This window comes from Amycolatopsis sp. NPDC005961 (genome assembly GCF_040629235.1).
Taxonomy (GTDB): Bacteria; Actinomycetota; Actinomycetes; order Mycobacteriales; family Pseudonocardiaceae; genus Amycolatopsis; species Amycolatopsis camponoti.
The window spans coordinates 57,672-113,244 of record NZ_JBEXVF010000007.1; the positions used below are offsets into that span (position 1 = coordinate 57,672).

General features: G+C 72.2%; 58 protein-coding genes (2 of these 58 only partly in view). 23 read left to right on the top strand and 35 right to left on the bottom strand.

The window, feature by feature from the left end; genetic code table 11:
* The 3 genes from ABZ342_RS08605 to ABZ342_RS08615 all read right to left on the bottom strand — a co-directional run.
* Positions 1–16: the start of a non-ribosomal peptide synthase/polyketide synthase gene (locus tag ABZ342_RS08605; protein WP_360470336.1), read on the bottom strand. Its footprint begins 17,564 nt before the window's first position; the window shows 16 of its 17,580 coding nt (coding positions 1–16); its start codon is at positions 14–16; its stop codon lies beyond the left edge, outside the window.
* A 69-nt stretch (positions 17–85) separates the two neighbouring features.
* Positions 86–1,360, bottom strand: a complete 1,275-nt coding sequence (locus ABZ342_RS08610; RefSeq protein ID WP_360470339.1) for a serine hydrolase domain-containing protein — start codon at positions 1,358–1,360, stop codon at positions 86–88.
* 1,187 nt (positions 1,361–2,547) lie between these two features.
* Complete coding sequence (locus tag ABZ342_RS08615; RefSeq protein ID WP_360470342.1) at positions 2,548–3,174, bottom strand: TetR/AcrR family transcriptional regulator; 627 nt, start codon at positions 3,172–3,174, stop codon at positions 2,548–2,550.
* A gap of 134 nt (positions 3,175–3,308) precedes the next feature.
* Here ABZ342_RS08615 and ABZ342_RS08620 point away from each other — a divergent pair, with 134 nt between their 5' ends.
* Entirely contained in the window at positions 3,309–4,142 is an 834-nt protein-coding gene (locus ABZ342_RS08620; protein WP_360470345.1) for a hypothetical protein, read from the top strand.
* 3 nt (positions 4,143–4,145) lie between these two features.
* Here the strand turns inward: ABZ342_RS08620 and ABZ342_RS08625 are convergent, their stop codons facing one another.
* The 5 genes from ABZ342_RS08625 to ABZ342_RS08645 all read right to left on the bottom strand — a co-directional run bounded on the left by ABZ342_RS08625 (position 4,146) and on the right by ABZ342_RS08645 (position 9,218).
* The gene (locus tag ABZ342_RS08625) at positions 4,146–4,856 is read right to left on the bottom strand and encodes a hypothetical protein (protein WP_360470348.1); all 711 of its coding nucleotides are present in this window, start codon (positions 4,854–4,856) and stop codon (positions 4,146–4,148) included.
* 75 nt (positions 4,857–4,931) lie between these two features.
* Positions 4,932–6,059, bottom strand: a complete 1,128-nt coding sequence (locus ABZ342_RS08630) for an epoxide hydrolase family protein (protein WP_360470351.1) — start codon at positions 6,057–6,059, stop codon at positions 4,932–4,934.
* 10 nt (positions 6,060–6,069) lie between these two features.
* Complete coding sequence (locus ABZ342_RS08635; RefSeq protein ID WP_360470354.1) at positions 6,070–6,561, bottom strand: hypothetical protein; 492 nt, start codon at positions 6,559–6,561, stop codon at positions 6,070–6,072.
* A 9-nt stretch (positions 6,562–6,570) separates the two neighbouring features.
* Complete coding sequence (locus tag ABZ342_RS08640; protein ID WP_360470357.1) at positions 6,571–7,677, bottom strand: hypothetical protein; 1,107 nt, start codon at positions 7,675–7,677, stop codon at positions 6,571–6,573.
* 125 nt (positions 7,678–7,802) lie between these two features.
* Positions 7,803–9,218 carry an amidohydrolase family protein gene (locus ABZ342_RS08645; RefSeq protein WP_360470360.1) on the bottom strand — a complete coding sequence of 472 codons (1,416 nt, stop codon included), beginning with the start codon at positions 9,216–9,218 and terminating at the stop codon, positions 7,803–7,805.
* A 140-nt stretch (positions 9,219–9,358) separates the two neighbouring features.
* Between ABZ342_RS08645 and ABZ342_RS08650 the strand changes: the two genes are divergently transcribed.
* The 5 genes from ABZ342_RS08650 to ABZ342_RS08670 all read left to right on the top strand — a co-directional run bounded on the left by ABZ342_RS08650 (position 9,359) and on the right by ABZ342_RS08670 (position 14,013).
* Entirely contained in the window at positions 9,359–10,168 is an 810-nt protein-coding gene (locus tag ABZ342_RS08650) for an IclR family transcriptional regulator C-terminal domain-containing protein (protein ID WP_360470363.1), read from the top strand.
* A gap of 68 nt (positions 10,169–10,236) precedes the next feature.
* Positions 10,237–11,397 carry a CoA transferase gene (locus ABZ342_RS08655; protein WP_360470366.1) on the top strand — a complete coding sequence of 387 codons (1,161 nt, stop codon included), beginning with the start codon at positions 10,237–10,239 and terminating at the stop codon, positions 11,395–11,397.
* A complete protein-coding gene (locus ABZ342_RS08660; RefSeq protein ID WP_360470369.1) occupies positions 11,390–12,181 on the top strand; it encodes a citryl-CoA lyase in 792 nt (263 codons plus the stop codon). Before ABZ342_RS08655 ends, ABZ342_RS08660 begins: the two co-directional genes overlap by 8 nt.
* An 11-nt stretch (positions 12,182–12,192) precedes the next feature.
* Positions 12,193–13,053 carry a dioxygenase gene (locus ABZ342_RS08665; RefSeq protein WP_360470372.1) on the top strand — a complete coding sequence of 287 codons (861 nt, stop codon included), beginning with the start codon at positions 12,193–12,195 and terminating at the stop codon, positions 13,051–13,053.
* 45 nt (positions 13,054–13,098) lie between these two features.
* On the top strand, positions 13,099–14,013 hold the full coding sequence (locus ABZ342_RS08670; RefSeq protein WP_360470375.1) for a zinc-binding alcohol dehydrogenase family protein: 915 nt from the start codon (positions 13,099–13,101) through the stop codon (positions 14,011–14,013).
* On the opposite strand, the gene ABZ342_RS08675 is transcribed toward ABZ342_RS08670, so the two are convergent.
* Positions 14,010–14,543, bottom strand: coding sequence for a carboxymuconolactone decarboxylase (locus ABZ342_RS08675; protein WP_360470378.1), 534 nt, complete (start codon positions 14,541–14,543; stop codon positions 14,010–14,012). The two genes, ABZ342_RS08670 and ABZ342_RS08675, sit on opposite strands and share 4 nt — an antisense overlap.
* 113 nt (positions 14,544–14,656) lie before the next feature.
* Positions 14,657–16,351, bottom strand: a complete 1,695-nt coding sequence (locus ABZ342_RS08680; RefSeq protein WP_360470381.1) for a glycosyl hydrolase family 18 protein — start codon at positions 16,349–16,351, stop codon at positions 14,657–14,659.
* Positions 16,352–16,658: 307 nt separating this feature from the next.
* Between ABZ342_RS08680 and ABZ342_RS08685 the strand changes: the two genes are divergently transcribed.
* From ABZ342_RS08685 to ABZ342_RS08700, 4 genes are all read left to right on the top strand, one after another.
* Positions 16,659–19,241, top strand: a complete 2,583-nt coding sequence (locus tag ABZ342_RS08685) for an ABC transporter permease (protein WP_360470384.1) — start codon at positions 16,659–16,661, stop codon at positions 19,239–19,241.
* Positions 19,234–19,926, top strand: coding sequence for an ATP-binding cassette domain-containing protein (locus ABZ342_RS08690; RefSeq protein WP_155544074.1), 693 nt, complete (start codon positions 19,234–19,236; stop codon positions 19,924–19,926). The genes ABZ342_RS08685 and ABZ342_RS08690 overlap by 8 nt, the downstream gene beginning before the upstream one ends.
* The gene (locus ABZ342_RS08695; protein WP_360470387.1) at positions 19,923–20,591 is read left to right on the top strand and encodes an ATP-binding cassette domain-containing protein; all 669 of its coding nucleotides are present in this window, start codon (positions 19,923–19,925) and stop codon (positions 20,589–20,591) included. Before ABZ342_RS08690 ends, ABZ342_RS08695 begins: the two co-directional genes overlap by 4 nt.
* 85 nt (positions 20,592–20,676) lie before the next feature.
* Positions 20,677–21,027, top strand: a complete 351-nt coding sequence (locus ABZ342_RS08700; protein ID WP_360470390.1) for a VOC family protein — start codon at positions 20,677–20,679, stop codon at positions 21,025–21,027.
* Here the strand turns inward: ABZ342_RS08700 and ABZ342_RS08705 are convergent.
* A complete protein-coding gene (locus ABZ342_RS08705; protein ID WP_360470392.1) occupies positions 21,024–21,863 on the bottom strand; it encodes an oxidoreductase in 840 nt (279 codons plus the stop codon). The genes ABZ342_RS08700 and ABZ342_RS08705 overlap by 4 nt on opposite strands.
* Before the next feature lie 98 nt (positions 21,864–21,961).
* Here ABZ342_RS08705 and ABZ342_RS08710 point away from each other — a divergent pair, with 98 nt between their 5' ends.
* The 3 genes from ABZ342_RS08710 (at position 21,962) to ABZ342_RS08720 (ending at position 25,335) form a co-directional block, all read left to right on the top strand.
* Positions 21,962–22,864, top strand: a complete 903-nt coding sequence (locus ABZ342_RS08710) for a LysR family transcriptional regulator (protein WP_360470395.1) — start codon at positions 21,962–21,964, stop codon at positions 22,862–22,864.
* Between the two features lie 162 nt (positions 22,865–23,026).
* Entirely contained in the window at positions 23,027–24,208 is a 1,182-nt protein-coding gene (locus ABZ342_RS08715; RefSeq protein WP_360470398.1) for a cytochrome P450, read from the top strand.
* Positions 24,209–24,255: 47 nt separating this feature from the next.
* Positions 24,256–25,335: a GDSL-type esterase/lipase family protein gene (locus ABZ342_RS08720; RefSeq protein WP_360470400.1), complete on the top strand. Its 1,080-nt coding sequence runs from the start codon at positions 24,256–24,258 to the stop codon at positions 25,333–25,335.
* Between the two features lie 93 nt (positions 25,336–25,428).
* On the opposite strand, the gene ABZ342_RS08725 is transcribed toward ABZ342_RS08720, so the two are convergent.
* The 4 genes from ABZ342_RS08725 to ABZ342_RS08740 are packed head-to-tail and all read right to left on the bottom strand — an operon-like array spanning position 25,429 to position 27,580.
* The gene (locus tag ABZ342_RS08725) at positions 25,429–25,728 is read right to left on the bottom strand and encodes a hypothetical protein (protein WP_155544080.1); all 300 of its coding nucleotides are present in this window, start codon (positions 25,726–25,728) and stop codon (positions 25,429–25,431) included.
* Complete coding sequence (locus ABZ342_RS08730) at positions 25,715–25,939, bottom strand: hypothetical protein (RefSeq protein WP_155544081.1); 225 nt, start codon at positions 25,937–25,939, stop codon at positions 25,715–25,717. Before ABZ342_RS08730 ends, ABZ342_RS08725 begins: the two co-directional genes overlap by 14 nt.
* Positions 25,940–25,985: 46 nt before the next feature.
* The gene (locus ABZ342_RS08735) at positions 25,986–26,441 is read right to left on the bottom strand and encodes an Lrp/AsnC family transcriptional regulator (protein ID WP_155544082.1); all 456 of its coding nucleotides are present in this window, start codon (positions 26,439–26,441) and stop codon (positions 25,986–25,988) included.
* Positions 26,438–27,580 carry a Xaa-Pro peptidase family protein gene (locus tag ABZ342_RS08740; protein WP_155544083.1) on the bottom strand — a complete coding sequence of 381 codons (1,143 nt, stop codon included), beginning with the start codon at positions 27,578–27,580 and terminating at the stop codon, positions 26,438–26,440. The genes ABZ342_RS08735 and ABZ342_RS08740 overlap by 4 nt, the downstream gene beginning before the upstream one ends.
* A gap of 162 nt (positions 27,581–27,742) precedes the next feature.
* Here ABZ342_RS08740 and ABZ342_RS08745 point away from each other — a divergent pair, with 162 nt between their 5' ends.
* Positions 27,743–28,690, top strand: coding sequence for a 5'-3' exonuclease H3TH domain-containing protein (locus ABZ342_RS08745; protein ID WP_360470405.1), 948 nt, complete (start codon positions 27,743–27,745; stop codon positions 28,688–28,690).
* A 6-nt stretch (positions 28,691–28,696) separates the two neighbouring features.
* Here the strand turns inward: ABZ342_RS08745 and ABZ342_RS08750 are convergent, their stop codons facing one another.
* From ABZ342_RS08750 to ABZ342_RS08765, 4 genes are all read right to left on the bottom strand, one after another.
* Positions 28,697–29,914 (bottom strand): GNAT family N-acetyltransferase, encoded by a 1,218-nt coding sequence (locus tag ABZ342_RS08750; protein WP_360470407.1) that lies wholly within the window; start codon positions 29,912–29,914, stop codon positions 28,697–28,699.
* 52 nt (positions 29,915–29,966) lie between these two features.
* Complete coding sequence (locus ABZ342_RS08755) at positions 29,967–31,169, bottom strand: GNAT family N-acetyltransferase (RefSeq protein WP_360470410.1); 1,203 nt, start codon at positions 31,167–31,169, stop codon at positions 29,967–29,969.
* A 72-nt stretch (positions 31,170–31,241) separates the two neighbouring features.
* Positions 31,242–32,012 carry a DUF4333 domain-containing protein gene (locus ABZ342_RS08760; RefSeq protein WP_155544087.1) on the bottom strand — a complete coding sequence of 257 codons (771 nt, stop codon included), beginning with the start codon at positions 32,010–32,012 and terminating at the stop codon, positions 31,242–31,244.
* 159 nt (positions 32,013–32,171) lie between these two features.
* On the bottom strand, positions 32,172–34,949 hold the full coding sequence (locus ABZ342_RS08765; protein ID WP_360470413.1) for a DEAD/DEAH box helicase: 2,778 nt from the start codon (positions 34,947–34,949) through the stop codon (positions 32,172–32,174).
* A 166-nt stretch (positions 34,950–35,115) separates the two neighbouring features.
* Between ABZ342_RS08765 and ABZ342_RS08770 the strand changes: the two genes are divergently transcribed.
* Positions 35,116–35,679, top strand: a complete 564-nt coding sequence (locus tag ABZ342_RS08770) for a hypothetical protein (RefSeq protein WP_360470416.1) — start codon at positions 35,116–35,118, stop codon at positions 35,677–35,679.
* On the opposite strand, the gene ABZ342_RS08775 is transcribed toward ABZ342_RS08770, so the two are convergent.
* The 7 genes from ABZ342_RS08775 to ABZ342_RS08805 form a co-directional block, all read right to left on the bottom strand.
* Complete coding sequence (locus ABZ342_RS08775; protein WP_155544090.1) at positions 35,676–36,557, bottom strand: diacylglycerol kinase family protein; 882 nt, start codon at positions 36,555–36,557, stop codon at positions 35,676–35,678. The genes ABZ342_RS08770 and ABZ342_RS08775 overlap by 4 nt on opposite strands.
* Entirely contained in the window at positions 36,557–37,528 is a 972-nt protein-coding gene (tatC, locus tag ABZ342_RS08780) for a twin-arginine translocase subunit TatC (RefSeq protein WP_360470419.1), read from the bottom strand. Before tatC ends, ABZ342_RS08775 begins: the two co-directional genes overlap by 1 nt.
* An 85-nt stretch (positions 37,529–37,613) precedes the next feature.
* Positions 37,614–37,937 (bottom strand): Sec-independent protein translocase subunit TatA, encoded by a 324-nt coding sequence (gene tatA / locus ABZ342_RS08785; RefSeq protein ID WP_155544092.1) that lies wholly within the window; start codon positions 37,935–37,937, stop codon positions 37,614–37,616.
* 31 nt (positions 37,938–37,968) lie between these two features.
* On the bottom strand, positions 37,969–38,181 hold the full coding sequence (locus ABZ342_RS08790; RefSeq protein ID WP_155544093.1) for a bacteriophage holin: 213 nt from the start codon (positions 38,179–38,181) through the stop codon (positions 37,969–37,971).
* Positions 38,182–38,191: 10 nt separating this feature from the next.
* The gene (locus tag ABZ342_RS08795; RefSeq protein WP_155544094.1) at positions 38,192–39,172 is read right to left on the bottom strand and encodes a WYL domain-containing protein; all 981 of its coding nucleotides are present in this window, start codon (positions 39,170–39,172) and stop codon (positions 38,192–38,194) included.
* Entirely contained in the window at positions 39,169–40,152 is a 984-nt protein-coding gene (locus tag ABZ342_RS08800) for a WYL domain-containing protein (RefSeq protein ID WP_155544095.1), read from the bottom strand. Before ABZ342_RS08800 ends, ABZ342_RS08795 begins: the two co-directional genes overlap by 4 nt.
* Before the next feature lie 10 nt (positions 40,153–40,162).
* Positions 40,163–40,594 (bottom strand): helix-turn-helix domain-containing protein, encoded by a 432-nt coding sequence (locus ABZ342_RS08805; RefSeq protein ID WP_155544096.1) that lies wholly within the window; start codon positions 40,592–40,594, stop codon positions 40,163–40,165.
* Positions 40,595–40,704: 110 nt separating this feature from the next.
* On the opposite strand from ABZ342_RS08805, the gene ABZ342_RS08810 reads away from it, so the two are divergent.
* Positions 40,705–41,607 carry an NADP-dependent oxidoreductase gene (locus ABZ342_RS08810; RefSeq protein WP_360470424.1) on the top strand — a complete coding sequence of 301 codons (903 nt, stop codon included), beginning with the start codon at positions 40,705–40,707 and terminating at the stop codon, positions 41,605–41,607.
* A gap of 21 nt (positions 41,608–41,628) precedes the next feature.
* Entirely contained in the window at positions 41,629–42,327 is a 699-nt protein-coding gene (locus ABZ342_RS08815; protein ID WP_155544098.1) for an SDR family oxidoreductase, read from the top strand.
* Here the strand turns inward: ABZ342_RS08815 and ABZ342_RS08820 are convergent.
* Both ABZ342_RS08820 and pafA read right to left on the bottom strand, forming a co-directional pair.
* Complete coding sequence (locus ABZ342_RS08820) at positions 42,324–43,349, bottom strand: oxidoreductase (protein ID WP_360470426.1); 1,026 nt, start codon at positions 43,347–43,349, stop codon at positions 42,324–42,326. The genes ABZ342_RS08815 and ABZ342_RS08820 overlap by 4 nt on opposite strands.
* An 88-nt stretch (positions 43,350–43,437) precedes the next feature.
* Positions 43,438–44,796 (bottom strand): Pup--protein ligase, encoded by a 1,359-nt coding sequence (gene pafA, locus ABZ342_RS08825; protein ID WP_155544100.1) that lies wholly within the window; start codon positions 44,794–44,796, stop codon positions 43,438–43,440.
* Positions 44,797–44,938: 142 nt separating this feature from the next.
* On the opposite strand from pafA, the gene ABZ342_RS08830 reads away from it, so the two are divergent.
* The 3 genes from ABZ342_RS08830 to ABZ342_RS08840 all read left to right on the top strand — a co-directional run bounded on the left by ABZ342_RS08830 (position 44,939) and on the right by ABZ342_RS08840 (position 48,531).
* On the top strand, positions 44,939–46,423 hold the full coding sequence (locus tag ABZ342_RS08830) for a phosphatase PAP2 family protein (RefSeq protein ID WP_360470429.1): 1,485 nt from the start codon (positions 44,939–44,941) through the stop codon (positions 46,421–46,423).
* Between the two features lie 103 nt (positions 46,424–46,526).
* Positions 46,527–47,723: an alpha/beta hydrolase-fold protein gene (locus tag ABZ342_RS08835; RefSeq protein ID WP_360470432.1), complete on the top strand. Its 1,197-nt coding sequence runs from the start codon at positions 46,527–46,529 to the stop codon at positions 47,721–47,723.
* A gap of 31 nt (positions 47,724–47,754) precedes the next feature.
* A complete protein-coding gene (locus ABZ342_RS08840) occupies positions 47,755–48,531 on the top strand; it encodes a class I SAM-dependent methyltransferase (RefSeq protein WP_360470435.1) in 777 nt (258 codons plus the stop codon).
* Positions 48,532–48,572: 41 nt separating this feature from the next.
* Here the strand turns inward: ABZ342_RS08840 and prcA are convergent, their stop codons facing one another.
* The 4 genes from prcA to dop all read right to left on the bottom strand — a co-directional run bounded on the left by prcA (position 48,573) and on the right by dop (position 52,209).
* Positions 48,573–49,370, bottom strand: coding sequence for a proteasome subunit alpha (gene prcA / locus ABZ342_RS08845; protein ID WP_155544104.1), 798 nt, complete (start codon positions 49,368–49,370; stop codon positions 48,573–48,575).
* 53 nt (positions 49,371–49,423) lie between these two features.
* A complete protein-coding gene (prcB, locus tag ABZ342_RS08850) occupies positions 49,424–50,278 on the bottom strand; it encodes a proteasome subunit beta (protein ID WP_155544105.1) in 855 nt (284 codons plus the stop codon).
* A gap of 147 nt (positions 50,279–50,425) precedes the next feature.
* Positions 50,426–50,620 (bottom strand): ubiquitin-like protein Pup, encoded by a 195-nt coding sequence (locus ABZ342_RS08855; protein WP_013226725.1) that lies wholly within the window; start codon positions 50,618–50,620, stop codon positions 50,426–50,428.
* Positions 50,621–50,706: 86 nt separating this feature from the next.
* On the bottom strand, positions 50,707–52,209 hold the full coding sequence (gene dop / locus ABZ342_RS08860; protein WP_155544106.1) for a depupylase/deamidase Dop: 1,503 nt from the start codon (positions 52,207–52,209) through the stop codon (positions 50,707–50,709).
* Between the two features lie 42 nt (positions 52,210–52,251).
* On the opposite strand from dop, the gene ABZ342_RS08865 reads away from it, so the two are divergent.
* Positions 52,252–52,770: an NUDIX domain-containing protein gene (locus ABZ342_RS08865; RefSeq protein WP_360470439.1), complete on the top strand. Its 519-nt coding sequence runs from the start codon at positions 52,252–52,254 to the stop codon at positions 52,768–52,770.
* On the opposite strand, the gene ABZ342_RS08870 is transcribed toward ABZ342_RS08865, so the two are convergent.
* Genes ABZ342_RS08870 through ABZ342_RS08880 form a run of 3 tightly spaced genes read right to left on the bottom strand, consistent with a single transcriptional unit; the run spans position 52,761 to position 54,685 of the window.
* The gene (locus ABZ342_RS08870) at positions 52,761–53,372 is read right to left on the bottom strand and encodes a hypothetical protein (protein ID WP_360470442.1); all 612 of its coding nucleotides are present in this window, start codon (positions 53,370–53,372) and stop codon (positions 52,761–52,763) included. The two genes, ABZ342_RS08865 and ABZ342_RS08870, sit on opposite strands and share 10 nt — an antisense overlap.
* A 48-nt stretch (positions 53,373–53,420) precedes the next feature.
* Complete coding sequence (locus ABZ342_RS08875; protein WP_360470444.1) at positions 53,421–54,350, bottom strand: aldo/keto reductase; 930 nt, start codon at positions 54,348–54,350, stop codon at positions 53,421–53,423.
* Positions 54,347–54,685 (bottom strand): hypothetical protein, encoded by a 339-nt coding sequence (locus ABZ342_RS08880; RefSeq protein ID WP_155544109.1) that lies wholly within the window; start codon positions 54,683–54,685, stop codon positions 54,347–54,349. The genes ABZ342_RS08875 and ABZ342_RS08880 overlap by 4 nt, the downstream gene beginning before the upstream one ends.
* A gap of 45 nt (positions 54,686–54,730) precedes the next feature.
* Here ABZ342_RS08880 and ABZ342_RS08885 point away from each other — a divergent pair, with 45 nt between their 5' ends.
* Positions 54,731–55,069 (top strand): metalloregulator ArsR/SmtB family transcription factor, encoded by a 339-nt coding sequence (locus ABZ342_RS08885; protein WP_155544110.1) that lies wholly within the window; start codon positions 54,731–54,733, stop codon positions 55,067–55,069.
* A 68-nt stretch (positions 55,070–55,137) separates the two neighbouring features.
* Positions 55,138–55,573 carry the 5' end (the start) of a TIGR03620 family F420-dependent LLM class oxidoreductase gene (locus ABZ342_RS08890; protein WP_360470448.1) on the top strand. 458 nt of this gene lie beyond the right edge of the window, so 436 of the gene's 894 nt are visible here — the first part of the coding sequence; the start codon lies at positions 55,138–55,140; its stop codon lies beyond the right edge, outside the window.

Genomic DNA, 55,573 nt, shown 5'->3' on the forward strand with positions numbered 1-55,573 from the left:
TGTCTTGCACGGTCATCGTCTTCGCTACCTTCCGGGCACGACAGGGGAACCCGCCGCTACCGGCGGGGAGGGAGAGGGGCTTGCGTCAGCGGCGTCCGGCGAGGCGGCCGCCGATTTCGACCGCGGCCGAAGCGCCTGGCTCGCCGCGGAACCGGCCGCAGGGGGTGACCCGGCCGGTCGCCGGATCGCGGACGGTGAACGTCCGGTCGTCGTGGAGCACCAGCTCGGGGAACACTTCGCCGTCGACGACGAGGCGGTCGGCCGTGATCACGTACTCGATGGATCCGTTGCGGTAGGCGCCGAAGTCGCCGGGTGGCACGGGAACCTCGCGCGTCGCTTCCGTCGGCTGGGCCGCGCGGGACGGGACGTCGATGCCGAGGTCGGCGAGCTCGACGGCCAGCGCGTGCCACAGGTCCGCACCGGTGGTGCCGTTGGTGGTCAGGGCGACCACGCAGGCGCCGGCCTGGTCGATCCGCAGGTGGCAGGAGGTGCCGTCGGCGGTGCCGTCGTGCCCGAGCCAGCCGTTGTCCGGGTCGCCGAAGTGGGCGATGCCGAGGCCCCAGCCGTCGGCCAGGCCGAACGGCTCGGCGGCCGGGACGCGCCGGTGCATGTCGGCCGCGGTGACGACGTCGAGCAGGCCCGGCTTCCCGAGGTGCACCCGGCCGAGCGAGACGAGGTCGGCGGCGCTCATCGCGAGCGCTCCGGCGGGGTCGAGCATCGGCGGCAGGATCTGCTCGACCGGGTGGTCGCCGGCGTGCCCGGACACGACACCCGGGTCGTCGACGAAGACGGGCTCGATGTTCAGCGGGCGCAGGACGATCGCCTCGGCCGCCTCACGCCAGCTCATCCCGGTGATCTCTTCGATCACCGCGCCGACCAGCGCGTAGCCGAGGTTCGAATACGAGAACGCCGTCCCAGGGGGACAGACGGGCGCGGCGCCGCGTACTTCTCTCAGCACTGAGCCGTCGAGGTCGGCCGGGTCTGACGGCAGTCCGCCGGTGTGGCTCAGCAGGCGCCGGGTGGTCAGCTCGGCGGGCAGTCCGGAGACGCCCAGGACGTCGCCGACGGGTTCGTCCAGGTCGAGGTCGTCGTCGGCGACGAGCACCATCGCGAGGGTCGCGGTGACCAGCTTGGTGATCGAGCCGACCGGGACCGCGGAGGTGGGGAGCATCGCCCCGTGCCGGTCGTGGTGCCGGACCCCGGCCTGCACCACGGTGGCTTCGTCACCCTGCCACACCGCGAGCTGGGCCCCCGGCACCCGGTAGCGGCGGGCGAGCCCCGCGAGGAGCGCGTCCAGCCGGGCCGCGGGCACCGGTCGGGTGCCCGCCCGCCGGTCGAGGACATCGTTTTCGGACCGCATGTGAACAAACCTTTCGAGCTTCGTGTGGACGGCACCGGGAATTGCGCGAACCCCGCACCGAACCGTTCCATCCCCCGTCAGCCGGCTGACTGCCCCACAACTTCGCACCGACTGGAGCACTTACGCTGCCGGGCGCACCGTGATCGTCAGTACCGCCAATAGTGGGATTCGATCGATCGCCGATCCGCATTCACGAACACTCCCCGTCGCGATATTACCGGCGCCATTCCGGAACATGAACGTCCGGCTACGGGGCCGGATATTGTAATCGAGCAGCACAAACCCGCGCCGCGACATCCGACGCGTCGACCAGCCGGTCCACCCTCTCGCCCCGTCTCCCTCCACCTGCTCCGGCCGCCGCGCCCGGCGCTGCGGATTCGTTCTCGCCGATGCAGTCTTCCCGGGGCCGGCCACTCTCAAACGCCCGAATCGGAGCCGGGATCGGCCAACCGGAGCCCGGTTCGAAAAGGATCATCACCACATTCTCAAATAGCGTCCTCAACTGCGAAAATGGCGCAGTGATCAACTCCGGAACCGGACCGGGCCAGAGATCGCACGTGCATTCTCGTGTGCACCGAACAACGGACGTCATATGTGTCACAGGTTCCAGAATGCGGGAAACGGCATTTTCACGATCACACGATTGGCGTGTAACGAAACGCGAAGCCGCTTTTTCCCGACTTTCGGCCCTTACCGCACCACCCGGTAGGCCTCGGTCAAGTCGTTTCACCTGCCGGACGGAGAACCCCGCACGCCGAATACGGCGGCGCTATTCCGCCTGATGCACAGCACGCACGCGCCGACGCATCAAGACGCGGCGAACAGCAAGCCGTCCCGAACTCCGCCGACGTCGGCGATCACCGCGGCGCGCGTTCGAATACTGACGGGACCTGATCTGCGACACCTTTGTCCCACTCTCCGCGACACCAACCATGCCGGGGCCGTTCAACGGCCGGCTGGTGCGCCGCACCCCACGGCTGATCGCGTCTGGGCGCCGACGAATACCTGCTCGCCGGCGCCCGGACGCGCGGCCGGATCGAGCGGGACTGCCGCGTCGCCCTGCTGCGACGAAGTGCGGGAAGGTCGCCCGGCCGTCAGAGCGAAGTCGCCGTCCCGAGCGGGCTCTTCCAAGCTCCGCCGACTCTGTTCAGCGACTCACGATGGTGGTCAGGGCATTCCTGGTCGACTCAAGGGACCGCGGTGTAGAGCGTCGTGCGGATGATGTCCGTCAGGACCTGGACCACGTTCTCGTCGTTCGCCGGTTCGCTTCCGCGGATCAGCTGGTAACCCGCGCGCTCGACCATCCACGTCAGGACGGCGGCCGTCTCCGTCGGGCGGACCGGGCGCATCACGCCCGCCGCCTGGCCGCGGTCGATCGCGTCGCGGGTCGCGGTGATGATCGATCCCATCAGGGTGCGCACCTCGTCGGCCACGGTGGGGTCGTAGGCCGCCGTCTCGGTGATGATCGTGAAGGCCGCCGCGCGACGGCGGTAGACCGCCACGATCGCCGTGACCGCCTCGGTGAGGCCGGCCGGGTCGGCGTGCTCCGCCGTCTCCCACCAGGTGCTCGACACGTCGCGGAGCTCGGCCAGCACCGTGGTGGCGAGCCGTCGGACGAGGTCGCCCTTGTCCTCGAAGTGGACGTAGAACGTCGAGCGGGAGATGCCGGCCGCCGCGGCCAGCCGTTCGACGCTCAGCTCGGTGAAACCGGCGCCTTCCGCGACCAGCTCCTCGGTGGCCGCGAACAGGCGCCGTTCCAGCTCTGCTCGGCGGTCCTGGCGCTTGCCGGCGGCGGGCCGGGTGACTGAAGGCATCGGCGTCTCCACGTACGGGAAGTGATCACCGGCATCTTAGCCGGACGAGAAGTCCGGACACTGTGTCCGGACATTGCGTCTTGACGACGTGTCCGAGCGGGCGCATCCTGGTGCGACCGAACCTGGGAGGCGCTGTGGCGGTGTTGTGGGCCCTGTGGGGAATCGGCGTGCTGAACGTCGCGGCGGCGGTCGTGAGCTCGTCGGTGCATCTGCTGCTGAGCCGGTTCACGACCTTCGCGGCGCCGGCTTTCCTGTCGATCATCTTGATCATGGCGGCCATCGTGACCACGTTCGCCGGCGGTTTCGCCGGCCTCCTGCTGGTCCTGCTGACCGACGCGGGCCCCGTCCTCATCGTGAGCACGGGCGTCCTGCTCGCCGGCGCCACTTGCGTCACGGCCTTCGCGCTCAACCAGGTCCGGCTGTCCCGCCGGGATTCCCGCGTCGGCAAGCGGCTCCTGTCCCGGGACGAGGTGGTCGACCTGATCAAGGCCGGTCTCGTGCACTCCTTCTCGCGGCGGAACGGCGTCCTGGAGATCCAGCTCAAGCTCCGCGCGGCCAAGGAGCCGGCGCTACGGCACCGTCGCGCCCACCCCCGCGACTACCTCGCGTTCGTGGCCGCCGCGACCGAAGGCGGTGCCGGGCGACGCAAGATCCGCTACGAGGACGACACCGGCGAAGGCCCGTCGTCGACCGAGCGCCGGTGGATCACCGTCGCGGAGGCGGCCGCGCTCCTGGGCGCCGACCAGGTCAAGACCTTCGGCTGGGGCGGGCTCGAGAGTCCCGACAACGCCCGCGCCACGTTCCGGGGGACCCCCACGGGGATCAAGCTGATCGACCACGGCTGGGCTCGCCACATCGTGGCCGCCCCGGAATCGGGAGCGGCGTTGCTCCCGCTCGCCCGCGTCGCCCGGTCGGCGCACGGAAGACCGCACATCATCGTCGACGGCCACTGGGAACAGCGGGCCTGACGGTCACTTGACCGGCAGGTAAGCGGCGACGTCGGCCAGGGCGTTCAGCGTCGGGCCGTCCACGCGACCGGCAGCGGTGTCCGCTTCGGCGACGACCATGCCGTAGCCCTGCGGCCGGGACCGGTAGTGCAGGCCGGTCATCCGCACGCCGGCGATGCCGAGCACCGCCTCGATTTCCAACGGCCGCACGTCCCCGCTGCCTTGCACCGCCTCGACCTTCTCGAACGCCTCGGCTTGCTTCTTCGACCGGAACCCGACCCGCACCACCGAGACGACCGCGGCGTTGCCGTGGCCGTCGCCGACCGCCAGCAGCACGCGGTCCAGCGACGTGCACGGCGTCCTGATCAGGAAGTCCCGTACCCGACCCGAAGCGGCCGCGACGCACTCCCCTTCGCGCTCGAGCCGCCGGACCTCCCGCTTGAGTTCCTTGAACTTCAGCCGGCTCCACGCCTCTTTCGCCTTGCCGCGCTTGGCCGACTCCCGCGCCTCGCCCCGGCGGACGTCCAGGGAGCGGCCCGGCAGCGAGTCGACGACGTCACCGGCCGCGTTTCCGGCGAGCGCCTCGGACGCGGCCCCGCCGCCGCTCGCCGCGCCACCCACCACTCCACCGGCCCCTCCGGCGACCGCCAGCCCGACCGCCGCCGCGACGGCGACGCCCGTCCCCTTGCCGCCGATGTAGATCTTCTTGCCGTCCTTCGTGATCCAGCGCCCCATGCGATCCCCCTCCGGATCATCATCGAGGCGATCACGGCGACCCGGGGCAGCTGGCCCGGAACTGACCGGAAACTGTCAGGAAAGGCGTTCGCGGAACGGGCGGAAGAAGTCCCGCAGCTCACGCGCGTAGATCTCCGGCTCCTCGAACGCCGCGAAGTGCCCGCCCCGCTCGGGTTCGGTGACGCGGACCGTGTTCGCCGTGCGGTCGAGCCACGCCCTCGGCGGGCGGACGATGTCGCCCGGGAACAGCGTGAACCCCGAGGGTACCTCCACCCGGCGGGCCAGCTGGGCGGGCGGGATCGCGCCGTTCGCGCGGTACATGCGCATCGACGAGCCGATCGTCTCGGTCAGCCAGTAGATCGTGATGTTCGTGAGGATCTCGTCGTCGGTGAAGCGGAAGCCGTCGCTCCACGCCCGCAGCTTCTCCACGAGCCACGCCGCCAGCCCGGCCGGGGAGTCGTTCAACGCAGCCGCCGCCGTCTGGGGTTTCGTGCGGTGCATCGCCGCGTACGCGCCTTCGGACGCGCCCCAGGCCGTCACGCTCGCCATCCAGTCGCGCTCCTCCGGGGTCAGGTCCGCCGGGTCGCCGGTGAAGACCGGCACGCCGGCGTCCGTGCGGTGGACCGCCACCACCCGCTCGGGGTGGTCGAGGGCCAGGTAGCGGCTCACGTGGCTGCCGATGTCGCCGCCCGCCGCGCCGAACCTCGGGTAGCCGAGCTCCGTCATCAGCTCGGCCCACAGACCGGCGACGGCGATGGAGTTCAGCGGCGTCGCCGGGCGCGAGGAATAGCCGTAGCCGGGCATGTCGGGGACGATCACGTCGAAGGCGTCGGCCGGGTCGGCGCCGTGCGCGCCGGGGTCGGTCAGCAGCGGGATCACCTTGGTGTAGCGCCAGAACGAGTCCGGCCAGCCGTGCCCGAGCACCAGCGGGAGCGCCGGGCCGGCCGCGCGGACGTGCGCGTAGTGGATGTCGTGGCCGCCCAGCGGGGTCCTGAACCGCGGGATCGCGTTCAGCTCGGCCTCGCGAGCGGGCCAGTCGAACCCGTCGGCCCAGTACGTCACGAGCTTTCGCAGGTACACGATGTCGGTGCCGGCCGACCACCCGGCGTCCTCGGGAACGTCCGGCCAGCGCGTCGCGCGCAGCCGGGTGCGGAGGTCTTCCAGGACTGAGGGGTCGGTCCACGAGGCGAAGGGCTCAGGCATGCTCCCGAGCCTACGAGCGGAGCAACCCGATCACCGCGGCCGACTTCGGCTCGTCGAGGAACCGCAGGCCCATGAAGTTGTCGCCGGCGGTGAAGCCGGGCAACGCCCAGATCTCCTCGTACGGCATCCCGAGACACCGGTAGTGGCGCAGGCTGTAGATGTTGCTGAACAGGCACTTCCCCGGATCCGGGTTCCACAGGCGCCGCCCGAACGCGGGGTTGCGGAAGCCGTGGCCCACCTCGGCGGTGGCCTGGACGTGCTTGCGGCCGGTGAACAGGACGACATCGCCGGTCGTGACGGTGTCCATCCGGCGGTCGTACTTGTCCTTGGCGCCCCAGAACCGCGCCCGGCCGCTGGTGTGCAGCGCGTTCAGGCGCGCGAGGTCGGCCGGGTCGAGCAGGTCGGCGAACTCGCGGAAGTCCACGGTCTTCTCGAGCGACTCGGCCCCGTACCGGCGCGCGTCCGCGGTGCCGTACGAGGGCTGGATGAAGACCTGGGCCACGACCGCACGTTACCGGCTCGGTGCGCGGGCCGGCGCCGTCACCCTGGGCTCCTGGACGGGAATGCCGGCGCGCACGGGCACGGGATCGTCGATGACCTTGACCCAGCCGCGCACCCCGGACGGCGCCCGCCAGCCCCGCACTTCCTCCGCCACCTGCTCGTGCACACCGAGCGCGTGGCTGCAGTGCTCGTGCCACGAGCTGATCATCGCCGCCCGGGTGCGGGCGCGGCGCAGGTCGGCGTGCAGCGCGAGCAGGGCGTGCACCGAGTGCCGGGCCGCTTCACCGGCCGAGCCGAGGCGGGCCGGGGTCCGCGTGTCGCACACCGGGCACTCGCACGGCCACAGCTGGGCCAGGTCGGGAGTGCCGTCGAAGACCCGCTCGAGGGTTTCGAGCCGGTGGTAGGCCAGCAGCGGGGTGACGAACGCCGAAACTCCGGGTCGAGGCGCGCCCCCGCGCCGTACCTGGGGATAGGTGTGCCGCAACGCGCTGATCGTGCCGGCCGCGGCCGCGTGCGCGCCGTGACAGAGGACGCCGATCGCGGCGATGTCCGAACGCAGCAGGATCACCGGCACCTCGGCGGCCGCCAGCAGCCGCAGGAACCGGCGGATCAGGTACTGGACGCCGAAGGGGTCGTCGCGGTGCTCGACGGCGATCGCGACCGGCACGCCGTGGGCGTTGATCTCGCGGACCAGGGCCTCGCACGCGGAGGTGGTGGCGAACCAGCGCGCCGCCAGCGGCAGCACCGCCACCACCGGGGAGCGGCGGCGCGCGGCGGTTCGGAGGATCGTGCGGAGCCCGCGGATGTCGTAGAGGGCGACGTACCCGGAGTCGGTGAGGGGAAGCAGGCCGAGGTCGGCCTGCCGGACGAGCCACGCCGGGTGCGTTCCCCGGGCGGCGGCGACGCGCTTGCTCCCCGAGTACCGGTCGGCGTCGCAGAGCAGCGGGCCGGTGAACCCGCTCTCGCGGAGGGTGCGCACGGTGGCTTCGAGCCCGCCGCCGGTCAGGACCAGGCCCGCGTCCCGGGTCCGGGCGATCTCCGCCGCCAGGAGCGCCTGGCGCGGCCGGCACTGGATCAGCAACCGGCCGGCGATCTCGTCGAGCCCCGCGTTCGCCACGGTTCCACGGTGAGCCGCCGGTGCCGGTCGTGTCACCGGTGGTCACACGGGTGCGCCCGGCAATCCGTGGAACGGCCCAGCGGTCCGGGTGCGGAGCGTGCCGCGCGGGACGCCTGTGGGTGAGCTCAGCCGCCGTGGGTGGTGTCGCTCTGGTAGCTCGTGTACGTGTACGGGTTGTCGAGGATCTTCGTCTCCGGGACGTCCGGGTTCATCCCCTTCGCCCAGGCCTCCTCCCCCAGCTGCCCGCGCAGGTGCTCCACCGTCGACTCCACCTGGCGCCGGACGGCTGGGAGGTCCACGCCGACCAGGCGGCCGTCGCGCTTGACGATGCGGCCGTCGACCAGCACGGTGTGGACGTCGCCGCGCTGGGCCTGGAACGCCACGTGGCCGTACGGGTTCAGCAGCGGGAACGAAACCGGCGAGTGCTCGTTCTTCAGCAGTACGACATCGGCCTTCTTGCCCACCTCGAGAGAGCCGATGTCCGGCCGTCCCAGCGCGGCCGCGCCGCCGCGGGTGGCCCACTCCACGACCTGCTCCGCGCGCAGCGCCGCGTGCGTCACCGTGTCGCCCTTCGCGTGCGCCTCCAGGTGCTCGCGCGAGCGGTCCGCGCCCAGCGTCGTGCGCATCGCCGAGAACAGGTCGCCGCTCCACCAGACCGAGGTGTCCATCGACAGCGACACCGGGATCCCGTACTGCCGCAGCGCCCAGGTGGACGGGTAGCCCTGGCCCGCGCTCTGCTCGCTCTCCGTCGAGACGGACGCGGACCCGCCGGTCGCCGCGATCCGGTGGTAGGAGTCCGCCGACAGCGACGCGCTGTGGACGTAGATCGTCTCGGGGGTCATGAACCCGTGCTCGTGCATCAGCCGGATGCCGTCGTCGCCGGTCGCGCCCCAGACACCCGCGTGCGTCGTCACCGGCACGCCGAGCTCGCGCGCCACCTCGAAGGCCGGCTTCTCCGGGAACTCCGGGTCGCCCGTGACGTCGAACGCCAGCTGGAAGCCCAGGTCGCCGCCCGTGCGCCGCGAGACGAAGTCGCGGAACTCGGGCGTGCCGGTCCAGTTCGCCGGGGCGTCCTGGATGTTGCCGTAGGCCAGGACGAACCGGCCGGGCACGGCTTCGAGCGCGTCGGCCGCCGCGTCCGCGTGCTGGGTGGTCTGCAGGCCGTGGGACCAGTCCACTGTGGTCGTGACGCCCGCTTCGAGCGCTTCCCACGCGCCGAGCAGGTTGCCCGCGTGGATGTCCTCGGGGCGGAACACCTTGCCCCATTCGAGGTAGTACCAGACGAAGTACTGCGTGAGGGTCCAGTCGGCGCCGTAGCCGCGCATGGCTGTCTGCCACAGGTGCCGGTGGGTGTCGATCATGCCCGGCATGACGATGCCGCCGGTGGCGTCGATCTCGGTCGTGCCCGCCGGGACCTCGAGGCCGGGGCCGATCGCGGCGATCTCGCCGTCGGTGACCAGGACGTCTTCGCCGGGCAGCACCCGGTGGGTGTCGTCGAGGGTCAGCACCGTGCCGCCTCGCAGGACGATCGGTCCGGTCATCGCTGCCTCCTGTTGCGTACACTCGTCCGCTCTACGGACACACGTCGAGTGAAGTCACCTTTGCCCAGCGCCGCGCCGGTGTCAATGCCTGTCGCCGCCCGCCGCTACGCTGCGGGCAGCACTGCAGAGGGAGGTCGCGCATGCCACGCGAGGGAACAGGTCCCGACTTCATCGAAGCGCTGGCGCGCGGGCTCGAGGTGATCACGGCGTTCGGCCCGCACCGGCCGGAGATGACGCTGGCCGAGGTGGCGACCGCCGCCGGGCTGGCCCGCCCGACCGCGCGCCGGATCCTGCTCACCCTGGAGGAGCTCGGCTACGTCCGCGCCGGCGGGCGGGGTTACGCCCTGACCCCCCGCGTGCTCGACCTCGGCGTCGCCTACGTCCGCTCGATGGGCCTGTGGGACGTCGCCCGGCCACATCTGGAGCGGCTCGTCGCGCGCACCGGCGAGTCGTGCTCGATCGCCCAGCTCGACGGCTCCGACATCGTCTACGTCGCCCGGGTCGCGGTACCGAAGATCGTCGGGCTGAGCGTGCAGATCGGCACCCGGTTCCCGGCTTTGCCGACGTCGCTGGGCAAGGTCCAGCTCGCCGCGCTGCCGCCGGCCGAGCTGGAGGCGGTGCTGGCCCAGCCGACCCGCTCCGGGCTCGTCCCGCGCTGGCGGCCGGAGCGGGCCGAGCGCGACGCCGAGCTGCGCGAGGTCCGCGCCCGCGGCTGGGCGCTCACCGACGAGCAGCTCGCGCTGGGGATCCGGTCGGTGGCCGCGCCGCTGCGCGACGGGTCCGGCCGGGTCGTCGCCGGGGTCAACGTCAACTGCCACGCCGCCGAGACGCCGGTGGAGCGGCTCTTGGACCACCACCTGCCGCTGCTGCTGCAGACCGCCGGGGAGATCAGCGCCGACTTCGCCCGGCTCGACGACGTCCCGCACGTGACGGTGCCCGCGGTGTCTTGACCACCACGGCGCTCGGGGTGGAGACTGCGGACAAGAGTCCGTCAGACGGACAGGAAGTGAGGATCCGGGTGGACGACAGCGCAGCCGGCCCGTTGTCCGGGCTGCTGGTCGCGGACTTCTCCCGGGTGCTCGCCGGGCCGTACGCCACGATGCTGCTCGCCGACATGGGCGCCGAGGTCGTCAAGGTCGAAGGGCCCCAGGGCGACGAGACGCGCACCTGGATGCCACCGGTGCGCGGCGACGTCTCGACCTACTACCTCGGGGTGAACCGCGGGAAGCGCTCCATCGCCCTCGACCTGCGCGACGAGGCCGACGCCGCGGTCGCCCGCGAGCTGGCGGCGCGCGCGGACGTGGTGATCGAGAACTTCAAACCCGGCGGCCTGGCCAAGTACGGCCTCGACTACGACTCCGTCAGAGGAGCCAACCCCGGCAGCGTCTACGCCTCGATCAGCGGCTTCGGCTCGGGTGAGGGCGCGCACGTGCCCGGCTACGACCTGATGGTGCAGGCGATCTCGGGGCTGATGAGCCTCACCGGCGACCCGGACGGCCCGCCGTACCGGGCCGGGATCTCGGTGTTCGACGTGATGGCCGGCAACCACGCGGTGATCGGCATCCTCGCCGCCCTGCGCCACCGCGACGCGACCGGCGAGGGCCAGCACGTCGAGGTCAACCTGCTGTCCTCGGCGCTGACCGGGCTGGTCAACCACAGCTCGGCCTACGCCGCGGGCGGGGTGGTCCCCTACCGGATGGGCAACGCGCACCCCAGCGTCTTCCCCTACGAGCCGCTGCCCACCGCCGACCACGACCTGATCGTCGCCGCGGCCAACGACGGGCAGTTCCGCCGGCTGTGCGAGGTCCTCGGCCTGCCCGAGGTCCCCGATGACCCGCGGTTCGCCCGCAACGCCGACCGCACCGAGAACCGCGAAGAACTCCGGCCGATCCTCGTCGAGCGGCTGGCGAAGAAGAGCGCGGTGGAGTGGTTCGACGCGCTGACCGACGTCGGTGTCCCGTGTGGACCGATCAACACCATCGACGGCGGTTTCGCGATGGCCGAGCGCTTCGGCCTCGACCCGATCGTCGAGGTCGGCGACGGCGACCGCGCCGTCCCCACGACCCGTCACCCCATCCGGTTCTCCGCGACCCCGGCCGCCTACCGGCTGCCGCCGCCGGAGCTCGACGAACACGGCGCCGAGCTGCGCGCGTGGCTCACGGAGACCCCGCATGACTGACCCCGCTTACGAAACCGCTCTCGGATCGTCCACGAAGGACAAGATCACCCTGCTCGGCCAGGACCTCGCCGAGGACGTCATGGGCACCGTCGGCTTCGGCGAGCTGGCCTTCTGGCTGGCGACGCAACGACGTCCGTCCAAAGGGGAGACGAGGGTCTTCGAAGCGGTGCTGGCGGCGCTGGCCGACCACGGCTTCACCCCGACCGCGATCGTCACCCGGCTGACGTACCTGTCCGCGCCCGACTCCGTCCAGGGCGCGCTCGCCGCCGGCCTGCTCGGTGGCGGGTCGCGCTTCCTCGGCGTCACCGAAGACTGCGGCCGGTTCCTGCACGACGTCCTCGCGAACGCCGAGACACCGGCGGACGAGGCCGGCTGGGACGCCCTCGCGCTCGAAACCGTCGAAACCCGCCGTGCCGAGAAGAAGTTCATCCCGGGTCTCGGGCACCACGTCCACAAGGACGGCGACCCGCGTACCCGGCGCCTGTTCGAGATCGCCGCCGAAGAAGGCCTACGCGGGCCGCACCTGGAGCTGTTCGCCGCCATCGGCCGCGTGCACCCGCAGGTGCTCGGCAAGACGCTGCCGCTCAACGGCGCCGGCGTCTGCGGCGCCGCGCTCGCCGACCTCGGGCTGCCGCTGGAACTGCTGCGCGGGTTCGCGCTGCTGGCCCGGACCGCCGGGCTCATCGGCCAGCTCGCCGAAGAGCTGCGCCACCCGGTCGCGAACGACATCTTCCTGTCGGTCGACCTGAACAACCGGCCGGTCCCCCCGGACCCGCAACGCTGAGAGGAACGCCGATGCAGCTCGTCACCGAGGACAACATCACCGAGCTGGCCGCGCAGCGCTGGTCGGGCGCGCACGACCCGCGGACAGCGCAGGTCATGGCCGCCCTCGTCCGGCACCTGCACGCCTTCGCCCGCGAGGTGCGCCTCAGCGAGACCGAGTGGATGGCCGCCATGCGGTGGCTCACCGAAACCGGGCAGATCAGCGACGAGAAGCGCGAGGAGTTCATCCTCGCCTCCGACGTGCTCGGCCTGAGCATGCTGGTGGTGCAGATGAACCACGCCTTCGACGCCAAGGCGACCCCGGCCACGGTGCTCGGCCCGTTCCACATCGACGGCTCGCCGGAGAAGGACTTCGGCGGCGACATGTCCGACGGCCTGCCCGGCACGCCGCTCTACGTCACCGGCACCGTCACCGGGCTCGACGGCTCGCCCGTGGGCGGGGCGGTCCTCGACGTCTGGCAGGCCGACGAAGAAGGCGCGTACGAGTCGCAGGTCGCGGACGTCGACGAAGCCCGGCTGCGCGCGAAGTACGCCACGCGCGCCGACGGGACCTACTGCCTGCGCACCATCGCGCCGAAGGGCTACTCGATCCCGATGGACGGCCCGGTCGGCGAGCTCATCCGCGGCACCGACATCAGCCACTACCGCCCGGCCCACGTGCACTTCCTGATCAACGCGGCCGGTTACGAGCCGCTGATCACGCACCTGTTCCAGGAAGGCGCCGAGTACCTCGACAGCGACGTCGTGTTCGGCACCAAGCAGGAACTCGTCGTCACCTTCGAGCACCGCGACCCCGGGCCGACACCCGATGGTGGCGAGTCGGCCGAGCCGTGGCTGGAAGCGCGCTACGACTTCGTCCTCCAGCCCGTCTGACCTCCCGTGCGCGCGGCGGAGATCCGGACGGCGGGCGGTGCCCCGGTGGTGACCGACCGGCCGATGCCCGAACCGCGGGCGGACGAGGTCGCGGTGAGCGTCACGGCCGCGCCGATCACGCCGCTCGACCTGCTGTGCGCGTCCGGCACGTCCTACTTCGGCCTGCCGGAGCTGCCGTACGTGCCGGGAGTGCAGGGGGTCGGAGTGCTGACGCGCCCGACGCCGACCGAGCCGGCGGGGACGGCGGTGTGGTTCGCCACGACCGCGGGCATACGGCCCGGGGACGGCAGCATGGCCGAGCACGCCGTCGTCGCGCCCGCGGACCTGGTGGTGCTGCCGTCCGGGGCGGACCACGCCCTGGTCACGGCGCTCGGGCTGTCGGCGGTGGCGGCGTGGATGTGCTTGACGTGGAAGGGAAATCTCGTCGCGGGCGAGACGGTGCTGGTGCTCGGGGCCGGCGGGGTGGTCGGCCAGTCGGCGGTGCAGCTGGCCCGCGTGGCCGGAGCCGGGCACGTCATCGCCTGCGCACGGTCGGAGGCCGCACTGGAGCGGGCCCGGCGGCTCGGCGCGGACAGCGTCGCGCGGTTCGCGCCCGGCGACGACGTCGAGCGGCTGACGCGGCGGCTCGGCGACACGCCGGTCGACCTGGTGATCGACCCGGTCTCGGGGATCCCGGCCGCGGCGGCGCTGCGCACCCTGCGCCCGGGCGGGCGGCTGGTGAACCTCGGCAGCGCGGCCGGCGACGAGATCCCGGTGTCCTCGGCCGTGCTGCGCAGCAGGTCCCTGCACATCCACGGCTACACGAACAACGAGCTCGACACCGGCCGCCGCCGCGAAGCCCTCCTCACGGTGGTCGGCCACGCGCTCGCCGGGGCGCTCACGGTCGACTACGAGCGCGTCCCGCTGCTCGACGCGGGTGCCGCCTGGACCCGCCCGGGGCGGATCGTGCTGGTGCCCTAGCGGCCGTAGCCTTCGGCGGCCAGGACCTTCCCCATCATCTCGTAGGCCGCCGGGTCCTCCGGCGCGATCGTGGCCAGGCCGTCGACGTAGCGGTTGTACATGCAGAACGCCGCCGCGATCAGCACGGTGTCGTGCAGCTCGACGTCGGTCGCTCCTTCGGCGCGGGCCGCGGCGATGAGCTCGCCGGTGACGGCGCGGCCGGTTTCCCGGGTCGCCAGTGCGATCCGCAGCAGCGCCTTGAGCTTGTCCGACACGGGTGCGTCGTCAATTTCCGCGCACGTCGCGTCGACCACGGCCCGGCCGCCGTCGAGGGTTTCGGCCGCCGCGGCGGCGTGGCTGCCGTGGCAGAAGCGGCACTCGTTGCCGTTCGAGACCACCGCCGCGATCAGTTCGCGCTCGCCCACTCCCAGGGGACTCTCTCCGCGCAGGAGGGTTTGCGCCAGGTGGTTCAGCGGTACCGCGGTCTCCGGCCGGTAGGCCATCAGCGACCGGATCCCCGGCAGCTGCGGGTCGAGCGGGATGTGCGGCATCAGGTCCTCCTCGCGAGGGCGAAAGATCTCCCCGCGAGTCTTTCGGGTGACGGCGGCCCGGCCAACCTCCGCGTTGCCCAACCGGGCCGCCGCCGAAAGGATCAGCCGGAGGTTCAGCCGATGGTGAAGTCGTCGGCGTAGAGGGCACTTTGGCCGTACCAGCCGTGGACGTACACCGTCACCGCACCCGACGCGCCGGTCGTGAACGGCACCGACAGCTGGGTCCAGCCGCTGCTCGAGGTCCACGTGCTGGCGGTCGCGCCGCCCCGGACCCCGACGTAGGCGTAGTTGCCCTGCACCCAGGCCTTGAGCGTGTAGGCGTGGTTCGGGGCGAGGGTGACGTTCTGCGCCGCTTCCCCGGTGGCCGAGGAGGTGGGCACCACCTGCAGCGCGTGGGTCCCGGAGTGGGCCGGGGTGGCGACGATCGCGTCACCCGCGGCGCTCCACGGGCTCAGCGCACCGGTCTCGAACCCGCCGTTGACGACCCCGCCCGCGGGCGGGGTGCCCTTCACCGTGAGGGTGAACGTCGCACTGTGGCTCGCCGATGCCGCCGTGCCGGTGACGGTCAGCGGGTAGACCCCGGGGACCGCGGCCGACGTGGTGCTCACCGACAGCGTCGCGCTGCCGCCGGCGGTCACCGAGCCGGGACTGACCGACGCCGTGACGCCGGCGGGGGCGCCGGTGACCGAGAGCGTCACCTGCTGAGCCGATCCGGATGTCACCGCGGTGCTGACGGTCGCACTGGCCGAGCCACCCGGGTCGACGGCGGCCGAGGACGGGTTCGCGGCGAGGGAGAAGTCGTTGCCGGGCACGGTCGTGCCGCCGGTGAAGGGCGCGAAGGCGTGGCTGAAGAACCACGTGTCCTGGGCGATGCCGGAGCAGTTGTCCGCGGCGGCACCGCCGGGGCAGCCGCCGTTGTCGCGCTGCAGGGCCCAGAACGACAGCTCGTTGATGCCCTTCGAGACCGCCCAGTTGTAGACGGTGGCCGCGTCGGCGGTCGTGAACGTCTCGGCCGGGCCGAAGTCGTCGACGCCGATCATTTCGGTGATCCCGACCATCGCCCACAGCTGCGCCTGCGTCTTGCCCGGGTACAGCGCGCCGAGCTGGGAGACGAGCCCGGTGGCCGAGGTCTGGGTGTCGGTGGCCATCTGGTGGGCGGCGTTGTCGTAGTAGTCGAAGGTCATCATGTTGACCACGTCGACGCGGGTGCCGTTGGAGACGGCGTTGCGCAGCACGGCCAGGCCGCTGTCGGCGAGGCCGCGGGTGGTCGTGGGCAGGGTGTAGGAGATCTGCAGCGGCCGCCCGGACGCCGCGGCCCAGTCCTGGACCTTCTTGATGGCCTTGTTGCGGCGGTCGATCCCGGCTGAATTGGTCAGCGAGTTGTCCTCGATGTCCATGTCGAGGCGGGGGACGTCGTAGGTGGTGATCACCGACTCGTAGGCGGCGGCGATCGAGTCGACGTTGGTGCAGCTGTCGCCGATCTCGGTGCCGGTGTTGTCGGCGGTGTAGCCGCCGAAGGACGGGATGACGTCGCCGCCGCGCGAACGGATCGTGGCGATGTCCGAGCCGAACGTGGAGTTCGCGATCGGCATCCCGGTGTCACCGTTCCAGTAGACGGTGCAGGAACCCTTGGTGGCGGCCTGGATGAACGCCATCGTGAGGTGCTTGGCGCCCGACTGCTGGGCCAGCGCGGCGGGGCTCTCGCCGGTCCAGGCTTCGAAGTACGGCGCGAAGACGTGCGCGGGCAGCGGCGTCGCGGCTTGGGCGGTCCCCGTGCCGGCGACGAGCGAGCCGGCCGAAACCCCCATCAGGGCAAGTAAAACGGACATTCGGGAGAAAGGTCTGCGACGACGCATCTGCGCTCCAGTGCCGGCGGGAAGCCGTGCCGCGGCGTAACACGGCGAGAACGTCCCCAGGATTGGATCAGACCAATCCACGCGTCAAGGTCTAGACCACTAAACCGGCCGGATGGCCGCACCGGTTGCTCATTCCCGATTCGACGGCCGTTGACCGCGTGTGAGCAACGATCGGATACAAAACCGTGCCAAGCCCGGCGATCTGCCGGTAGCGTGCGCGTCCATGCGGGTGAATTGGGGGACGATTGGACAGCGCAGAGTGACCAAGCCGTGGCGCGCGGCACCGAAGGCCGCCCTCTCCAGCCCGCTCACGCTGATCGTCGCGGCGGTGACCTCTCTGCTCGCCTGTTTCCTCGGCACCGCCGCGGTCCTGCAGGCCTCCGCCGCCGGCGGCGCCACGGTCGCCTACCAGACCGGGATCACCTGCCCCGACAGCTACGGCCCGGTCTTCGGCAAGGGCAACATCCCCGTCCGGGACATCCCGGCACTGACCGGCGCGGTGCAGCGCCACGCCGGCGCGCACGGCTTCGGCACGCCGGTCGTCGGCCAGTACACGAACGTCCTCTACGGCACCCAGTTCAACGGCGACCCGAACTACAAGGTCCGCCTCGCCTACCGCGACCAAGCCGGTCTGGACAACCTGGCGCTGCAGCAAGGCAGCCGCGCGCCGGGGCTGTGGCTGGGCAACGTCGTCGCCGCCCCCGAGCACATCGGCATCGGCACCAAGCCCAGCGTCCACGGCGTCGCGCTGCCGCCCGTCACCGGCATCTACCGCGACCTGCTCGACCCGCCGCCGCGCTGGTGGTGCTCACAGCAGTCCGGCGCCGTCGTCGACCGGCTCGCCAACGACCCCATCGACTCGATCGTCTTCGCCACCGACGGCAAGACCTTCGACGACGCGGTCAAGGCGATCGGCCTGCCGACGATGCAGTACTTCCACATCTCGTTCTACGAACCGGCACCGACCACCCTCAACGCGGCCGAGGACCTGCTGCAACGCTCCCGCGACCTCATCGCCGACGTCCGCGCGGACCTCACCGCCCAAGGGCTCGGGAACCTGGTCGCCGCCGACGTCCCGACGTTCGAACGCTCGGTCGGGATCGCCCGCCAGGCCCAGGACAACGTGTTCGTCTCGATCCTGCCGCTCGCGCTGATCAGCGTCCTGGTCGGCTGCGCCGGCCTCGGCACCGTCGCCCTGCAGTGGTACCAGCGGCGCCACGCCCAGCTGCGGCTGCTCTCCGCCCGCGGCAGCGGCCCGGGCGCCCTCGGCGGCCTCGCCGTCGCCGAACTGGGCCTGCCGATCCTGCTCGGCGGGGCGCTCGGCGCGGTCGCCGCCCGGCTGCTGCTCGGCGTCTACGGCCCACCCGGCGCACCCGACCCCGAAGCCGAGCTGCGCGCCGGCATCGTCGCGGCGGGGGTGCTGGTGGTGTCGCTCGCGCTGCTGGCGCTGGTCGTGGCCGTGCGGGCCCACCGGGAGTTCGAACTCGGCCGCGTGCGCCGCGCCGGCAACCGGATGCGGCTGCTCGGGTACTTCCCCTGGGAGCTCGCGACGGCCGGCATGGCCTGGCTCGGCTGGACCCGCCTGGCCCACTACAGCACCGGCTCCCGGCTCGGAAATCCATTACCCCAGGTCGACCCGCTGGCCCTGACCTACCCGGTGTTCGTCGTGCTGACCGTCGGCCTGCTCACCGCCCGGCTGGCCTGGCTCGCCCTGCACGCGTCCCACCGGGCCCGGCTCTGGTCGCGCCCGGCCCTGCAGCTGGCGATCCGGCGGCTGGCCGGCGCCCGCGCCCCGGTGACCGGCGTCCTGATCATCGGCACCCTCGCCATCGGCACGCTCGCCACCGGCATCGGCATCGCCAACGGCCAAGAGGCCGCGCTCGACACGAAGTCGGCGATCTTCGTCGGCGGCAACGCCCGCCTCGACACCGACAGCCCGATCGGCATGGGCACCGTCGCCATGCCCGCCGCACTCGCCGGGAACAGCACCGTCGTCGGCGAGCTCACCGGCACCGGCAGCGTCGTGCTGGTCGTCGACCCCGCGACGTTCGCCAAGGGCGCCGCCCTCGACGACGTCCCGGCCGCCGACCTCGACGGGCTGCTGCGCCGGATCTCGCAACCGGACCCCCGGGGCACACCGGTGATCCGCGTCGGCCACACCGCCAAGCAGACCGCCCAGCTGCCCGACGGCCTGCGCGACGCCGTCACCGTCGCCGACCTCCCGGTCTTCCCGATGATCGGCACCTCGCCCGGCTACGTCGTCTCCCGCACCGCCCTCGACCACGGACAGCTCGACCGGGTCCCGAAGTGGAGCGTCCTGACCGGCGCACCGCTGGCCGACGCGACCGCCGCGTTGCGCGCCGCGGGCGTGTTCATCCCCAACTGGATCAGCCGCGAAACCGCACTGGACAGCCTGCCGTTCTTCGTCGTGTCGTGGACGTTCTCGTTCGTCGCCCTGCTCGGCGCGGTCCTCGGCGTCGTCGCGATCCTCGCGCTGCTCGTCGCGGTCGAGGTCCGGCGGCGCCAGAACGCCCTCGCCGGCGCGCTGGTCCTGCGGATGGGCATGCGGCCACGGACCCTGCTCGCGAGTCACCTGATGGAACTGGGCGCCCTGAGCGGGCTCGCGATCGTCGTCGGCGTGGTGTGCGGGATCTCCGTCGCGGGACTCTCGGTCCCGCGGTTCGACCCGGCGACCTTCCTCGCACCCCGCTCCGAACTCCCCGACCCGCTGCCGTTCGTGCTCACCGTGCTGGTCATCGGCGTGCTCGTGGTCGCCTTGGCCGGCTGGATCGCGATGCGCTCGGTGCGCACCGCCCGGACCGCGGAGCTGATCCGTGCCTGACAAACCGATCTTCTCCCTGCGCGGCATCGGCGTCGACTACCCGACCCCCGCCGGCGTCGTCACCGGCGTCGACGACGTCAGCTTCGACGTCCCCGCCCGCGGCATGACCGTGTTCGCTGGGCCATCGGGCTCCGGGAAGTCGACCCTGCTGCGCGTACTGGGCCTCTTCGAACAACCCGCCCGCGGCACCCTCACCTTCCAGGGCGCCGACGTCCGCCGGCTCAAGCACCGCGAGCGCCGCGCCCTGCGGCGCCACCACCTGGGCCTGGTGTTCCAGAGCCCGTCGGACAACCTGCTCGGCTACCTGAGCGTGGCCGACAACCTGCGCGCCGCGGCCGAAGCCGCCGGCACCGACTGCCGCCCCGACGACATCCTCGGCCAGCTCGGCCTGCACGGCACGGGGGACTGGAAGATCTCCGCGCTCTCGGGCGGCCAGCAGCAACGCCTGGCGTTCGGATGCGTGCTCGCCGCGCGCTCCACGGTGATCCTCGCCGACGAACCGACGTCCCAGCTCGACGAAGCCTCCGCCGACCTCGTGCTGGACACCCTGCAGTACCTCGTGGACCAGGACTTCGCGGTCCTGGTCGCCTCCCACGACGAACGCCTCATCGACCTCGGCGCGCGCGTGGCCCGGCTGCACAAGGGCACGCTCGAAGGCGTCGAAGAACGGGAGCCCCGGCCGTGACCCTCGTGGAGGCCGTCGGCCTGCGCCGCAGCTTCGCCCACCCCAGCGGCGACATCGAAGTGCTGCGCGGGCTCGAACTGCGCGTCGGCGCCGGCGAGCTCGTGACCGTCTCGGGCCGCTCCGGCTCCGGCAAGAGCGCCCTGCTGGCGCTGCTGTGCGGGTTCGACTCCCCCGACTCCGGCTGCGTGCTGCTCGACGGCGTCCCGATCAGCGGCGCCCCGCCCTGGCACACCTGCGCGGTCCTGCCCCAGGCACTCGGGCTGGCCAACGAGCTCACGATCGCGGAGAACGTCGCCCTCCCCCTGCGGCTGCGCTCCGACATACCCCGCCCGGCCCCGGCGGCGATCCAGTCCCGCGTCACCGGGCTCCTCGACGAACTCGGCATCGGCGACCTCGGCGACCGCTACCCCCTCGAGGTGTCGTTCGGACAGCAGCAACGCGTCGCCCTGGCCCGAGCGGTCGCCGGACGGCCCCGGGTGCTCCTCACCGACGAACCGACCGCCCACCTGGACGCGGGGTCGACACCGCGCGTCCTGCGCCTGCTGCGCCGGTGCGCTTCCGAAGGAGCGGCGGTGATCGTCGCGACCCACGACGACGAGGTCCACCGCATCGCCGACCGCCGCGTCCGCCTGCTCGACGGAGTGCTCACCGCCCTGCTGGACTAACCGATCAGGAATCGAGAAGCGCTGGTCAGCGGCCCGGCAATACCGTCGTTCCCGTACCGCAGACCACGACTTCAGGAGCACCGCGATGAGCACCCAGGGGATCAAGACCGTTCTCCACCCCGTCACCGACCTCGCCGCCGCCAAGGCCGTCTACACCGCCCTCCTCGGCACCGAACCCCAGGCCGACGCGCCCTACTACGTCGGCTACGACGTCGAAGGCCAGCACATCGGCCTCGTCCCCAACGGCGCGCAGCAGGGCATGACCGGGCCCGTGAACTACTGGCACGTCACCGACATCGAGGCCAAGCTCGCCGAAGTGACCGCCGCCGGCGCGAAGGTCAAGGACGAACCGAAGGACGTCGGCAACGGCCGCCTCGTCGCGACCTTCACCGACGCCGACGGCAACGTCCTCGGCGTGCTGCAGGACCCCGCCTAATCCAGCGCGGTCGCCCGGCTGACCTCCTCCCAGGAGGCCAGCTCCGCCGCGAGTGCCTCGTGCTGGGCCCGGATCGCGTCCACCGCGTCCGCGCCCAGCGCCAGGTGCAGCGGAGCGTCGTCGCGGCCGACCGCCCGCACGATCGCCGCGGCCGCCTTCGCCGGGTCGCCCGGCTGGGTCCCGTCCATCGACTCCACCGCCTCCCGCGTACCCGACGTCGACACCGCGTAGGCGTCGATCGGGCGGGAACGGTGCATCCGGCCGCCGCCGAACTCCGTGCGGAACGCACCCGGCTCCACGATCAGCACCTGCACCCCGAACGGCTTCACCTCTTCCGCCAGCGCCTCGGACAAGCCCTCCAGCGCGTACTTCGCGGAGCTGTAAGCGCCGAAGCCGGGCATCGACAGCTGCCCACCCATCGAACTGATCTGCACGACCGTCCCGCTGCCCTGCGCCCGCAGGTGCGGCAGCACCGCCTTCGTCACCGCCACCGCCCCGAAGAACATCACCTCCATCAGCGCCCGCAGCTCCTCCAGCGTCAGCTCCTCGACCGCCCCGACCGAACCGTGGCCCGCGTTGTTCACCACGACGTCGATCCGGCCGAACTCCTCCAGCGCCGTCTTCACCGCCGCGTCGACCTGACCGGCATCGGTGACGTCCAGCGCCGCGGTCCGGACCCGGTCCCCGCCACGATCCCGCAACCCGGACAGGGTTTCCGGCCGCCGCGCGGTCGCCAGCACCCGGTCACCCGCGGCCAACGCGGCCAGCGCGATCTCCCGCCCGAACCCGGCCGAGCACCCGGTGATCACCCAGACGCGGCCATCGGTGTTCGTCATCTTCGCGTTCCTCCCAGTGGCTTTCCTCCTGCCATCCTGGGGACGACCACCACCGCGCCGCCAACACCGATCTCCTGCCGGGGCTACAGTCCAAGCCTGTGACCCCCGAGCTGCGCCAGCTTCGCTACTTCGTCGCCGTCGCCGACGAAACCAGCTTCACCCGCGCCGCCGCCGGCCTGCACATCGCCCAGCAGTCCCTCTCCCAGCAGATCACCGTGCTCGAACGCGGCCTCGGCACGCGGCTGTTCGACCGCGACGCCCGCGGAACCCGCCTCACCGCCGTCGGAAAGCTCTTCCTGCCCGAAGCACGCGCCGTCCTGGCCCGCGCCGAAGAAGCCGTCGCGACGCTCGGGCGAGCCGTCCGCGGTGAAATCGGCACCGTGCGGCTCGCCTTCCTCACCACCACGGCCAACTACCTGCTGCCCCCGGTGGTCCGCGCCGTCCGCGAGCGATACCCCGACCTCACCGTGACCACCGCCGAAGCGTCCATCGCCGAACTCGTCGACGGCCTCCGCGAACACCGCTTCGACCTCGCCTTCACCCGGCCCCCACTCGTACCCGGCCTCACGTCACGGACACTCCTGACCGAGGAAGTCTGCGCCGTCCTCCCCACCGGCCACCCCCTCGCCACCCGCCCATCGCTGAACCTCGCGGACCTGGCCGGCGAACCGTGGGTCCTCACCCCGCGCAGCACCTGGGAACCCTGGCACCGCAGCTACGACGCCGACTTCGCCGCCGCCGGCTTCACCCCGCACGTCGTCCAGCGCGCCGCCACCGTGCAGGGCCTCCTGGGCCTCGTCGCCGCCGGCGTCGGCATCACCCGGCTGACCCGCTCGTCCCACAGCCTCCGCCGCAGCGGCGTCGAGTTCGTACCCCTGGACGACGACCTCGCCCGGACCGAACTCGTGTGGCTACCCGGCAACGACAACCCCGCCGTCCCGGTGATCGCCGACGTCGCCGCCGAACTCGCCGCGACCACCGATCTGACCGAAGCAGGATGAATCGTCCCGTTGACACCCAAAGTTGATCGACAAGCCCATTTGGTTGACGAAAACGATCACCTTTTCTTGTTGACGACCCACCGGCAACGCCAATAACGTGTCCGATGTCAACGAATGAATTTCTTCGTTCCGGGGAAATCGGTTCAGCAAAGGAGCCGCGGGATGAGCACGCCCCAAGTCCACCCACCGTCCCTGGAAGACGGGGGATCCGCGCTCTTCACGTGGATCGACGAGATGCGCGAGAACCACCCCGTCATCGCCGATGACGACGACACCTGGCACGTATTCCGGCACGCCGACGTAAAACGCATCTTCACCGACCACCAGACATTCTCCTCCGACCCGGGACTACTGCTCCCCGACACCGCCGAAGCCGTCCGCGGCAATATGGCCGCCGTCGACCCGCCGGTCCACCACCGGCTCCGGAAACTCGTCAGCAAAGCCTTCACCCCGAAAGTCGTCGCCGACCTCGAACCGCGGATCGTGAGCGCCACCGACACCCTCATCACCGAAATGGCGCGCCGCGACGACCCCGACCTCATCCGGGACCTCGCCTACGCACTCCCCGTCGTCGTCATCGGCGACCTCATCGGCATCCCACCCGAAGACCGCACCCTCTACCGCGGCTGGGCCGACGCCCTCCTCTCCGGCGGCGGCCCCCAGGAAGACGGCACCTCACTCACCGAGGTCATGGAGACCTACCTCGCCGCCCTGCTCGCCCAACGCCGCCGCGACCCCGAAGACGACCTCTTCAGCGCACTCGCCCACGCCGAAGTCGACGGCGAACGCCTCGCCGACCACGAAGTCCTCAACTTCGCCTCCCTGCTGCTCGCCGCCGGCCACATCACCACCACCATGATGCTCGGCAACACCGTGCTCTCCCTGCACGAATTCCCCGACGCCGCCGCCGCGGTCCGCCGCGACCCCGGCCTGGTACCCAGCCTCCTCGACGAGGTCACCCGCCACCGGCCCCCGATCATGCGCCTGCTCCGGATCACCACCACCGACGTCGACCTCGGCGGCGTCACCATCCCCGCCAAGTCGATGGTCACCCCCTGGGTCCTCGGCGCCAACCGCGACCCGCGCCACCACACCCGCGCAGGCGAGTTCGACCCCCGCCCCCGCAAGGAAACCAACCTCGCCTTCGGCGGCGGCGTCCACTTCTGCCTCGGCGCACCCCTCGCCCGCCTCGAAGGACGCATCGTCTTCGAGCAACTCCTCGACCGCTTCGCCGACATCCGCGTCCGCGAAGGCGTCCAGGTCGGCTACCCCTCACCGATGATCTTCGGCGTCCGCGAGCTCCCCGTCGAACTCATCCCCCACGACGTCGCCCGCTCCGCGTGACCGCCGACGCACACCCCTCCCACCCCTGATCCGTAGAATCGACGACGATGCGACGTCTTCGGTGGTACTGGGGGGCCTTGGTCCTCGCGTGCGTGGCCCTGCTGGCCGGCTTCTTCGTCTTCTTCGGCTCCGAAAGCAAGAACGGGCAACCACAACCACGCCAGGGCCCACCCGGCACCGGACCACTCACCATCGTCGCCATGGGCGACAGCACCGTCTCCGGCGAAGGCGCCGGCCAGTACACCGCCACCACCAACGGCCAGGGCGGCAACTGGTGCCACCGCTCCCCCAACGCCTTCGTCGACAAGATCGACGTCCCGGGCATCACCGCCCGCGTCAACCTCGCCTGCTCCGGCGCACCCGCGGAACAGGTCGCCCTCGGCGACGTCAAGCAGTGGACCGAACCCTCACAGGCCCAGCAGCTCGCCGCACTGGTCAAGGACCACCGCGTCGCCGCCGTCGTGATCGCCGTCGGCGCGAACGACGAACCGAAGTTCTCCAACCAGGTCACCGAATGCTTCAAAGCGTGGTTCAACGCCGACGCCCCACCGTGCAGCACCGCACTCAAGCAGAGCTGGCAGTCCAAAGTGGACGCCATGGTGCCCAAGGTCGCCACCGCCGTCTCCGACGTGAAGAAGGTGCTGGCGGCCGCCGGCTACGTCCCGGCCGACTACCAGCTGATCCTGCAGTCCTACGCCGCCCCCATCGGACCCGACCTGCCCGAGGACCTGCGCAGCCTCAACGGCTGCCCCTTCCGCGTCGAAGACCTGCGGTGGATCTCCCAGACCGGGATCGGCGTGCTCTCCGCCGGACTCAAAGCCGCCGCCCGGCAAACCGGCGCGCGGTTCCTGGACCTGGCGAAGGCCGGCGCGAAGCACGAGGCGTGCAGCGGCGGCGCCAACCCGGCGACCGAGTGGTTCACCCGGCTGACGCTCCAGCTGGCGGACCTCGGCCAAGCCGAACGCGCGGGTCACGCGCTCCAGGAGTCGTTCCACCCCAACGCGGCCGGCCACACGGCGATCGCGAACTGCCTCACGGAGTTCATCGCGGCCCGCGACGGCAACGCGTCCTGCCTCGCGGGCGCCGACGGGAAGCTCCACGCGGCCCCGGAGGTCGTGGCCCGCTGATCCCCTCGGTCTTCGGCTGGTTTGAGGGGTGACGTGTGCGCTGACCGGGCCACGGTTTTTCAAGCCCGGCCAGCGGTATAGGGCGTTATACAGTTAAAGATCGAGGGCGGCTCGCAGGGCGATGTCGATGCGTTCCTGGACGTCGAAGTCGATCTCGGCGATGCGCTCGTCGAACCACGGCCGGTAGAGGCGGGTCAGGTTGAGCGTGGACACCCAGTAGCGGGCGTCGATGGCCACGCCGAGGATGTCTTGGGGGTCGCGTTCCAGGAGTTCGGTGCCGAGCAGCCAGGGGCGCTCGGACTCGTTCACCCCGTCCGAGGACAGCAGTACGACGGTGCGCTGCCGGGCCGGTTCGGTCGGGGGGTGGTACGTCCAGACTTCACCCCTGCGCACGCAGATCCTTTTCCGCCGCGGTGCGCTCGGCCTCGTCCGACTCCGCGTAGGCCGGTTCCGGCTTTTGCGGGGTGTATCCCGTGCGTACCGCCTCACGCCGGGCTGCCTTGGACAGCCAGGAGGAGACCGAGATCCCGTGTGCTTTCGCGGCGCGTTCGGCGAACTCCAGGGCGCCGCTGTCCAGCGAAAGAGTGACCTTACGTGTTGCCATACCTTTTACCGTACCAGTGCCCCGGTCGCCGGGCGGAGCACTGGCGTCAGAACGTCGGCGAACGTCCCTCGAACGGCGTAGAGAGTACCACCGTGGTCCGCGTCGAGACCTTCGCGGCCTCGCGGATCCGGCGCAGCAGGTCCTCCAGCGCCAGCGGCGACTGGACGCGCACCAGCAGGATGTAGGACTCGTCGCCGGCGACCGAGTAGCACGACTCGATCTCCTTGATGTGCTGGATCCGCTGGGGATAGTCGTCCGGGGCGCCCGGGTCGTTGGGCGTCAGCGAGATCAGTGCCGTCAGCGGCAGGCCGATCTGCTCGCCGTCGAGCCGCGCGGTGTACCCGAGGATGACGCCGCGCTGCTCGAGGCGGCGCACCCGCTGGTGCACCGCCGACACCGACAGCCCGACCCGCTCCGCGAGATCGGTGAAGCTGCGGCGCCCGTCGGCCGCGAGCTCCTGGACGATCGCCTGGTCCAGCGGCTCCAGGCCGGCAGGCGTCATGCGTCCAGCACGACGAGCTCGTGCGGCCGGTTGTTGACGGACTCGACACCGTCGGCGGTGACGATCACGATGTCCTCGATGCGGGCGCCCCACCGACCCGGCTGGTAGATGCCCGGCTCGACGCTGAAGGCCATGCCCGGCTCGAGCGGCAGCGCGTTCCCGGCGATGATGTAGGGCTCCTCGTGCACGTCCAGGCCGATGCCGTGCCCGGTGCGGTGGATGAAGTACTCGCCGAACCCGGCCTCGGCGATGACGTCGCGCGCCGCGGCGTCGACCGCTTCGGCCGTGACACCCGGCTTCACCGCGGCCACCGCCGCGGCCTGGGCTCGCTGCAGCACGGCGTAGGTCTCGGCCACGTCGGCGTCGCGCGGCTCCCCCACCGCGTAGGTGCGGGTCGAGTCGGAGTTGTAGCCGGCCGGCAGCGGGCCGCCGATGTCGACGACCACGACGTCACCCTTCTCGATGACGCGCTCGGAGACGTCGTGGTGCGGGCTCGCGCCGTTCGGGCCGGACCCGACGATCACGAAGTCGGCCTGGAGGTGGCCCTCCTCCACGATGGCCGCGGCGATGTCGGCGCCGACCTCCGCCTCGGTGCGGCCGGGCCGCAGCCACTCGTGGACCCGGGCGTGCACGCGGTCGATGGCCGCCCCGGCGTCCCGCAGCGACGCGATCTCCGCGGCGTCCTTGCGCATCCGCAGCTCCCGCACCACCGGCCCGGCGAGGGTCTGCTCGGCCTCGCCCAGCGCGGCCCGCAGCGCCAGGACGTGCAGCGCCGGGGTGAAGTCGCTGACCGCGACGCGGCCGGGCTTCCCGAGCCGGTCCGCGACGAGCGCGTACGGGTCGTCGCCGTCGACCCAGGTGAGCAGCTCGACACCGAGCTCCTCGGTCGGGACGTCGGCGTAGCCGGGCGCCTCCAGTTTCGGCACGACCAGCGCGGGCGCGCCGTCCGCCGGGACGACGAGGGTCGTCAGGCGCTCGAACGAGCCGCCGGCCTGGCCGATGAGGTAGCGCAGGTCGGAGCCGGGCGCGATCAGCAGGGCGTCGGTGTCCGCGGCGGCCGCGGCGGAGCGGGCGCGGTCCAGGCGGGCCCGGAGGGCGGCGGCGTCGGGGGCGGGCGTGTGGAGGGAACGGCGCGACATGAAGGCGAGCCTAGTGGGGCGGCCCGGGCGGCCGGAGCGCCCGGTGCCACGACATGCCGGTCCGGGTGACACGGCTCCACCGCTCCCCCGGCGCTCACTCCCCTCGGGCCCGCGTGCGCGTGGCTTGCCCCCGGCACCCGCCGGGCGTGGCAGGCTGTGCGGGTGACCGGACCCCTTGCCCTGCTCGACTCCGCGAGCCTGTACTTCCGTTCGTTCTACGCCCTGCCCGACTCGATGAAGGCCGCCGACGGGACGCAGGTCAACGCCGTGCGCGGGTTCGCCGACACGATCGCGCGGATCCTCACCGACCGGCACCCGGCCCGGCTGGTGTGCTGCCTCGACGCCGACTGGCGGCCGAAGTTCCGCACCGACCTGCTGCCCAGCTACAAGGCGCACCGGGTGGCCGAGGAGACCGGCGCCGCGAGCCCCGACGTCGAAGAGGTGCCCGACACGCTCACCCCGCAGGTCCCGATCATCCTCGACCTCCTGGAAGCGTTCGGGTTCGCCACCGCGGAGGCGGCGGGCTACGAGGCCGACGACGTCATCGGCGCACTGGCCACCCGCGAGAAGAAGGACCCGGTCGAGGTCATCACCGGCGACCGGGACCTGTTCCAGCTGGTGCGCACCGAGCCGACGCCGACGTCGGTGATCTACGTCGGCAAGGGCTGGGCCAAGGCCGAGGTGCTCGGCCCGGCCGAGATCGCCGAGCGCTACAGCCTCCCCCGCGAGACCGCCGGGCCGGCGTACGCGGACATGTCCATGATGCGCGGCGACCCCTCCGACGGGCTGCCCGGCGTCGCCGGCATCGGCGAGAAGACCGCCGCGAAGCTGATCACGCAGTTCGGAAGTCTCGCCGCGCTCCTGGAAGCGTCGGCCGCGAGCGATCCCCGCGTCCCGCTCAAGACCCGGCTGCGCCTCGCCGACGCCGCCGACTACCTGGCCGTCGCGCCGACCGTGGTCCGGGTCGCCGTCGACGCGCCGGTCGAGCAGTCCCGCCCCGACACCGTGCCCGCGACGCCCGCCGACCCGGACCGCGTGGCCGAGCTGGCCGAGCGGTGGAACCTCGGCAACTCCGTCGAGCGGCTGCTCAAGGCCCTGCCCGGCGCCTGACCCCGGCTAGAAGTGCGTGCCGCACCACGGTGCGGTGACCGTCGTGAACAGCTCGTCGGCGCGGGCGGCCGCGCCCGGGGTCCGGACCTCGATCCGGCCCGCTTCCGCGAGCGCGGTCGCGCTCCACTGCCCGAGGTAGAGCATGCCGAGGGTGTCGGCGTCGAGGGCCAGGTCCGCCGCGGCATCCGTGCGGTGGGTGCCGTCGGGCGTGACTTCGTAGTGCCCGGTGTTGGCGGGCAGCTGCCGGTCGGTCACCGCCAGCACCACCGGGTCGGCCGCCCGGTACGTGCGGGCCGCCAGTGCCGCGGCGACGTCGACCGGCCGCAGCCACAGGTCGTCCTCGACGTCGGCGGTGCGCGCGTGCCGGTGGTCGGTCAGCATCGCGGCGAGCGGCTCGTCGACCGGGCGGTAGCGGGCCCGAACCCCGGAGACGAGGTCGATCGACAGCAGGAACCGCCACAGCGCGGCGCGCGCCACCGGGTCCGCGGCGTGCAGCTCCCGGACCTTCAGCACGGCCCCTTCGTCGGGCGACTCCAGGGTGCGGCGGTCCACCGTGTCGTACACGACGAAGCCGTCGTCACCGTCGGGTCCACTGTGGACGGCGATGACGTGGCTGCCCGTCGGGCCGACCAGACGGTCGTGCGCGATCGGCCACCACTCGGCGGGCCGGCCGATCATCCCGGCCCGGTGCAGCCCGATCCGCCGGTACAGCCCGGGAATCTCCGCCAGCGCTTCCTCCGGCGTGAGCATCCGGACGTCACCCGCCGCCGGCACGCGATCGTGGAGCCGGGCCGCGGGCCTGGGCAGCCACACGGTCTTGCCGAGCGCGGCCGAACCGTAGCCGAACCGGCCGTAGATGGTGGGCTCGCTGGCGTGCAGGGCGGCCAGCGGGATTCCGCGCGCGACGAAGTCCTCCAGCTGCACCGCCATCATCGCGGTGAGCACCCCGCGGCGGGTGCGGTCGGCGCGGACCCCGATGCCGTCGACCGCACCGAGCGGCAGGACGGCGCCGCCGGGTACCGCGATGTCGGTGTCGAAGGAGCTGGCGATCCCGATCGGGGTGGTGCCGTCGAAGGCGCCGAACTTGTGCGCCGCGGGCCACGAATCCCCGTACCGCGCCCAGGACTCGTCGCTGATCCGGTTGGTGTGCAGCGAGCGGCCCAGCAGGTCGAGCGTGCCGCGGCGCTCGTCCTCGGTCACCGGGCGGACGTCGAAGTCGGTCATGCCGCCGATCCTGCCGTCCGTCCCGGTTCCCGGCATCCCGATTTCCGTCGGCTCAGTAGTGCGTGCCGCTCCACGACGCCACCCGGGTCGCGAAGAGCACGTCGGCGTTCGCCAGTGCGGCCGGGTCACGAACCTCGATCCGGCCCGCACCGGCCAGTGCGGACGGCCGCCACGTGCCGAAGTAGGCCATCGCCAGTGTCGTGACGTCGAGGCGCAGCGCCGCGGGCTCGTCAGTGCGCCCGGCACCGTCCGCGCTGATCCGGTAGGTACCGCTGTTGGCCGGCAGCACCGGGTCTTCGACCTCGACGACGACCGGCGCGGCGCTCCCGTACTCCCGCGCCGCCAGCGCCTCCGGGACGTCGACGAGGCGGATCCAGTGCTCGTCGCCGATCCGGTCGACCGCGGCCCGGCGGTGGTCGGCGAGGATCAGCTCGATCGGCTCGTCCAGCGGCCGCGCCTCGGCGACGACCGTGTCGACCAGGTCGACCCCGAGCAGGAACCGCCACAGCCCGGCGAACGCGGCCGGCGTACCCGGGAACAGGTCCACCAGGCGCAGGCTCTTCGTCCACGGGTGCACCTGCAGGCCGTCGACGTAGAAGGTGGCGAAGCCGTCGGGCCCGTCCGGCCCGTGGTGCACGACCGCCTTGACCGGCTGGGGGCTGCGCCGGGCCTGCCCCTCGTACAACCGCCACAGCACCTCCGGCCGGGACATCGCCCCGGGACGGCGCGCCAGGCCCTCGTAGACGCCCGGGAGCACCTCCAGCGCCTCGTCCAGCTCCAGCAGCCGCACCTCCCCGGTCGCCGGCGCGTCGGGGTGCAACCGCGCGCGGTGCCGGTCGACGCTGTAGGTGCGGTAACGGGTCGCCAGGCCGTAGCCGAACCGGCCGTAGATCGGCGCCTCGGACGCCAGCAGGTTCGCGAACACGACCCCGCGCCCGGCGAAGTCCTCGAGCTGCGCCGTCATCAACGCCCGCAGCACACCCCGGCGCGTCCGGTCCGCGCGGACCCCGACCCCGGTGACACCCGCCATCGCCCGCCGCGCCCCACCGGGCACCGTCAGCTCGGCGTCGAACGAACGGGCCGTGCCGATCAGGTCCGGGTCGAACGCGCCGATCGTCCCGCCGGGCTGGAACGCGCGGGCCGCGCGCTCCCAGTCCGTGTCGTCACTCGGCGGCACGTGCAAGCTCGCGCGGAAGAGGTTGCTCGCCGCACGGTGCTCGCCGGGGTCCAGCGTCCGGATCTCGAAGTCGCTCATCCCCGGATCATCTCCGGAAACGACGAGGCCCGGCCACCGCAATTCCGCGGCGGCCGGGCCTCGTGCGCACAGCTACTTCGTGGCGGGCGGGGAAACCTCGTAGTTCCCGCCGTCACCCTTCACCGTGATCGCGATCTGCTGCGGCTTGCCCGCGATGGTCGCGGTGCACTCGAACTTCGCGCCGTCCTCGACCTTCTGCTCGGCCGGGCAGGTGACGCCAGTGACGCCGTCGATCTTGTAGGTCTCGGTGAGCAGCTTCTGGACGTCGGTCTGCATCTGGGTGTTGTTGAAGACCTGGGTCTTGAAGAACCCGGGCGCCACGAACCCGAGGATGCCGACCACGGCCACCACCACGACCAGCACGACGATGCCGATCAGGAGGCCCTTCTTCGACTTGGCGGGCTGCTCGCCCTCCGGCGCGCCCTGGCCGGGGAACTGCTGCTGCTGGCCGTAGTCGTACTGGCCCTGCGGCGGCTGCTGGCCGTACTGGGGCTGCTGCTGGGGCCCGCTCTGCGGGTACGCCCCGCCCGGCTGCTGCCCGTACTGCGGCTGCTGCTGCGGACCGCTCTGCGGGTAGCCACCACCGGGCTGCTGGCCGTAGGGCGGCGGCTGCTGACCCCACTGCGGCTGCTGCGGCGGCGTGTACCCCCCGGGCTGCTGACCCCACTGCTGGGGGTGCTGCGGTTGCTGCGGCTGGCCCCACTGCTGCTGGTTCGGGTCGTTCGAAGGCGGCTGCTGGCCCCACTGCGGCTGCTCCTGCGGGCCGCTCGGGGGGTACGCGCCGCCCGGCTGCTGCCCGTACTGGGGCTGCTGTGGGTCGTTGCCGCCATACGGCGTGCTCATCTTCTGCCTCCGCCTGCTTCGCTCATCTCGCTGTCCACCCCGAAACCGCCGTAATGCCGCGTACACACGGTCTTGCAGGCGATCCAACCACAGGTCGGAGCCGAGCACACGTGCCACGCCCACCTCCCGCCCCACCGGCGAGCAGGCCTAACACGGAGTTCACGCGGCACCGGCGGCGACGACACCCCGCCGCAGCGCCTTCAGCGCCTCGGCCGCCGCCGCACCCACCGGATCGCCCTTGCCGAGCACGTCGCGGATCTGGTCGAGCAGGTCGATCACCTGGCGCGACCAGCGCACGAAGTCACCCGCCGACAGCTCCTGGCCGTTGGCCTCGGCCGCCGTGAGCACCTTCTCCAGCGACTCGCCGCGCGCCCAGCGGTAGACCGGCCAGGCGAACCCGGCGTCGGGCTCCCGGGTGCGGTCGAGCCGGTGGCGCCGCTCGTCCTCGGTCAGGTCCACCCACAGCTTCACCGTCTCCTGCCACGCCTCGGGTACCGCACCGCCGGGCAGCCGCGGCTCCCCCGCGGTGTCCCGGCGGGCCTCGAAGACCAGCGTCGACACGACCGCGGCCAGCTCGGCCGGCCCGAGCCCGCGCCACACGCCGTGCCGGATGCACTCCGCCGCCAGCAGGTCGGACTCGCTGTAGAGCCGGGTCAGCCGCCGGCCGTGCTCGGTGACGCGGTCCTCGCCGTCGCCCGCCGACTCCGGCCCGAGATAGCCGCGCTCACCGAGCAGCGCCAGGATCCGGTCGAATGCCCGCGCCAGCGAGTGGGTCGTCGCCGCGACCTTCCGCTCCAGCTGCTGCGTCTCCGCCGCCAGCCGCTCGTACCGCTCGACCCAGCGCAGGTTCGCTTCGCGCTCGGCCAGCCCGTGGCACGGGTGCGCCCGCAGGGCCCGCCGCAACGCCGCCAGCTCGCCGTCCTCGTTCGCCCCGGATCGCTGCTTCTGCCGGCCCGGCAACGAAATCCCGGCGTTGCGCAGTGTCGAAGCGATGTCCCGGCGCGTCTTCGGCGACCGCAGCTCGATGTGCTTGGGCAGCTTGATCCGCCCCAGCGCCTCCACCGGCGCCGGGAAGTCCGCCACCGACAGCGGCCCCGACCACCGGTCCTCGGTCACCACGACCGGCCGCGGCTCCCGGATCGGGTCGAGCCCCGGGTCGACCACCACGGCCAGCCCCGCCCGCCGGCCCGCCGGCACCGCGATCACGTCGCCCTTGCGGAGCTTCTCCAACGACTCGGCCGTCCCCGCGCGGCGCACGGCGGTGTTCTGCCGCGACAACGCCTTCTCCCGCGCCGAAATCTTCGAGCGCAGCTCCACGTACTCGAGCGTCTCCGCGAAGTCCCCGGTCACCGCGGCCGTGTAGCCCTTCAGGGCTTCCTTGTTCCGCTCGATCCGCCGCGCCGTGCCGACCACCGACCGGTCGGCCTGGAACTGCGCGAACGACTGTTCCAGCAGCTCACGCGCCTCCGCCGCACCGACCTGGGCGACCAGGTTCACCGCCATGTTGTAGCCGGGCCGGAACGACGACCGCAGCGGGTAGGTCCGCGTCGAAGCGAGCCCGGCGACCTGCTTCGGATCGACCCCCGGCTGCCACGCGACGACAGCGTGACCCTCGACGTCGATCCCGCGCCGCCCGGCCCGCCCGGTCAGCTGGGTGTACTCCCCCGGCGTCAGGTCGACGTGCGCCTCGCCGTTGTACTTCACCAGCCGTTCGAGCACGACGGTCCGGGCCGGCATGTTGATCCCGAGCGCGAGGGTCTCCGTCGCGAACACGGCCTTCACCAGGCCCCGGACGAACAGCTCCTCGACCGTCTCCTTGAACGCCGGCAACAACCCGGCGTGGTGCCCCGCGATGCCGCGTTCGAGCGCCTCCCGCCACTCCCAGTACCCGAGCACGCCCAGGTCGCCCTCGGGCAGCTCGGACGTGCGCGCGTCGATGATCCGGCGGATCTCCTCGACCTCGCCCGGCCCGTTGAGCCGCAGCCCCGACCGGACGCACTGCGCGACCGCGGCGTCGCAGCCGGCGCGCGAAAAGATGAACACGATCGCCGGCAGCAGCCCCGCCCGATCCAGCTGCTCGACGACCTCCACCCGCGACGGCGGCCGGAACCGCGGCATCCGCGACGAGCCCCGCCGGGACCCGCGCGGCCCGTGGAACCCGGCGGGCGCGTACTGGCGGCCGATCTCCTCCGTGCGGCGCAGCAGGGTCGGGTTGATCCGCAGCTCGGCCCCCGGCGCGTGGACGTCCTCGCCGGCGAACAGGTCGAGCAGCCGGTTCCCGACCAGCATGTGCTGCCACAACGGCACCGGCCGGTGCTCGTCGACGACGACGGTCGTGTCGCCGCGCACCTCGACCAGCCACTCGCCGAACTCCTCGGCGTTGCTGACGGTGGCCGACAGCCCGACCACGCGGACGTGCTCGGGCAGGTGCAGGATCACCTCTTCCCACACCGCCCCGCGGAACCGGTCGGCCAGGTAGTGGACCTCGTCCATGACCACGTAACCGAGGTCGGTGATCGTCGAGGACCCGGCGTAGAGCATGTTGCGCAGCACCTCGGTGGTCATCACGACCACCTGCGCGTTGCCGTTGATCGAGGTGTCCCCGGTCAGCAGGCCGACGGCGTCCGCGCCGTACCGGGCGACGAGGTCGCCGTACTTCTGGTTCGACAGCGCCTTGATCGGCGTGGTGTAGAAGCACTTGCGGCCTTCGGCCAGCGCCAGGTGCACGGCGAACTCGCCGACGACGGTCTTCCCCGCCCCGGTCGGCGCGCACACGAGCACGCCGTGACCGCCCTCGAGGGCCTCGCACCCGCGGATCTGGAACTCGTCGAACTCGAAGGACGCTTCCGCGGCGAAGCGCGTCAGCTGGGGGTACTTCCCGCGACGCGCGGAGGCCGCATAGGCCTCGGCCGGGGAGGGAGAAGGGCTACTGGCCACCTCGTCAGGGTTTCACATCCCCCCGGCAGTCCGCACGCGGCGTGACCGTCGGCGGTCCGTGCTTCTTTTCGCGTGCACACCGCGCTGTGGTGTGCACGCCCGTCGGCTGCCGTATAGGTCGTTATACGCAGGGAACCGCCGGGGGTGTGGTGGCGTCGGAGGGGGCATGATCGATCCGTGTCCGGGCTGTGGGCAGCTGGACCAGGTGCAGCACGTGCCCGCCGTCTACCAGGGCGGGCACGCGTTCTTCCGGGGGCGGGGGCCGGCGGTGGCGGTGCCCGCCGGGGACGGGTTCGTGTACACGAGCAGCCAGGTCAGCGGGGTTTCGGTGTCGGCGGTGGCCCGGGCGCTGGATCCCTTCCCTCCCCCGCGCCGGAGCGGCGGTCTGGTGGCTGCGGTGATCGTGCTGGTGCTGGTCGGGAGCTGTTTCCTGGGGTTGCCGTTGTCGTCGCTGGACGATCCGCCGCCGGGTGGGGCGCTGGGGTTCGCGGTGATCTCGTTGCCCGCGTTGTGCGTGTACGTCGCCGCGAGTGTGGTGGTCTGGCTGTACGTTCGGCGGGTGCGAGCCCACCGGCGCCAGCGGCGGGGGGTTCCGGCGGCGCAGCAGGTGTGGGAGCAGGGCTGGTTCTGCCACCGGTGCGGCGGGGTGTACTTCACCGACGCGGGGCGGCTGCTGACGCCGGAGCACTTCCGGCAACTGGTGGCGCGGGCCGGCGGCTACGAGCGTTAGGCCAGGACGGTCAGCGCGCCGGGGACGCAGCTGACCGTCACCGGCACGGTCCCCTGCGGCTCGCCGTCGGCGTAGGCCGGCCAGCTGTTGCCCGTCAGGGAGACCGACCGGGCGCGCAGCGTGCGGACCGCCGGGTGGGTGAGGTGCTTGCCCGTGCGCAGGCCCGGCAGCATGCGGATGAGGCCGCGGCGGGTCACGTCGCCCACCACCGTCACGTCGAAGACGCCGTCCTCGGGGTCCGCCGTGGGGCAGATCGGGACGCCGCCGCCGTAGAAGCGGGTGTTGCCGACGGCCACCAGGGTCGCGTCGAGTTCGAGGCGTTCGGTGCCGGTGTCGACCACCACCGGCCGGGAGCGGAACGCCGCCAGCTCGGCGAGGATCGCGACGTCGTAGCGGCGGGGGCCGGACGGCCAGCGCATCCGGTTGGCGCGTTCGTTGACGCTCGCGTCGAAGCCCGCGCACAGCACCGTCGCGAACCACGTCTCGCCGGCCCGGCCGAGGTCGATGCGGCGCCGGGCGCCCGAGCGCAGGGCCGCCACCAGCGCGTCGACCGCGGGCAGCGGCTCGCCGGGGACGCCGAGGGCGCGGGCGAAGTCGTTGCCGGTGCCCGCCGGGACCAGGCCGAGGGCGACGTCGTGGTTCGCGCAGAACTGGACGCCCTGGTGCGCGGCGCCGTCGCCACCGAGGACGACCAGGACGTCGAGGCCGGCGTCGTGGGAGGTCCGCATCAGCTCGCGGGACTCCTCGACGGAGTTGGCGACCAGCACGTCGAGGCGGTCGACGGCGACGCGCAGCCGCTCGGCGACGGTGTCCGCGATGCGGGCGGCCGCGCCGTGCCCCGAAGCCGGGTGCACGGCGAGCGCGGCGTGGATCCCCACTAGGTGATGTCGTCGGTCGCCGAGCGGCCGCCGGACGCGGTCGGAGCGGCCGGTTCGTCGTCGATGGTGCTCGGCGTGTAGCTGAACGGCGCGGCTTCGTCGTCGTCGAGCTGGTCCCAGCCCTCGTCGGAGCGTTCGCGGTCCTTCTTGCGGTCGTGCAGGCGCGCGAGCTGGATCGACAGCTCGAACAGCACCGTCAGCGCACCGGCCAGGCCGAGCATCGAGAACGGGTCCGAGCCCGGGGTGACGAAGGCGGCGAAGACGAACAGCGCGAACACGATCCCGCGGCGCCACCGCTTCAGCTGCCGGTACTTGACCACGCCGACGCGGTTGAGCATCACCACGAGCAGTGGGAGCTCGAAGCTGATCCCGAAGATGATCAGCAGCGACAGCATGAACGAGATGTACTTGTCCGCGGTCAGCGCGGTGATGAACTCTTCCTGGCCGAAGCCCATGAGCAGCTGCAGGGCGTGCGGGAAGAGCAGGTACGCGAGCACCGCGCCGCCGGCGAACAGGACCGATGCGAAGCCGACGAAGGTCAGCGCGTACTTGCGCTCCTTCGAATACAGACCGGGGGCGATGAACGCCCACACCTGGTACAGCCAGAGCGGCGAGAACAGCACGGCGCCGGCGGCCAGGCCGACCTTGAGCTGGATCATGAACGCTTCGAATGGCACGGTCTGCAGCAGCTGGCAGCCCTGGTAGCCGTTGAGGCGGCGATCCGGCGGGATCGCGCAGTAGGGGTCCTTGACGATCTCGCCGAGCGACGGGATCGGGCCCACCTTGGTGCTGAACCAGAAGAAGCCGACGATTCCGCCGATGACGACGGCGAGCAACGCGAAGCCGAGGCGACGGCGGAACTCGTAGATGTGCTCGATGAGCGTCATCGTGCCGTCGGGGTTCTTGCGACGGCTGCGCTTGCGCCGCTTCGACTGGCGGCTGGCACCGTTTCCGGAGGCGGGTTCCGCCACGGGATGTTCCGTTCTCGTCGGAGTCCGCCGGAGCGCGCCGGGACCGGCGCGCTCCGTGGACCAGGGACCGGGTGTGGCCCAGCCGTCAGCTGGCGTTCTTCTGCGGCTGGTCGGCCTGCTGCTTCTTCAGCTCGTCGAGCTGCCGCTGCAGGTCGGCGACCTGCTGGTCGGTCGCGGCGGCGGGGGCCGCCGGGGCGGGCGTGGCCGGGATCTGCTTCGTCTCGACCGGCTCGGCGTCCTCGTGCGAGGTGCTCTTGTCGCCCGCGAGGTCCTTGGTCTCGGCCTTGAAGATCTTCATGGACTTGCCGATCGACCGGGCCGCATCGGGAAGCCGCTTGGCCCCGAACAGCAGCACGACGAGCAGCACCAAGATGATCAAATGCCATCCTTGCAATCCGTTGGCGAACAAGATGGCCTCCTATCTGCGTCTGGTAGGGATGTTACTGGTTTTCCGGTTTCCGGCGGCGCTCCGCGAAGGCGACGCGCAGCGCGGCCGACCGGGCGCGGATGAGCCCCGCCCGGTCCTGGGTGTTCGTAGCCACCATGCTTGCGGTCTGCTTGAAACCACGCAAGACCTTGGCGGTCCGCACCAGCAGGACGACGAGCAGCAGCAGGCCGATCGCGGCGAGCACGACGGTGGGCAGGTACGGCACGTCGATCACCCTAGTGGTCGCAGGTTGACGGAAGGTGACGGGCTCGGGCCACCGCGTCGGCCGCGCGGCGTCCGACGTCCGCCGCGAGGTCGGCCGGACTCTCGACCAGCGCTTCTCCGCCCAAGCCCAGCACGAGGCGCACCATCCAGGACTGGTCGGCGTAGCGCATCCGGATCCGCAGGCGGCCGCCGTCGAGCTCGTCGAGCTCCTCGCACGGGTAGTACTCCGCTACCCAGCGTGCGTCCTGGTCGAGGACCAGCACGGCCTCCCGCTGGTCGGGACGCTCGCGGAAGACACCTTCGGAAATGTCGGTGGGGTGGGCGTGCGCGGGCGGGCGCGACGGCTCGTCGAGGACCGTCAGGTCGTCGATCCGGTCGAGCCGGAACAGCCGGACGCCCTCGGCGCGGCGGCACCAGGCTTCGAGGTAGCCGACCGCCTGGACGATCAGCAGCCGCATCGGGTCGACCGTGCGCTCGGTGATCTGGTCCTTGGACGCGGTGTAGTAGCGGATCCGCAGCGCCCGCCCGTCCCGCAGCGCCCGGGCGACCTCCTCGCGGGTCCGCGCGGTCTTCTTGCCCTCGCGCACCCCGCCGCCGACGACCACGCCGGCCGGCTGGGCCTGCCCGGCCGCGGACTCGATCTTGGCGATGGAGCGGCGGACGGCGTCGCCGTCGAGCACGCCCGGCGTCTCGGCCAGCGCCCGCAGCGCGACCAGCAGCGCGGTCGCCTCACCGCCGGTGAGCCGCAGCGGCCGGTTCATCCCGGCGTCGTGGGTCACGACGATGGTGTCGCCCTCGAAGGACAGGTCGATCAGGTCGCCGGGCCCGTAGCCGGGCAGCCCGCACATCCACAGCAGCTCGAGGTCCTTGCGGAGCTGCTTCGGCGTGACGTCGAAGTCATGGGCCGCGTCGTCGACGCGGACGCCGGGGCGCGCCAGCAGGTACGGCACCAGGGCGAGCAGCCGCGGCATCCGGTCGGTCGACCCGCTCACCGGCCGCTCCCCTGCCGGGCCACGACGGCTTCGAGCCGGTCCTGGACGGTCTTGGCGAGCACGTCGGGTTCGAGCACGACGACGTCGGGGCCCTGCGCGGTGATCCAGTCGGCCGCCGACTCCGGGAAGTAGAGCCCGATCTCGACGAGGTCGCCCTCTTCGCCGTCGATCGCGCACCGGCCGATGACGGTGCCGCGGCGGCGGACCCCGGCGGCGCGGCCGTCGGCGACCCACAGCCGCGCGGTGGTCACCGGCGCCGGTTCGGCGTCACTCGTGACCGACACCAGCTTGAGCAGGTTGACGCCGTCCGGGCGCTGCACCGCGCCGGGCTTGCCGACCGGCCGCACCTGGCCGGTGACGCGGGAGAGGCGGAAGCAGCGGGTGGCGCCGCGGTCGCGGTCGTGCCCGACGACGTACCAGCGAGCCTTCCACGACACCACGCCCCACGGCTCCAGGGTGCGCATGATGCGTTCCGGCGAGCCGCTGCGGCGGTACTCGAAGCGGACGGCCTGGCCGTTCTGCACCGCGGCGAGCAGCGGCCCGAACGCCGGTTCGGCGCGCACGCGCGGCTCGACGACGGTGGGCGCCTGGTCGTCGACCTCGAGACCGGCGGCGCGCAGCTTGACCAGCGCACCCTGCGCCTGCCCGGTCAGCTCCGGGGAGTCCCACAGCCGGGACGCGAGCGCGACGGCGGCGGCTTCGTCGGGGGCGAGGTCGATCTCGCCGAGCTCGTAGTCGCGGCGGGCGATGCGGTAGCCCTCGATGGCGTCGAAGGCGGAGTTGCGGCCGGTCTCCAGCGGGATGCCGAGCTCGCGCAGCTCGGTCTTGTCCCGCTCGAACATCCGGAAGTAGGCGTCGTCGCTGGCCGCGTCGCCGTATCCGGGCACGATGCCGCGGATCCGCTCGGCAGTGAGGTACTGCCGGGTGGACAGGAGGGCCAGCACCAGGTTTACCAGCCGTTCGGCGCGTGCGGTGGACACCCGGTAGAGCCTAGCCCGCGCCGCCCGGCCCGATCGTGAGGTCCGGGGTGCGCGCGTCGTAGTCGGTCCTGGCGGTGCTCACGGCGTCGAAGTTCGTCTCGGCCCAGTCCTTGAAGCCCGCCATCAGCGCGCGGAGGCTTTCCCCCAGCGGCGTAAGGGAATAGTCGACGCGGACGGGTACCGACGGAGTCACCTCGCGGCGCACGAGACCGTCGCGTTCGAGCACCCGCAGGGTCTGGGTGAGCATCTTCTGGCTGACCCCGGCGATGCGCCGCGAAAGGTCGCTGTAGCGCTGCGAGCCGTCACCGAGCGCGACGAGGACCAGGCTGACCCACTTGCCCGCGATCTCGTCGAGGAGCTTCCGGGTGGGGCAGGCCGCGAGATAGGCGTCGTAGGCGGCTTTTTCGGCCTGCCGCCGCTGTTCCGCCGTGCGCGTGGGCACCGGGCGAACCTCCTGGTACGTGGGGAACCTGCGGGTGCGTACTTCCCGTTGGAGAGTAGCTCCCCATAGGTTCGCGAGGAAAGGGTTCCCGGTCGGTCGAGGAGGGTTCGATGCGTGCGATCGTGGTCCGGCGGTTCGGGGGTCCCGAGGTGCTGGAAACGGTGGAAGTACCGGTGCCGGAGCCCGGCCCGGGCCAAGTGCGGATCCGGGTGGCGGCGGCCGCGGTGAACCCGGTGGATCTCGCGACCCGCGCCGGGATCCTGACCGAGGCCGGGGTGATCCCGCCGCGGGAGGTGCTCGGGCTGGGGTGGGACGTCGCCGGTGTGGTCGAGGCGGGCTCCGGGTTCCGGGCGGGCGACGCCGTGATCGGCCTGCGCGACCGCATCTCACTCCCCCTCGGCGCCTACGCCGAGCACCTAGTCCTCGACTCCTCCGCCGTCGCCCCCGCACCCGCCGGCGTCTCCGCCGTCGAAGCGGCCACCCTCCCCCTCAACGCCCTGACCGCCGCCCAGGCCCTGGATCTGGTGGAGACCACCGGAACGGTGCTGGTGACCGGCGCGGCGGGCGCGGTCGGCGGGTACGCCGTCACCCTGGCTCACGCCCGCGGGCTCCGCGTGGTGGCCGTCGCGTCCGCGGCCGATGAAGTCCTGGTCCGGGGCTTCGGCGCCGACGAATTCGTGCCGCGCGGGCCGTCGCTCGGCGAACGGGTGCGAGCGCTGGTCCCCGGTGGGGTGGACGCCGCCCTCGACACCGCGCTCCTCGGCCTCGAAGCGCTCGACGCCGTCCGGGGCGGCGGTGAGTTCGTCGCCTTCGCCGCCGGGGCCGCGCCGATCCCCCTGCGCGGGATTCGCCTGCGGCACGTCTGGATCCGCGCGGACGGCGGACGGCTCGCCGAGCTGGCCGCCACCTTGCCCCCGCGCGTCGCCGATGTGCTCCCCATGTCCGTGGCCGCGGTCGCCCACGAACGGCTGGCCGCGGGCGGGTTGCGCGGCCGGCTCGTGCTGACGCCGTGAAACTTCCCTAGCGTGGGGCCCATGGATGATCGCGTTCTTCTCATCACCGGTGCTTCGCGCGGCCTCGGCGCCGCCACCGCGCGGCTGGCCGCCGCCTCCGGGTTCAAGGTCGCTCTCGTGGCCCGCAAGGCCGAATCGGTCACGGCGCTGGCCGCCGAGCTCGGCGAAGACCGGGCGCTCGCGCTCGGCGCCGACGTCGGGGACTGGCCGGGCATCTCCGGCGCCGTGACGGCGGCCGTGGAGCGGTTCGGACGGCTCGACGCCGCCTTCGCCAACGCCGGGATCGGCGTCGGGACCTCGTTCTTCGGCACCGACGACCCCGACCCCACCGAGTGGGAGGCGATGGTCCGCACCAACGTCCTCGGCGCCGCCTACACCGCCCGCGCCGCCCTGCCCGCGCTGAAGGAGACGTCCGGGCACCTGCTCATCACCGGCTCGGTCGCCGGCCGCTACATCCGCAACGCGAGCCTGTACTCGGTGACGAAGTGGGCGGTCACCGGGATGGCCGGCGCGATCCGCGAGGAGGCCGTCGGTACCGGCGTCCGGGTCACGCTGATCAACCCCGGCATCACCGACACCGACATCCTCAACGACGACCAGCGCAAGAAGCCGCACCTGGAGCCGGACGACATCGCGCGCGCCGTGCTCTACGCGCTCTCCCAGCCGCCGTCGGTCGACGTCAACGAGATCATGGTCCGCCCGGTCGGCCAGGTGCTCTAGCGGCTCAGGCGGGCTACGCGGCCCTTCGCGCCGCTGGCCCAGCAGGCCGCGCCGGCGCAGTCGACGCTGTCGAAGCTGCCACTGTCGAACGACGTCCAGTGCCGGCCGCCGTCCGGGCTGTAGTCGCTGCCGCCCGGGCCGACCGCGAGGACGGCACCGCCGCGCCAGGCCACCCCGGAGCGGTACCCCGCCGGGTACTGCGACGGGGTGCGCCAGGTCCGGCCCGCGTCGCCGGTCAGCGCGACGGCCGGGCCGGGCGCCGCCGGGTTCGCGTAGTCGCCGCCGATCGCGATCCCCTGGCCCGGGTTCCGGAAGGCGACGGCGAACACGCCGGCGGACGGGCTGCTCGGCAACGGCGTCCCGGACGCCGTCCAGTGGCGGCCGCCGTCGCCGGAGTGCAGGACGCGGGCCGTGGCACCGCCGCCGGTCGCGAGCCAGGCGTCGAACGGCCCGGCGGTGGTGACGCACTGGCCACTGGCCGCGAACCCGGCCTCACCGGGCAGGGCGGGCGGGAAGCCGCTGTCGGGGACCTGGTGCCAGCTGCGGCCGCCGTCGAAGGTGGCCTGCACGCGGAAGCGGCCGTCGACCGGGTCGCTCATCGCGAGCCCGCGCCACGGGTCGAAGAACGCCAGGCAGTCGTAGAAGGCGGCGGCGTCGGTGTTCTGGAAGGTCTGACGCCAGTGCGCGCCGCCGTCGTCGGTCCGGTAGACGCGCGAGTCGGTGCCGGGACCGATCGAGAGCGTCACGGCGTGCTCGGCGTCGAAGGCCTCGATGTCGCGCAGCTCGAGCGTCTCCGCCCCGGGCGGGCCGACGGACTTCCAGGTCCTCCCGGCGTCAGTGGTGCGCAGGACGGTGCCCTGGGTGCCGCTGACCCACGCGACGCGGGCGCTGACGGCGGACAGGCCGCGGAACTGGGCGGTGACGCCGGTCGGCGCCGGCTCCCACTTCGGCGGGTGCTCCCCCGCCGAAGCCGGTGCCGCGACGGAGACCAGCAGGGCGAGCACGAGCAGCACGACACGCATGCGGCGATCCTGCCGCACCCGCGTCGCGACTTTCGTCGGGAACGCCGAAGGGGACGCCCGGTGCGGACGTCCCCTTCGGCGGTACGGGTCAGAGCGAGCTGATCAGGCGCTCCACGCGCTCGTCGACCGAGCGGAACGGGTCCTTGCACAGCACGGTGCGCTGCGCCTGGTCGTTGAGCTTCAGGTGCACCCAGTCGACGGTGAAGTCGCGCCCGGCGGCCTGGGCGGCGGCGATGAAGTCGCCGCGCAGCTTCGCGCGGGTCGTCTGCGGCGGGGTGTCCTTGGCGGCCTCGATCTCGCCGTCGTCGGTGACCCGGCGGACCAGGCCCTTGCGCTGGAGCAGGTCGAAGATGCCCCGGCCGCGGCGGATGTCGTGGTAGGCCAGGTCGAGCTGCGCGATGCGCGGGCTGGAGAGGTCCAGGTCGTGCTTGTGCCGGTAGCGCTCGACGAGCCGGTGCTTGATCGCCCAGTCGATCTCGGTGTCGATCATGCCGAAGTTCTGCTGCTCGACCGCGTCCAGGGCCCGGCCCCACAGCTCGACGACGCGCTCGTTCGCCGCGGTCGAGCCGTTGTCCTTGATGTGCTGGACGGCCCGCGCGTAGTACTCGCGCTGGATGTCCAGTGCCGAGGCCTCGCGCCCGCCGGCCAGCCGCACCTGGCGGCGGCCGGTGAGGTCGTGGCTGATCTCGCGGATCGCCCGGATCGGGTTGTCCAGCGTGAAGTCGCGGAACTGGACGCCGGCCTCGATCATCTCGAGCACCAGGTTCGCCGAGCCGACCTTGAGCATCGTCGTCGGCTCCGCCATGTTCGAGTCGCCGACGATGACGTGCAGGCGCCGGTAGCGCTCGGCGTCGGCGTGCGGCTCGTCGCGGGTGTTGATGATGGGCCGCGAGCGGGTGGTCGCGCTCGAGACGCCCTCCCAGATGTGCTCCGCACGCTGGGAGAGGCAGTAGACCGCGCCGCGCGGGGTCTGCAGCACCTTGCCGGCGCCGCAGATGAGCTGCCGGGTCACCAGGAACGGCAGCAGCACGTCGGCGATCCGGGAGAACTCACCCGCGCGGGTCACCAGGTAGTTCTCGTGACAGCCGTAGGAGTTGCCCGCGGAGTCGGTGTTGTTCTTGAACAGGAAGATGTCGCCGCCGATGCCCTCGTCGGCGAGCCGACGTTCGGCGTCGACCAGCAGGTCCTCGAGGATCCGCTCCCCGGCCTTGTCGTGCGTCACCAGCTGGACGAGGTCGTCGCACTCGGCCGTCGCGTACTCGGGGTGCGAGCCGACGTCGAGGTAGAGCCGGGAGCCGTTCGACAAGAACACGTTGGAGGAGCGTCCCCAGGACACGACCCGCCGGAAGAGGTAGCGCGCCACCTCGTCGGGCGAGAGCCTGCGCTGTCCGTGGAAGGTGCACGTGACCCCGAACTCGGTCTCGATGCCAAAGATCCGCCGCTGCATGCCACCAGAGTAGGCGCTGGACCCCCTTCGACGGTGCGCCGTTCGGGCGTCGACACGCCCCCGGTATGCCACAGACGGTGAAATCCCCCCGATTCAGGCACGATTGGAGCACTGCTCTTGACGACTTGGGGAAGGCGACTCCTTGACACACCAGCTCATCCAGGCCTTCCGGCGCGTCGGGCGCACCGACCGCGCCCTCATCCGGCGTAGCGCCGCCCTCCCGGCCACGAAAGCCGACGACGCGCTGATGGCGCTGTCGAGATCGGCCAACAAGTCCCGGCTCTGGTGGGGCGTCGCCGCGGCGCTGGCGGTCCGGAAGGGCGCCACCCGGCGAGGCGCGCTGCGCGGGGTGGTCGCGATCGCCGGGGCCAGCGCCGCGGCCAACCTGATCGGCAAGCCGCTGTTCCCGCGTCGCCGCCCGGCCGAGGAGGAGGTGCCCGTGCACCGCCGCCTGCGGAAACGCCCGACGTCGTCGTCGTTCCCGTCCGGCCACTCCGCCTCGGCGGCGGCCTTCGCGACGGCGGTCGCGATGGAGTCGCCGCGCGCCGGGCTCGCCGTGGCGCCGCTCGCGCTGGCCGTCGCCTACTCGCGCGTCCACACCGGCGTCCACTGGCCCTCCGACGTCGGAGTAGGCCTGGGCATCGGGGTCGGCGTGGGCCTGGCGACCCGGCACTGGTGGCCGCTGCACGACGACGTCCCGGCCCGCACCGCCCACGACGCGGACGCGCCCGAGATGGTCGACGGCGACGACATGCTCGTGCTGGTCAACCCGAAGTCCGGGATCGACGGCCAGGACCCGACCGAGGACGCCCGGCACGCCTGGCCCAAGGCCGAGATCCTCCACCCGGACCCCGACCAGGACCTGATCGGCCAGCTCGAAAAGGAGATCGACGCCCGCGGGACGGTTCGCGCGCTCGGCGTCGCGGGCGGTGACGGCACCGTGGCCGCGGTCGCCGCGGTCGCCGCGGAACACGACCTGCCGCTCGCGCTGATCCCGGCGGGCACGCTCAACCACTTCGCCCGCGACGTCGGCGTCCGCTCGATGCCCGACGCGGACGCGGCCACCGAGCTGGGCAACGCCGTCGGCATCGACCTGGGCGAGGTCGAGATCGAGGAGGGCGACGGCGGCACCGCGCACCGCTGGTTCGTCAACACCGCCAGCCTCGGCGGCTACCCGGAGATGGTCCGGCTGCGCGAAAAGCTGCAGGAAAAGCACCCCAAGTGGCCCTCGGCCGCGATCGCGCTCGCCCGGACGCTGCGACACGCCAAGCCGCTGACCGTGCGGCTCAACGGCAAGCTCACGCAGGTCTGGCTGCTGTTCGTCGGCAACGGCACGTACGCGCCGAAGGGCTTCGCGCCGAGCCGCCGGCCCGCGCTCGACACGGGTCTGCTCGACGTCCGCTACCTGCGTGCCGACCTGCCCTACTCGCGGGCGCGGTTCCTGCTGGCGATGGTGACCCGCACGCTCGCGGCCAGCCACGTCTACCAGGAGCTCGACGTGCCCGAGCTGGACGTCGAGCTGCTGGACGGGCACCGTCGCGTCGCCACCGACGGCGAGGTCGGCCCGCTCGGCAACCGGTTCCGCTTCCGGTCCCGCCCCAGCGCGCTGACCATCTATCGTCTTTAGGGACTCTTTACTTTCTCTCAACGAACCCACAGCGTCCCCTGGCTAGCGTCTTGATCGAGATGCGGGCGACCCTGCCCGCGGCCAGGGGACGAGCGGGGATCGAATGGGCGGGCACGGCCTGGCGAGCGGCATCCACCGGGCCGCCACCGACCCGGTGCTGCCCGGTGACATCACCGCGCGGGCCCGGGACCTCGGCCCGTTCGAGTCCCCGCTCATCTGGCTGGCCCTCGCCTCGGCCGCCGTCGCGGTGCTCGCCACCGTCATCGCGTTGTGGCGCCGGCGCCGGGTGCGCCGCTGGGGCTTCACCGCCTTCGGCGTCCTGCTCCTGCTCGCCGCAGTCACTGCCCTGAACAGCTACGTCGGGTACGTCCGCACGTCCGACGACCTCGCGCGCCTGCTGCAGAAGGGACCCGGCGTCGTCAACCTCGCCGGCCGCCTGCTCGACGACGGCACCGAAGCGCCGTCCGACTCCGCGGTCTCGCGCCCGGGCGCGGGCAAGGCGGCCGCCGGCCAGCGGATCGACGTGGTGAACCTGCCCGACCCGGCGCACGGCGTCCCGTCCGGCAGCAACTACGTCATCCTGCCGCCCGGCTACGACGCCGCCGCGGCGCGGCGGTACCCGGTCGTCTACCTGATCCACGGCTACCCGTTCGGCGGCCCCCGCGACTGGCTGACCTCCGGCGACGCGCCAGGCACGCTGCTGGCCCTGCAGCAGGCGAACGTCATCGAGCCGATGATCGTCGTGAGCGTCGACCTGACGGCCGGGGTGCCCAGCACGGACTGGGAGTGCCTCGACGTCCCCGGCGGGCCGCAGCTGGAGACCTACCTCGCCCGCACCGTGGTCCCGGCGATCGACCAGCGCTACCGCACCATCGCCGACCGCGGGCACCGGGCGCTGGGCGGCATGTCCGGCGGCGGCTTCGGGGCGCTCAACATCGGCCTCCACCACGTCGACGAGTTCGGCACCCTGCTGATCGCCCTCCCCTACGACGACCTCAACGACTCGGTCGGCGTCCTCGACGGCAACCGGGCCGCCATCGCCGCCAACACCCCGCGCCGCTACCTGCCGGGGATGACCTTCTCCGCGCCGATCTCGGTGATGCTCGCGGTCGGCACCGGTGCGCCGACCGACGTCACGACGGCCCACCGGATCGCCGACGCCCTCCGCGCCCGCGGCCAGGAAGCGGTCGTCCACGCCGAACGCGGCTTCAACCACACGTGGCACACCGCCCGGGCGACGCTGCCGTACCTGCTGGCCTTCGCCGACCAGAACTTCCGGGCCTCACCGGCGACGTCCTGAAATCCGGTTGTCCGGCCCGGGACCCTGAAGCATGGACCTCGCGACGCACTACGCCACCGGCCCCGCCGAAGACGACCGGCTCGCCCGCACCCCGCACGGCCGCCTCGAGTACCTGCGCACCCAGGAGCTGCTCCGCCGCCACTTGCGCGGCCACGAACGCGTTCTCGACGTCGGCGGCGGCACCGGCGTCCACGCGGCCTGGCTGGCCGCCGAAGGGCATCCCGTCCACCTCGTCGACGTCGTCCCGGCCCACGTCGACCGGGCAGCGGCGGTGCCCGGTGTCACGGCCTCGGTCGGCGACGCGCGCGGCCTGGACGCGGCCGACGCCTCCTACGACGTCGTCCTGCTGCTCGGCCCGCTCTACCACCTCGTCGAAGCGGCCGACCGGACCCGGGCTCTCGCCGAAGCCCGCCGGGTGTTGCGCCCGGGCGGCCTGCTCGCGGCCGCGGGCATCAGCCGGTACCTCTCGCTCCTCGAAGCCGGCGCGGCCGGCACGTTGAGCGCGGACCGGGTCGCCCCGGTCCGCGAGGTCATCGACACCGGGGCTTACGACGGGCACGCCGGGTTCGTCCGCACCCACTGGCACACGGCGACCGAACTGCACGACGAAGTCACCGCGGCCGGCTTCGCGGACACCACCGTCTTCGGGGTCGAAGGCCCCGCGTGGCCCGCCCTCGACGCCGCGGGCATCGCCGAGTACCCGCACCTGGCCGAATCCGCGCTGCGCGCCGCCCGGATCGTCGAACGGGACCCGCACCTCATCGACGCCAGCGCGCACCTGCTCGCCTTCGCCGGCCAGCCCGCATGACGAAGGCGGGGGCGCGTCCACGCCCCCGCCTTCGGGTGGTCCTACTCGCCTTCCGGCTTGCCCTCGGGCTCCTCGCCCTGCGGGTCCGGCACCGGCAGCAGCGAGTCCAGCGCCGTGCCCGTCAGGCGACGGAACGAGCGACGCGGGCGGTCGCGGTCCAGGACCGCCACCTCCAGCTTGATCGGGTCGGCCTCGCCGTTGCCGTTCGCCGGCGAGGTGGACGAAGACGAGGACCCGGCCGACGAGGTCGACGAGGTCGTCGCCGGCTGGGTCGGCGTCCGCAGCGCGGCCACCGCCACACCCAGCGCCGCCTGCAGGTCCAGGCCGTCCTCGAACGTCTCCTTCAGCTTCGCCGCGATCTTCTCGTTCTGGCCGCCCATCACGATGTACTGCGGCTCGTCGAAGATCGACCCGTCGTAGGTCAGCCGGTACAGCTGGTCCTCCGCCGCGGTCGCCGCGACCTCCGCCACGCAGACCTCGACCTCGAACGGCTTCAGCTGCTCGGTGAAGATGCTGCCCAGCGTCGCCGCGTAGGCGTTCGCCAGCGCCCGCGCGCTCACGTCACGCCGGTCGTACTGGTAGCCCTTGAGGTCCGCGTGCCGGATCCCCGCCACGCGCAGGTTCTCGAACTCGCTGTAGCGCCCGACCGCCGCGAAGCCGATCCGGTCGTAGATCTCGGACACCTTGTGCAGCGTCGCCGACGGGTTCTCCGCCACGAACAGCACGCCGCCCGCGTACTTCAGCACCACCACGCTCCGGCCACGCGCGATGCCCTTGCGCGCCAGCTCGGAACGCTCCCGCATCAGCTGCTCGGGAGAGGCATACAACGGCATCGTCACGGTGTGCGCTCCAGGTTCTTCGGTGTTCCAACGTTCACTGGTTCAGCCCGGGGTCAGGAGAGCCGGCTCTGGTGGCGCTCGATCCGCCCCGCCACCACGGCTTCCGCGACGGCCGCCGTCTCCGACTCCGGCAGCTGGACGGCACCGCGCTCCGCGGTGATCGTCACGACGCTCGGGAAGATCCGCCGCACCAGGTCCGGGCCGCCCGAAGCGGTGTCGTCGTCGGCCGCGTCGTACAGCGCTTCGACCGCGACGCGCACGGCGCCCTCGACGTCGGCGTCCGGGTCGTGCAGCTTCTTCAGCGCGGATTTCGCGAACAGCGAACCCGAGCCGATGCCCGCGTAGCCGCCGTTCTCCTCGTAGCGCCCGCCGGCGGCGTCGTACGAGACGATCCGCCCGGCGTGCTTGGCGTCCTCGGCCTCGAGGTCGTAGCCCACGAACAACGGGATCGCCGCCAGCCCGGCCATCGCCATCTCGAGGTTGCCCTTGACCATCCCGGCCAGCTTGTTCGTCTTGCCGTCCAGCGACAGCGAAACGCCCTCGATCTTCTCGTAGTGCGCCAGCTCCACGGCGTAGAGCCGCACCATCTCCACGGCCAGGCCCGCCGTACCCGCGATGCCCACGGCCGAGTACTCGTCGGTGACGTGCACCTTCTCGATGTCCCGGCTCGCGATCAGGTTGCCCGACGTCGCCCGCCGGTCGCCCGCGATCAGCACGCCGCCCGCGAAGGTGCAGGCGACGATGGTCGTCCCGTGCGGCACACCCAGCTCCGCCGCGCCCGGCGAGACCTTCCGCTGGGGAAGCAGCTCAGGCGCCTGCGCGCGCAGGAAGTCGGAAAACGACGACGTCGCCGACGAGAAGTACGCGGCCGGCAGCGCGGGACCCGAGATGCCCCTGGTGTTGTCCATACGTGCTCAAAAATCCCATCTGTGCGGGCCTCGCGGACCAGAGGCCCCGCGCCCGGTCACCACCGCCCGCACGCGGACGCGGTCACCACCACGCGAGACCCCGGCCGCCGGCTGAACGGTCGGCAAGGGCGTGGCGCCCCGAGCGGCTTACTCGCCGCCCTTCTGCACATAGGCCCGGACGAAGTCCTCGGCGTTCTCTTCGAGCACGTCGTCGATCTCGTCGAGGATCGTGTCCACGTCCTCGCCGAGCTTCTCGCGTCGCTCCTGACCCGCCGCGCCGGTGTCGTCGAACTCTTCGTCAGAGTCGCCGCCGCCGTGCTTTTCGATCTTTTCCTGGGCCATCTCGCCTCCCGGTGTGGCTGATGTTTCCTAGCCTACCCAGCGGCCCCGACATTCGGGGCAACGCCGCGATCACTGGTGCGTCCCACCTAGTCCGAACCGGTGAGCGCCTCCACCAGGTCTTCCGCCGTCGCCGACTCGTCCAGCAGCTTCCCGACGTGGGCCTTCGTCCCGCGCAGCGGCTCCAGGGTCGGGATCCGCACCAGCGACTCCTTGCCCACGTCGAAGATGACCGAATCCCACGACGCCGCCGCGATCGACGTCGCGTACTTCTCCAGCGCCCGGCCCCGGAAGTAGGCCCGCGTGTCCGACGGCGGCGTCGTCACCGCGGCCAGCACCTCTTCCTCGGTCACCAGCCGCTTCATCGACCCGCGCGTCACCAGGCGGTTGTACAGGCCCTTCGCCAGCCGGACGTCCGAGTACTGCAGGTCGACCAGCCGCAGCCGCGGCGCGCCCCACGCCAGGTTGTCCCGCTGGCGGTACCCCTCCAGCAGCCGCAGCTTCGCCGGCCAGTCCAGCCGGTCCGCGCACTCCTGCGGGTCGCGCGCCAGCGCGTCCAGGATCTCGCCCCAGACCCGCAGGACCTCCTTCGACGCCTGGTCCGCGCCCGTGCGCTCCAGGTTCTGCGAGGCGATCTCGTGGTAGGCGAACTGCAGGTCCAGCCCGGTGTACTTCTTGCCGTTCGCCAGCGCCACCTGCGCCTTCAGCGTCGGGTCGTGGCTGATCTGGTGCACCGCGCGCACCGGCTCGTCCAGCTTCAGGTCGTCGAACCGGATGCCCGACTCGATCAGGTCGAGGATCAGCGCCGTCGTCCCGACCTTCAGGTACGTCGAGTACTCCGACATGTTCGCGTCGCCGATGATGACGTGCAGCCGGCGGTACTTGTCCGCGTCCGCGTGCGGCTCGTCCCGGGTGTTGATGATCCCGCGCTTGAGCGTGGTCTCCAGGCCGACCTCGACCTCGATGTAGTCCGCACGCTGGGAGAGCTGGAAGCCGGCTTCTTCGCTCTGCTGGCCGATCCCGACGCGGCCCGAGCCGGTCACCACCTGCCGCGACACGAAGAACGGCGTCAGCCCGGCGATGATCGCGGTGAACGGCGTCGACCGCGCGCACAGGTAGTTCTCGTGCGTGCCGTAGCTCGCGCCCTTGCCGTCGACGTTGTTCTTGTACAGCTGCAGCTGGGGCTGGCCGGGCACGGACGCCGCCTTGAGCGCGGCCTCCTCCATCACCCGCTCGCCCGCCTTGTCCCAGATGACCGCGTCGCGCGCGTTCGTCACCTCGGGCGCCGAATACTCCGGGTGCGCGTGGTCGACGTACAGTCGCGCCCCGTTGGTCAGGATGACGTTCGCCGCGCCCAGGTCCTCGACGTCGGGGTCGTGGCCCGGCCCGCCTGGCCCGGTCAGGTCGAACCCGCGCGCGTCGCGCAGCGGGGACTCCACCTCGTAGTCCCACCGCGCCCGCCGGGCGCGCGGGATGTCGGCCGCGGCCGCGTAGGCCAGCACGACCTGGGTGGAGGTGAGTACCGGGTTCGCCGTCGCGTCGCCCGGCACGGAGATGCCGTACTCGACTTCGGTTCCCATGATCCGCCGCATGTCCACCACCCTACGGGGTCGTCCTAGTGGAACGATGCACCCATGCCAGGCAGTGACGAACTCGTTGCGCTCTATGACCAGGCCGGCTCCACCGTCGGCACGACCACTCGCTCCCGGGTCCGCGCCGAGGGCCTGTGGCACGCCGCCGGCGTCGTGCTGGTCCGTTCGGGTGACGGGAAAGCCGTCTACGTGCACCTGCGCACCGCCGTGAAGGACATCTGGCCCTCCACCTGGGACTGCTGGGCCGGCGGCGTGGTCGCCGCGGGCGAGTCACCGGCCGAGTGCGCCCGCCGCGAACTGGCCGAAGAGCTAGGCGTCCACGGGGTGGAACCCGTACCGCTGTTCACCAAGGTCTACGACGACGGCCGCAACCGCTGCCACAACTTCGCCTTCGAGGTCCGCTGGGACGGCCCGATCCACCACCAGGCCGAGGAGATCGCCGAAGGCCGCTGGATCCCCCTCGAAGAGCTCCGCGCCTGGATCGACGACCCGGCGCCCGAACTCCCCTTCATCCCCGACGGCCGCGAAGGCGTCCAGGAATGGTTCCGCCGCTACGGCTGAGCCGCGAGCTTCGCCGTCATCGCCGGCAGCAGCCGCTTCGCCGCGTCCACCGCGCGGGTCCCGGTGCTCGCCGAGACCGTCAGCTCGGACACGAGCCTTCCCTTGGCCAGCATCACCGTGCAGGTCTTGCCGTCGCACCAGGCCTGCTGCCGCTCGACACCGGGCTGGGCGGGGACGCTCACGGTCTTGCCGTCGCACTCGTTGTCCGCGACGGCTTGGGCGGCCGATCCGTCCGGGAACGCCAAGACGCGGTGGCTCAGCTCCGACCCGCTGGAATAGCGCCAGGTCGCGGTCCGGCTGGCCGCCGACGGCCCGTCCGCCAGGCAGCCGGCAAGCTCACTCGAGCCCGGCTGCACACCTTCTTCGGCGACGTCGGCGTCGGACAGCAACGCCTGCTCCGCGAGCAGACCGGCATCGGGCGCCGGCGGCGTGACCGGAGCCGCCTTCGCGGGACTCACCGGCACTTCGGTGGTCGCGACCGGGGCGGACGTCGGCGCCGGATCGTCGTAGTACGTCTCGAGGTTGTTCGGATCGGGCCCTTCGCAGGCCGTCAGGCCCACCAGCGCGACCGCCGCCAAGGCGACCACCTGACGATGACGCACCCGGCCTCCTGTCGTCGGTTTCGTGCCTGCGAAGGGTAGTGCAGCCGCTCAGTCCCACGCCAAGGAGGACCGGTGTCGCCAGTACGCACCGGGTTCTTCGGCGAGCCCGGCCAACGCGTCCCGGTCCGCCGCACCCAGCTCCAGCGTCGTGGCGCGCAGGTTCGCCTCCAGCTGAGCCGGGCTCGCCGGGCCGATGACGGCCGCGTCGGCCCACTCCTGCGCCAGCACCGCCGCGACGGCGACCGCGTCCGGCCCGGTCCCGTGCGCCGCCGCGATGTCACGGACCGCCTTCGGCGCTTCCACCGCGAGCCTGCCGTTCGCCAAGGTTTCCTTGACGAGCACGCGCTTCCCGGCCGCGTGCGCCGCGGCGAGCGCGGGCCCCGTGGACGGTTCCAGGACGTTCCACGTCGACTGCACCGCCGAGAACACCGGACGCCCGGCCACTTCCAGCGCGAAGGCCCGCTCGATCGCGTCCGCCTGTGCCGGCCCGGACGTCGAGAACCCGACCGCGACACCGTTCGCGGCGAGCTCCGCCAAGGCTTCGACGAGGGGCTCGTCGGTGAACAGCGGACTGTCCACAGTGAGCGAATGCACCTGGTACAGGCCGACCCGATCCCCCAGCAGCGCCAGGGTTTCCGCCCACTGCGCCGCGAACCGCGCCGCCGAGTGCTCCTTCACCTCGTGCACGTCGGCGTCGAGCCGCCAGTCCCCCACGTACGCGTAGCCCCACTTGCTGGAGACCTCGACGCCGGTGTGTCCGCGCTCGGCGAGCCAGCCGGCCAGGAACTCCTCGGAGCGCCCGTACGACCGGGCGACGTCGACGTGCCGGATCCCGGCGGCGTAGGCGTCGTCGAGCACCGCGAAGGTCGCCGCGCGCATGGATTCGACGTCCCGCTCCGGGGGCAGAGCGCCCTCGCGGCCCAGGTTGATGTAGGCGGGCCGGCCCAGCGCGGCCAGGCCGAGCGCGAGGCGGTTCACGCGGTCTGCTTGTGCCGGAGGATGGCCAGCCACTGGTCGGCGTTCTGCGCCTGGCGGTGGAGCTTCTCGAGGCGCGCGGCCGGGGCCCGGACGTAGCCCTTGCCGAAGACCGGCGCGATCTGACGGAGGCTGGCGCCGCCTTCGCGAGCGGCGAGCAGGGCCCAGTCGGAGGCGTCGGCACAGGCCGCGGAGGCCCGGCGGAGCTCCCCGAGGATGTCGATGAGCTCCTGGGCGCTCACCTCCCCCGCCTGGACGGCGGCGGCCGTGGTCTCCAGCCAGGCCAGGACGTCGTTTTCGGTGATCGGCGCGCGAGGCCGGCGGGTTTCTTCGGTCACGGCCCGGAGTATAGGTCGTTATACGTCGATATACTCGAACCAGCCATGACGACACGCACCGAATCCCAGCCGGACGTCGAGCAGCTGCTCGACGTGTTCAAGGCGCTCGCGAACCCGGTGCGGCTGCAGGTGCTGCGGTGGCTTCGGGAGCCCGAGCGGCACTTTCCGGTCGACCGGGCGATCGCCGACCCCGTCGAGGTCGGCGTGTGCGTGAGCCACATCCAGGAGAAGCTGGGCCTCGCCCAGTCGACCGTGTCGGCCTACATGGCGTCGCTGCAGCGTGCCGGCCTGGTGCGCGCGACCCGCGTCGGCAAGTGGACGCACTACAAGCGCGACGAGGCCCGGATCGCCGAGTTCGTCGCCGTGCTCGGCCACTCGCTCTGACCGCTCCCCTCCCCCGCCTCGACGGACCGCCGGTTGACTCATATCGTAATTCTGCGATACTTCGATTTATGAGCTCGATCGAGAACATGCGGCTCGGCCGCTACGGGATCTGGACGTTCGACTTCGAGGACCAGCCGGCCGGCCTGATCCGGGATTCGGTGCGGGAACTGGAAGAACTCGGCTGGCCGGCGATCTGGATCCCGGAGACCGACGGCCGGGAAGCCCTCACGCACGCCGGGTTCCTCCTGTCGGCCACCGAACGCCTGAACGTCGTCAACGGGATCGCGCGGATCTGGTCGCGCGAACCGCGCTACACCCAGACCGCGGCCCTGCTGCTGGCCGACGCCTACCCGGACCGCCACCTGCTCGGCCTCGGTCTCGGCGCCGGGAAGCCCGGCACCAAGCCGCTGCGGGCGATGAGCGACTTCCTCGACGCCCTGGACGCCGTCACCAGCGGCAACCCCGCGCCGCGGTCGCCGGTCCGGCGCCTGCTCGCCGCGTACG

Coding starts and splice junctions, on each gene's coding strand:
- ABZ342_RS08610 (WP_360470339.1), bottom strand. CDS start 1,360: ATGCGGTCCGAAAACGATGTCCTCGACCGGCGGGCGGGCACCCGACCG.
- ABZ342_RS08615 (WP_360470342.1), bottom strand. CDS start 3,174: ATGCCTTCAGTCACCCGGCCCGCCGCCGGCAAGCGCCAGGACCGCCGA.
- ABZ342_RS08625 (WP_360470348.1), bottom strand. CDS start 4,856: ATGGGGCGCTGGATCACGAAGGACGGCAAGAAGATCTACATCGGCGGC.
- ABZ342_RS08630 (WP_360470351.1), bottom strand. CDS start 6,059: ATGCCTGAGCCCTTCGCCTCGTGGACCGACCCCTCAGTCCTGGAAGAC.
- ABZ342_RS08645 (WP_360470360.1), bottom strand. CDS start 9,218: ATGACCGGACCGATCGTCCTGCGAGGCGGCACGGTGCTGACCCTCGAC.
- ABZ342_RS08650 (WP_360470363.1), top strand. CDS start 9,359: ATGCCACGCGAGGGAACAGGTCCCGACTTCATCGAAGCGCTGGCGCGC.
- ABZ342_RS08660 (WP_360470369.1), top strand. CDS start 11,390: ATGACTGACCCCGCTTACGAAACCGCTCTCGGATCGTCCACGAAGGAC.
- ABZ342_RS08665 (WP_360470372.1), top strand. CDS start 12,193: ATGCAGCTCGTCACCGAGGACAACATCACCGAGCTGGCCGCGCAGCGC.
- ABZ342_RS08675 (WP_360470378.1), bottom strand. CDS start 14,543: ATGCCGCACATCCCGCTCGACCCGCAGCTGCCGGGGATCCGGTCGCTG.
- ABZ342_RS08680 (WP_360470381.1), bottom strand. CDS start 16,351: ATGGGGGTTTCGGCCGGCTCGCTCGTCGCCGGCACGGGGACCGCCCAA.
- ABZ342_RS08700 (WP_360470390.1), top strand. CDS start 20,677: ATGAGCACCCAGGGGATCAAGACCGTTCTCCACCCCGTCACCGACCTC.
- ABZ342_RS08705 (WP_360470392.1), bottom strand. CDS start 21,863: ATGACGAACACCGATGGCCGCGTCTGGGTGATCACCGGGTGCTCGGCC.
- ABZ342_RS08715 (WP_360470398.1), top strand. CDS start 23,027: ATGAGCACGCCCCAAGTCCACCCACCGTCCCTGGAAGACGGGGGATCC.
- ABZ342_RS08720 (WP_360470400.1), top strand. CDS start 24,256: ATGCGACGTCTTCGGTGGTACTGGGGGGCCTTGGTCCTCGCGTGCGTG.
- ABZ342_RS08730 (WP_155544081.1), bottom strand. CDS start 25,939: ATGGCAACACGTAAGGTCACTCTTTCGCTGGACAGCGGCGCCCTGGAG.
- ABZ342_RS08735 (WP_155544082.1), bottom strand. CDS start 26,441: ATGACGCCTGCCGGCCTGGAGCCGCTGGACCAGGCGATCGTCCAGGAG.
- ABZ342_RS08740 (WP_155544083.1), bottom strand. CDS start 27,580: ATGTCGCGCCGTTCCCTCCACACGCCCGCCCCCGACGCCGCCGCCCTC.
- ABZ342_RS08750 (WP_360470407.1), bottom strand. CDS start 29,914: ATGACCGACTTCGACGTCCGCCCGGTGACCGAGGACGAGCGCCGCGGC.
- ABZ342_RS08755 (WP_360470410.1), bottom strand. CDS start 31,169: ATGAGCGACTTCGAGATCCGGACGCTGGACCCCGGCGAGCACCGTGCG.
- ABZ342_RS08760 (WP_155544087.1), bottom strand. CDS start 32,012: ATGAGCACGCCGTATGGCGGCAACGACCCACAGCAGCCCCAGTACGGG.
- ABZ342_RS08770 (WP_360470416.1), top strand. CDS start 35,116: ATGATCGATCCGTGTCCGGGCTGTGGGCAGCTGGACCAGGTGCAGCAC.
- ABZ342_RS08810 (WP_360470424.1), top strand. CDS start 40,705: ATGCGTGCGATCGTGGTCCGGCGGTTCGGGGGTCCCGAGGTGCTGGAA.
- ABZ342_RS08815 (WP_155544098.1), top strand. CDS start 41,629: ATGGATGATCGCGTTCTTCTCATCACCGGTGCTTCGCGCGGCCTCGGC.
- ABZ342_RS08820 (WP_360470426.1), bottom strand. CDS start 43,349: ATGCGTGTCGTGCTGCTCGTGCTCGCCCTGCTGGTCTCCGTCGCGGCA.
- pafA (WP_155544100.1), bottom strand. CDS start 44,796: ATGCAGCGGCGGATCTTTGGCATCGAGACCGAGTTCGGGGTCACGTGC.
- ABZ342_RS08835 (WP_360470432.1), top strand. CDS start 46,527: ATGGGCGGGCACGGCCTGGCGAGCGGCATCCACCGGGCCGCCACCGAC.
- ABZ342_RS08840 (WP_360470435.1), top strand. CDS start 47,755: ATGGACCTCGCGACGCACTACGCCACCGGCCCCGCCGAAGACGACCGG.
- prcB (WP_155544105.1), bottom strand. CDS start 50,278: ATGGACAACACCAGGGGCATCTCGGGTCCCGCGCTGCCGGCCGCGTAC.
- ABZ342_RS08855 (WP_013226725.1), bottom strand. CDS start 50,620: ATGGCCCAGGAAAAGATCGAAAAGCACGGCGGCGGCGACTCTGACGAA.
- dop (WP_155544106.1), bottom strand. CDS start 52,209: ATGCGGCGGATCATGGGAACCGAAGTCGAGTACGGCATCTCCGTGCCG.
- ABZ342_RS08865 (WP_360470439.1), top strand. CDS start 52,252: ATGCCAGGCAGTGACGAACTCGTTGCGCTCTATGACCAGGCCGGCTCC.
- ABZ342_RS08885 (WP_155544110.1), top strand. CDS start 54,731: ATGACGACACGCACCGAATCCCAGCCGGACGTCGAGCAGCTGCTCGAC.